The following is a 57,671-nucleotide window of genomic DNA, read 5'->3' on the forward strand; positions in this document are numbered from 1 at the left end:
CATATGAAATAAAAATGGCTTGTACCAAACATTTCTGCTATAATATTCTCAAAGGGGGTTTTATCATGCCATCGGAAAAAGAAAAATTTGTAACCAAACAATATGTCCCTATGGGCGAGCCAATCGTGCAGAATGATCACACGATTATTTACCATGTGAAATGTCTTTGTGAGCCGGGCAAACCGGACGGCATTTTGAAAATGTACCGCCAGCAGAACCGCGAAGCACTTTACAAACGGTTGTATCAGCTTGATTACAGCGAGTGGCCGCACATTTATAATGTGAAATATTTTGATGGAAATACTTTAGTCGTAGAAAAATACTTAGAAGGAAATACTTTAGAAGAACTTCTGAAACAGAACAAAGAAAATAACACTGTTTTTTCCGAAGAAGAAGCCTACCGAATTATGAGTAAACTCTGCGAATGTATTGCAGGATTACTGCGCCCGGATCCGCCAATTATTCATTCCGATATCAAACCAAGTAACATTTTTATCACCTCAGCAGGCGCTGTAAAACTGCTTGATTTTGTCAATGATAAAACACCAAAAAGAAAACACGAAAAGAAACTTATTTCTCTGCTTGGCATGATTTTTCACCGAATGCTTACAGGCAGCGCACCGGCAAACAAAAAATGCACTTACGAAGGACGATACGAATCCGTCATCCGTAAGTGCTTAGAGAAAAATCCTGAGCAGCGCTACCAAAGCATTTCCGAGCTGAAAGAAGACCTCAAAGAGGCAAAAGAACGTGCGCCAAAAAATATTGTTTCAAAAACCGCCGGAATTCCTTATGCGCTGACGTTTCCTTTTCAAGGAGCCATTCTTGCCTTTGAGTGGATTCTTATCTGCTTCTTTTTAAAAAAGGAGCAGACGTCTGCTATGTGTCTGTTTGCTATTGCTTTTTTCATTCATTTTGTACTTTTTTTAGCAAGACGCCATGCATTTTTCCAAAAACGAAACATTCAAATCAGCACCGCACGCAAAGCCCTCCCGCTGCTGATTCTTGCTCTTGTGCTCGCTTTGCTGTCACAGATTGTTCCTTTCTTAATTTTTTAATGAGAACACATTACTCAACCAGTTTACTTTCTTTCATGGCAATTACTCGGTCAACCGGATATTTACAGCTCTTATAATAACTGGATGAAAATAGGGCATATGTGTATGTTCCATACACTGCTGCACCCTTAACCATCGGCGGCATCGTCGTCACTTTCATCGCCGTATTTTTGAGAACCTTTCCATTACTCTTTGGCGAAGCAAAGGACGGTTTATAAGTGCGAAGTTGTGAAATATAACCGCTTTTCGCCTTTTTCGTACGGTAACTTCTCGTCAAAATCATCGTACCTGCTGAGTCAAACGTGATTCCCTGAGTTTTGCTTGGTACATCCATGGTATAAGCCGGTGAAAGAGAAGGCAATGTTGCCTTATTATTAACCTGGTAACCTTTCATCGTCGATGTTGCCTGACGGAATGTTCCAATCCACAACACATTGTTGTAATATCCCATAAAGGACGCTGTTGAATCCAGTGTTGAAATACTTTTGTATGCTGCCAATTCTGTATAAGAAGTTCCCGCATTTACTGCATTTGTCACAACAGAATATGGGAAACTGGCAACCGCCTTTCCTTTAGAAATCCATACATTCGTTCCATCATAGGCAATTCCACCCACTTTTGCTTTACTTGGTAAAACAATGGTTGTAATATATGATTTTGATGAGCGGCTTACAACATAAACCACTGAATTCAGCTCTTTTTTGTAATCATATGCCGTAATGAGGAAATAACTGCCTGCCAAACACAATCCCTGAGGTACCATCGTTGTACAGGAAAATCCGGCAACATTTGTCGTCTTCATGCCCGGTATTGCGAAACTTTTATTATAATTCATGGCACTTCTCATTTTTTTGTATGTCTTATAAGCCGGTGATTTCGTAAACGCAGCCTTTGTGCTGTATTTCTTGGCACCCTTTGATGTCGCTGATACTGCGGCCGTCTTAGCAGAAACCGCTGTGGATAATTTACCTTCAATTTGTGTTCCTGATACTTCACAGTATGCAGCCACACGATAATAATAAGTCGTGTTCTGTGGCAGGGATTTAATCAAATAACTAACTGTATCTGCCCCTTTCACAACTGCTGTCTGCTGATATACGGATTCGGAGGACTTACGAGAATAAATATAATAACCACTCGCTCCTGTCACCTTGTTCCACGAAAGCATAACCCGGTTTGAACCACCTCTTGCCGTCACTGTCGGCGCATCCAATTCATATAATGTCGGATTCACTGTGGCTGTTGCAGCCGGCGTCGCACTTGCTGTTGCAGTCGGCGTCGCACTTGCTGTTGCAGTTGGAGTCGCAATCGAAGCAGCACCTCCGCTAGCTGTCCCCGGGGTACCGGTTCCTCCCTCTTTTTCCGTGTTAGCCGCTGCCTGCACGGGTACCATCGTAACGAAAAGTGCCAATGTAAGACAGCCGGCAATGCATTTCATCCATGTTTTCTTCTTCATGTATGTAGCCTCCCTTAAATTTGATGACCTCACTATAACGCAAGAATTTGTCAGGCAAATGAAAAAACAATGTCACTTTTTTGGCATTATAAAAGAAATGTTGTGATATCGAAAAAAATCCGCTATACTCAAAAAGAAAAATTTGTTTTAACGGCGTTACCGATTATAAGAAATGAGGATATACAATGACAGATAAAGATTTATGCATAGAAACCGAAGAAATACAGACCGACGGCAAAGATACCTATTACTGCCATCGTTACGAACCAACACCTTATGAAGTTTTAGATGAGTTATTCACCTTTTACACACCGAATAAAACAGATGTCTTCGTTGACTACGGATGCGGCATGGGACGTTTGAACTTTTATATAGAAAAGAGGTATTCTCTATGTTCTACAGGCGTAGAGTATTCGCCCGTTTATTATGATAAAGCTCTGGAAAACAAAAAAACATATAACGGAAGCAAAGACAAGATACACTTCGTAAATTGTAAAGCCGAAGATTATCTTGTCTCAAAAGAAGAAACTGTTTTTTACTTCTTTAATCCGTTTTCACCGGAAATTTTTCACGGTGTTATTAACCGTATCTTGGATTCGTTTGAAAAATATCCAAGAACCATCACACTCATTCTCTACTATCCGGAAGATGACACTGTTTTTTATTTGGAGCGTCATACAACATTTGAGAGGATAGATGAAATTGCTGCCTCTGACGCCGTTTACAAAGACCGTAGAGAGCGATTTTGCCTTTATCGGATTACTATCTAGGAATCTGCCCCTTCTGCCGGACTGCAGTAACGCTCCCAAGACGCTTCCGATTTTTCAAACACAACACAGAACCAGTATGTGTCAACTTCCTCTTCGTCTTCTTCCTGCGGCACATCAATGCCAAACTCGGCACTTTTTCTGCCATCAATTTCACCGAGAACAACCGTAAACACCGTTCCTTTTTCAAAACGGGATACTACCGATTCCACCGCCGGTTCCGGCACATCTTCATCCAGAATTTCTCTTTGCAGATTTCCATCCGCATCATAATATTTCATACCCTCTTTTACAAGACGCTTCATCTGCGCCTGTAAAAGCGTAAGCGTTATTTCTCCACAATACATATCCTGAAATCTGCCATTCTGCGAATTTCCAGCTTTTACAGTGGCACCACCAAAAGTAAATGTCACCTCATCCTCGCTCATCTGAAAAGAAACAATCGGCGAATCATCAAATGACAACTGCTCGAATTCATCTACACATCGAAACTTCATATTACTTTCCTCCATTTATTATCTGCCTTTTAGTATACCCAATTTTTTCTCACTTGACAAGTTGGTTTATATGTTATAAACTTAATTTAGTTTATAGTTTATAAACCAACAAAATAATAAAGGGGGATAATTTTTATGAAAGGAACTGTTATGTCGGAGAGTGAATTATCATTTGCCCGCATTGTATGGGAAAATGCACCACTTCCTTCCGGTGAACTGGTAACTCGCTGCAACGAAGAACTCGGATGGAAAAAACCGACCACTTACACCGTTTTGAGAAATCTCTGTCAGGCGGGTATTTTTGAAAATAAACAAGCCATGGTTTCTGTACTTGTTTCCGAAGAAGATTATTTGGCAAGAGAAAGTGAGCAAATCGTAAATGAGCGTTTCGGCGGTTCTATTTCACATTTTGTCACTGCTTTTGCCACAAAAACAAAATTAGATAAAGAACAGATTCAGGCCTTACAGGATTTTATTGACCACTGTGAAGAATAGGATGGGAGGAGTTTTATGGATTTGTCATCATTTTTAACCTTTCTTGGTGAGCGCACTTTTTTTGTCAGTATTACGATTTTAGTATTACTTGCCATCCGTCCTCTGGCAAAAAAGCTGCCTAGAAACGGCATGTATTTTCTGTGGGTCATTTTAGTACTCCGCATATTGTGTCCGGTAAACTTTACCGGCATTTACCACCTGCTGCCTGCTGCCAATGCCACGAACGCCCAAATAAAACAGGAACTTTCCTTTGGCGGTGCCATGAACCAATACCGCCTAAGTCCGGTGCAGCAAAAACGGTTTCAAAGCAAGCAGCAAACCGAACCATCCGTTCTGACACATTCGCTCCCTGAAAAACAACCAGAAGAAATCCGGGACTTTTCTCTTTCGGATAAACTTCCCGCCTTTCTATTTATTTTGTGGCTTAGCGGGGTTTTTGTCTGTGTCTTTCATCTTTTTTATTCTTATTATAGGGATAAAAAAATGTTAAAAACGGCGGTAAAAACAAAAAACTGCTGCTATATCCATTCGGGACTTGATACGCCATTTGTCTTTGGCTTTTTCAAACCACGCATTTATATACCGGAAAACACAAAAAACAGCGCTTATAAATTTTTGCTCGCTCACGAAAAATATCATATCCGCCGTCAGGATTTCCGTATCAAGCCAATTGCCTTCTTTGCCTTTTCGCTGCTGTGGTTTAATCCTCTTGGCTGGGTTGCCTGGCATCTGATGCAGAAGGACATGGAAATTTCGTGCGATGAAGCAGTCATTAAACAGATGCCTTTTGAAGAACGAAAAGCTTATTCGCATCTACTGTTGCAAATGGCAGCCGCCAAAAGCCGCCCTCTTTGCACCAATGCAGCGTTTGGCGCTGATATTATTGAAGAAAGGATTTTGCATATTATGAAATTCAAAAAACCAACAAAACTTATCACATGCTTTACCGTAATCGCGGTTTTTCTGTGTGCCTGCGGTGTCGGCTCGACGCCGGTTACAAAGGAAGAGAGCTCTACCAATGCTCCTTCTCAAAAATCGCCCGACGTATTTGTAGAGAATGCCATCAACTGCCCGCAGATGGATGACAACAATTACGTTTATTATTACAGCAGACTTATGTTGAATCCAAAGAAAAATCTCGTGTGGCTTGGCTCCAAATACAACAAAAACTCTTATGAATTTGTCTCTTACATGATGTTTGAGAAAAAGGAAAATTCATTTGAAGAGGTCGAAACAAATTGGAGTGACACATTAAACGAAACAATGAAAAACAGAAGCGGCTACATATATGATTCCTGGTACGCCTCCGATGAATCCCTTTATGTCGTAATCATGGAAACAAGCATGAACCCTCTTATTTATAATGCGAACCAGGAAAAATATAAAAAACAGTATGAAGAGCTGAATCCACTGTTATTCCACATTTCAAAAGATGGGAAAACAGCAAGAGAAATCGATTTATCCGCTCTCGCCTCACCAAACGGAGAAAAAAATAAAGACCTGGCAGTTGCTTTTATCCCTCTTTCGGACGGCCGCTATTTAGTAAATTCATTATCCGACGACACCCCGGAAAAAGGATTGGTATTTGCAGAATCTACGGATACCGTTGTTAAAAAAATGTCGAATCGTATCCGGGGCAATGCAATTTCCTCAATTCAGACCGGAAATGATTTTCTCTGTTATGTTGCCTATCAAGGAAATGAGGACCTTGTCACTGTAGAAGTGCAGGATTACAACGAAAAGAATAAATACTCTCTCGATTGTTCGGCAGCCTGTGATAATGGCACTGCATCCTATGCAAATTGCCATTTTGCACTTGGTGTATGGGAGGATGAAATTCTTCTTGTTTCAAAAAAAGGAGTATTTCGTGCTGAATATGGCGACAAAGCCTTTACAAAGGTTACTGATTTTAAAACAGATAACATCTACTACCTTACCTTGGACCGCTACCAGATTGATCGACTCGCCATGTGGGTCACAGGCGAAAATTCTTTCTATCTTCTTCTTAATCCGACAGATAACGAGAAGACAAGTGACTACAAAATCGGTTATTACACCAAAGGAAAATAAACATGACAAAGGGAGCAGTAAATCTGCTCCCTTTGTCTTTATACATTATTATATAGGAAAAACAAAAAGTAATTATTATCTCTGTACACGACCGGAGCCATCGCCACCAGCCAGTTTCAAAACTTCATCCATGGAAACCATGTTGTAATCTCCTTCGATGGAGTGTTTCAAACAAGAAGCAGCTACAGCAAACTCGATTGTTTCCTGTGGACCATACTCGTTCAGGCAGGCACAAATCAAACCGCCGCCAAAGCTGTCGCCACCGCCTACACGGTCAACGATATGCATTTTATATTTCTTGCTGAAGTAATAATCTTTTCCATCATACAACATAGCGGACCAATTATTATCATTTGCAGAAATGGACTCACGGAGAGTAATTGCAACTTTCTCAAATCCAAAACGGTCTGCCAACTGTTTGGCAACATCTTTGTAACCCTCACGGTTTACTGTACCTGTTGTAACATCTGTACCTTTGGAAGTAATACCAAATACATCTGCGGCATCCTCTTCATTAGCGATACATACATCAACATACTGGCAAAGTTCAGCCATCACCTTACCTGCTTTTTCTTTACTCCACAATTTATTGCGGTAGTTCAAATCACAGGAAATCGTAACACCTGCTTCTTTTGCAGCTTTACAAGCCTCTAAACAAATCTCAGCAACTTCATCATTCAGTGCAGGAGTAATTCCGGTAAAATGGAACCACGAAACACCTTCAAAAATCTTTTTCCAGTCAAAATCTGATTTAGAAGCTGTTGCAATGGAAGAACCTGCACGGTCATAAATAACTTTGGATGGTCTCTGGGAAGCACCTTTTTCCAAATAGTAAATACCGACACGGTCACCACCGCGCACAATATCTGTTGTGTCAACACCATATTTTCTCAAAGAATTTACAGCAGCCTGACCAATCTCATGTGTAGGAAGTTTTGAAACAAATTTTGCATCCAAACCATAGTTTGCAAGGGAAACTGCAACGTTTGCCTCACCACCGCCAAAAGTTGCACCAAGTGTATCTGCCTGTACAAAACGATAATATCCTTCCGGTGCCAGTCTCAACATCAATTCACCAAATGTAACTACTTTCTTTGCCATTTTCATTCATCCTCCAAAATTCTTTTTAATAATTAACCGCGGATTTTCTTTACCAATGCGGCTGCATCAGCGGTCATTTTCTGAATCTCATCAAATTTACCGGCTTTTACCAAATCACCTTTTACCATCCAGCTTCCGCCGCATGCTAAAATACGGTCATACTCAAGGTACTCTTCTACATTGTTCAAATTAATACCACCGGTTGGCATAAACTGAAGCATTGTATAAGGAGCTGCAACTGCCTTAATCATCTTCAAACCGCCTGCCGGCTCAGCAGGGAAGAATTTTACGACGTCAAGTCCCATCTCAATCGCCTGCTCCATCTCACTTGGTGTCTGTGTACCAGGTGTAACCGGAATGTCACGGTCGATACAATACTTTACAACTTTCGGATTAAATCCAGGACTTACAATAAATTTAGCACCGGCAGCAACTGCACGGTCTACCTGCTCAGTTGTCAAAACTGTTCCTGCACCAACAAGCATTTCCGGATACTTCTCAGAAATGATACGAATCGACTCTTCAGCTGCTTCGGTACGGAATGTAACCTCTGCACAAGGAAGTCCGCCCTCGCACAATGCTTTTGCCAATGGCTCTGCATCCTTTGCGTCATCAAGTACAACAACCGGAACAATACCAATTTTTTTGATTTCTTCTAAAACCTTGTTCATAATAGCCTCCATTTTTATCTTTACTTTTTTTGTATCATATGATATTCTACTATTGTTCCACATTGTGAAACGGTATTTCACATCGTGAACCATGATTTTATTATACTGCATTTCTTCTTATTGTCAACAAAAAAGCAGTAAAATATAAAGAAACAAAGGGAGAATTTTTATGGAATCCAAAAATCCAATTCAGGTTGCTGATAAATTATTTCTTGTTCTGGAAACACTTGCAAAGACCGGTCCGATTGGACTGTCGGATTTATGCCGAGAAGTTTCTTTGAACAAAACAACCGTGCACCGCCTGTTAAATTCACTTCTTTACATGGGATATGTGCGGCAGGACACGCAAACATCCCGCTACAGCTTAAGTTTTAAAATATGGGATATTGCAAACCAATTTGTCTCAAAAATTGATATTGTGGAAGAGGCTCGCCCAAGCCTTCGGGAACTCGCAGCGAAAACCGGCGAAACCGTCCATCTCGTGCAGATTGATGGGATTCATGCGATTTATATCGCCAAGGAAGAATCCGAAAATTCCGTGCGGCTAGTGTCTATGGTCGGCAAACGAATTCCACTCTACTGCTCCGGTGTCGGAAAAGCCCTGCTTGCCGATATGTCAAATGACGAAATCAAAAGCATCTGGGACAAGAGCGACAAAACGCCACTGACAGAGCATACTATCACGGATTTTTCAAAATTTATGCAAGAAATTGAAGAAACCAGAAAACGCGGCTATGCTATGGATAATGAAGAATATGAATTGGGCGTGCGATGCATCGCTGCAAGTATAAAACACGGTGAACAGAAGCCGCAATACGCATTTAGTATTTCAGCTCCCATTCACCGCATGGACGAAAAACGTATGAAAGAAATCGCCGAGTATGCACTCGCAATGAAAAAAATCAATCTTTAACGCGAACCGATGGGTTCAATGCAAAGACAAACAGAAGTGCCTGAACCGCTAACAGTGTGTTCAGCACTTTTTTCATTAGATTATAAAAGGTATCTAATGTAAGTGTAATATCTGCCGCACTCAAAAGTCTTATGGCTTCAACCATTTCAAAGCCAAAACTAAGCACTAAGAGAACACCGGCACAAAATGTCAGCGCCTTATTACCCCAGTTCTGATAATACAGGAAAAAGATAATCAAACAGATTAACTCAATCGCACCCAATATCATAAAACTTAATGGGTCTCCATTATCTCCGCGGTAATGAATCGGTATGTAAATTAAATTATCCACTGCTAACAAAAGCATCATCGCAAATCCAAGGATAATATTTTTATCTGCTCCATTTCCCTGCGCAATTTTGTGCACACCAAAAGCAAACATCAGTGCCGCCACAAAGGCAAATGGCGTAATCAGCAAAAACAAAATGACAACCGGCATCGATACATCATAATTGCTATAGTATTCACTTAACAAAAGAATTGCCTGCACCAACGTAAACGCTCCCAGGAAAAAAGTAATCAGCGTCAATACACGCACCGGCATTCCCCATTTTTTATCCTGCAATGTAATTGTGTGGTTTTCGTTCATCTAAATCCCTCCTGCATAAATATATTTTTAATTTTATAACCAGTTTTTCTGTATCTCATTAACTAGTTCTACAAACATATCGTAGTATTTTGTTTTAACCTGACGTATAATAATATCTAATGCAATCGCCTGATTATATGCATGTGCAACATTATTTCTTGATGTAAGTGCACTTAACCATAATTCTTCGTCTGCTATCATTCCCGCTTTATATGCCGTTTTCAGTACTGTACGCGGAGAACCTGTCGCTCCCTCTGCGTAACCGTGATATGTTAAAATCTCTTTCATTGCTTTCCATGCTTGTTCAAAACATATCTCATACAAGCCAACCATCCCTGTCATTTCCACATTTCCATATGGTGCCTGATAAGAATAAATGTCCTTTAAATTATGAATGGCAGCCTGCAAATTATCAAACTTTTTCATATATCACCATTCCCTCCCGTTTTATGGAGTCCAGCAATTCTGCCTGAATCGGTTTATCCAAATCCAGCACGTCAAACTGTAACAAAGTTGGAGTTTCTTCGTCCACCGCTAAAATAAACTGACTGCTATTGCCTCCATAAAACGCCAAATCTATATCACTTCGTTCTTTATAATCTCCCCTGGCACGCGAACCAAAAAGAATTAACTTTTTTACATCATTTTCCTTCGCCAGCCTAATTATTTCCTGTAAAACGTTTTGTTTGATACCTGTCTTCTCAGATAACTGCATCATTTTAACAATCTCCTATGCGTAATATTCTTTCGAAAACACCTTAACAATTATTATACACTAATTTACATTATAAAAAAACAATTAATTTTATTTACGAGTATAATAAGTAACCAAAACACCTTTTTTTACTTGCAGATAAACATTTTTCTTCATCCGTTTGTTTACTTTTTTTATTTTTTTCAAACTCATGGTAACTCTTGTTTTTCCTCTATCCCATTGCACACTTTTTACTTTTTTTGCAGCCAAAAACCTGATGGTTGACTTATCAAGCTTCAAAGTAATGTTTTTCTTTGATTTGCTTTTCAGCCTGACCGTAATATTCTTTCTTTGTCTGCCTGCCTTTTTCAATGCCTTTTTAACTGCTTTTTTGACAGAACGGCTGACATTTGAAGTATTTTTGCTGCCTGTTACTTTTACCACGACTACAATATTTGTCGTTTTTTTCAAGCCCTTCTTCTGCTTTATTGGAGTTGCACTAGGTGCCATTGTTGGCGTCACCGTCGGCGCTTCACTGGGCGTTATTGTCGGGGTCGCCGTTGGCACCACGCTAGGCGTAACTGTTGGTGTCGCTGTTGGTGTCACTGTTGGCACCACACTAGGCGTAACTGTTGGCGTCACCGTCGGTGCTTCAGTAGGCGTTATTGTCGGAGTCGCCGTTGGCACCGCACTAGGCGTAACTGTTGGTGTCGCTGTTGGCACCGCACTAGGCGTAACTGTTGGTGTCATCGTTGGCGTTTCCTCCGGCTGATCGGACTTTACCTGATAGTAATATGTAATATTGGTATCCGCCTCTGTCACTTTCAATTCATCTTGATTCAGGCTGTTTCCAGCCAAAATATATCCAGACAATTCCGGATTTCGCAGTATATAGGTAGAATTTTTCGGTACATACACAGTTGCCGTATCTGCACAAGGAAGCAAGGTACTTGTCCCGTCTGCATTCTTTACCTGATAATGAATGTTAACTCTGCTCCATTCCTGCTCCGCCGTTTTATCCGTTGCCAACACTTCTCCCGTATCCACATTGATAACTTTTCCATCCAGCCTATCACCATTTGACAAGCCATACACATCCGAAAACACAATAGAAAGTGATTCTCTTGCCTCATCCGGATTGTATGAATTACTGAGTGCCGGAATCGTGTAAGTCTTTTCTTCCTGATACTTAACTGTTTTACCATCGGCTCCAATAATCTGAAAGCTCATTTTCAAATGCTGCTCTCTGTTTACCAGATTTTGTACCACGGTGCGAAATTCCAAATCCGTATTGTTTGCCTTTGTTATATTTTTCTCGCTGATTCTATATTTTTCACTATCCCGGTCTAATGTTCCCGTTTTACTGTGCGGAATTGAAATTTCAGGATTACTGACATAAATTTCTGCCGGCTTACTGACATAATCCGTATTATTTAACTTCCTTGCCAATTCCATTTTACACACTTCACAAAAAGGCTGTCCCAGCCATCTCATCATACATTCGCGGCTCGGTGCAAATGCCGTTTCCGTTCCTGCCATTGTGACGCCAATTCCTCGAAATCCAAGCATTTTACTCCATTTAATCGTATCCGGATTCGAGGTATCCGAAGTATTTGGTTTATTCGTGTATCTCTCGTACTCATCCCCCAATCCACCAATACTATGAGCTGTTTCATGTGCCATAACCATCCCATCTTCATTGTCCTCTGAATTAGTGGAAAATGAAAACAAGGAATTTACTGAAGCACCATAACTGCCCTCTGAATTACACAGCACATGAATAGTTGCAACATTAGCCCCCCTGTCCAGATAATTTTGCTCCAAATCTTGTCTTAGTTCTTTTGCCTTCTCATCCCCACCATTTGAAAAGCCAGCTGCTTTTCCATAGACTTTAACGTGAAAATAAGTATCTGCATTCTTGCCCCCATACACACTAATTCCGGACTCGTTAGATACAGCCTGCACTGCATATATATTTATGTGGTCAGAATACTCTTTATACGGAGACCATCTTAACATTCCCTGTGCTTTCTGCTTCGCATCCTGTAAAAATTTGTCCTGTTCGTCTGCCGTGTAGCCATCTCCCATAATTACAATGACAAAATTTTCTTTATCATCACCTGTCTTATGAATCACATGGACCGGAAAAATAGTTTTCAGTGTTTCCTCATCTTTCGCTTCTGCTGTACGAAGTGAAAACAAGGAAAATAATAATGCCATACAAATTAACACTGCTTCCCACCGTCTCATGATATTTTTCATTTGAACACCTCTTCCTATGTATAATTTCAAAACGAAACTGTATGATCTTATTATATCTGTTTATTTCCATGCTTTCAACTAAATTTACACAAGGGTTTGTGTAAAGGGTTCGTTGGCACTTTTTCTGTTTTCAGTAATTCCGTAGAAAAGCTTTGCGTCTCGTGGGCACTCTCGCTCGTTGAGTGCGTAGCGGTATGGGCACTGAAACTACCAGTGCCACATACCGACGTACTCAAACCCACGAGTCGCAAAGTTTTTCTACGGAATTACTGAAATCCAAAGGAACCAGCAGCGAACATTTGTCACAAACCCGTCATTCCAAACTCAGTTTTTCTTATTTTTACTGGTAAAATTCATCCTTTAATATCACAATCAGTCATGAATATTTTTTCATCCTTTGTGCATACTAACAGAGGAAATGGAGGTAATTACGATGCAATTAACAGAACAGGAAACCAACGTAATCAAAGATTTACAGACACAGGAGAAAGCATGTGTTGACAAATACCGCTTTTATGAGCAGTCTGCCCATGACGAAGAACTAAAAAACTTATTTCACCGCATTGGTGATGAGGAGCAGGAACATTTTGACTCCTTAGGCATGGTGCTCAAGGGTGATGTACCAAATGTAAGTGCCGCCCGCAGCGGTATGGAGGGATACACGCCTTCCGAAAGTTACGCAGCAGGTAACAACTCTGAAGAGAAAAAGCATGACCAATTTTTATGTACCGACTGTATTGCAACAGAAAAACTCGTTTCATCCACCTATAATGATGATGTTTTCCGTTTTTCTGCCAGCAATATCCGAAGACTCTTAAATCACATCCAGACAGAAGAACAAAATCACGCAGAGATGATTTATAAATACAAAACGGCAAACAATATGGCATAGCCTGTCATAGTTTCCCCTCGCTGCGCATACAATGATACAAGGGTACCAAAGTCCAAACTCGTTCATGCTTGCATGATAAGAGGTTGGACCTTGGTACCCGCCAAACATGAGAAAGTAGCGATTTATGCAATAAATCTGCGGATTTCGAATGTTTGCAGGATTGCGGAAGTTGTGAAACAACGGAGCAATCCGTATCATTGTTTGCAATTCAGCAAGGCACAAAGTCCAAACTCGTCATGCTTGCATGATAAGAGGTTGGACCTTGGTACCCGCCAAACATGAGAAAGTAGCGATTTATGCAATAAATCCGCGGATTTCGAATGTTTGCAGGATTGCGAAAGTTGTGAAACAACGGAGCAATCCGTATCATTGTTTGCAATTCAGCAAGGAGGAATATTATGATACAAATTTTCAAAAGAAACAAGAAAATCACAAAACTATTTTTGTTACTGTTTTTTTTATGCTGCACTGCTTTTCTTCTTATTTTTTACATAGAATCGGACAAGCCCATAACAAAGAAAAAGCAAACGGCAGCAAAAACAACTGCGGACAAACCAACATCCATTTCTTATTGTGTGACTTCTCTTTCTGATGAAGAAGAATCGACATTGATTTATCATCCGACGGAACGTGTTTTGTCTCAGTTTATTCGCAAAAAAAATCAATATATCCGAAATATCTGGGATGAAAAATCCGGTTGGACGACTAACGTAGAATCATGGAAAATAAAGAAATCCGAAACACTAGAGCATTTTTCGTATAATACGAACGGGGCTCTCTATGCCTGCAAAAAGAAATGGTCAAAAGGCAAATTAGCAAAGCAATCCATTGTCTGTCTGCGAAATAACGGCAACATAAAAAATATAAATCTCATCCACTTAAACAACAAACAAAATACGGATGAAATCAAAGATATCCGGTGTAATGGCACTTCCATCGCCATCACCTATCAATACGGAAATGTAACAATATACAATTTATTAGAACGACTGGCATTTGGCGGCAGTTCCATAAGCGGTATGCCGGGGGAAAATATTTTTTATGATTTGCATTATTTAACAATTGAAACAAAAAAAACGACCGAAGAAATTTATCTGCGCGACTATGATATCCGCTCCGGTGAGGTCACACACACATTTCCACTGGGCAGTTTTGCACAAAAAAAAGAGGATTTCCACATCACAAATCTTGGAAATACTCTTTATGTTCTGACACCTCGTGGCTTATTTCGCGGAGAATGCGAAAGCAGTTCCCTGCAAAAACTGCTTGCATTCCGCGAATTACAATTACCACCGCAAAGCAACATTTTAACCATGTTTTCCGGTTCTGCCGATTCTCTCTACCTCGTTATCAAAGAAGCAGACGGCAGCAAATCCATTCGGCTTATTCATCTTCCAAGCCAAAATCTTTCAGACCAAAATCATCCCGAGTCAAATCATGCTACACAAAAGGTCTGACATGGCTATTTACCGGAAGAAGTGTCCTGCGAATTTTGTCCGGGCTGCCCCATGGCAGACATATCGGAAACGGTAATACTTGTTGCCTTCTCACCATCTGTCTCCACACTGACCATCTCTCCCGGATTAATTTCACTTACCGAGATTTCCGTACTTTCCTCACCGGATTTCTTATATATCTTGGTATCGCTGTCAATCTGGTAAGTCTTTGACTCACCTTTCTTTTTGCCACCATCCTTCGCATCTGCCGGTGGGGTTCCCTCCGGTTTCTTGCCATCATTATCCTGCTGCATACCAGCCGGTGGGGTTCCCTGCGGTTTATTCCCCTCGATTCCGGCAGCTCCTCCACTTGCTGCTTCCGGCTTTTTGTCATCCTGCTTATCCATAACTTCCATCACTATCTGCGTGTCTGAAACACTTGTCACACGCCCCATTACTGCATTTGTTGAACTCTCACTATCCTTTGAGCTACATCCGGAAATGTTCATAGCCGCCAAACACAAAATCAGACTGGTGCCTATTGCTCGAATCTTCTTTCCTTCCATATGTAACCTCCACTTCATATACAAATGATTTATTGTTATGGTCACATTGTATCGAAAGGAAATGGTCACTCTGTGTTTAGTCTGTGTAAAATGTGTGACCGATTATTTTGCCTGCAATTCGTCCAGTGTCAAATCATAGGCAGGCAGAAAATCCTGCATAAACACTTCAACTTCTTCCATATTCATATCATGCAGTGCTTTTTTCGTTGTTTCGTATGCCGTCTTAAATTCCTGATTGCCGGAATTTAATTCCTGCTTACATTTAATCAGTGCAGATAACTTATCTGCCGCTTTCACAAGACGCCACTCATATGCTTTGTCCTCCTGCGGGAAAAACAATTTCTCATAATGCTTTTTCATATAATCCGGCAGTTTATCCACCATCTTTTTACTCGCAACATACTCCACCCGTTTATAAGCTTCTTTGATATCATCATCATAATACTTGACAGGCGTAGGCATGTCTCCGGTAATGATTTCATTCGCATCGTGATACATTCCCATGAGAGCAATTCCATTGAAATCCACGTGTTTTCCACATTTCTCATTGGCTATGAGTGAAAGTCCGTGCGCTAACATCGCAACTTCCAGCGAGTGTTCACTAATATTTTCCTGAATAGAATTTCGCATAAGTGCCCATCGCTCAATATTTTTCATGCGCGCCATCATCGCAAAAAATGAATACATCCTAATTCTCCTTCAACATCTTTTTCATATAGTAACCCGTATAGGATTCTTCGCAGTTTGCCACCTGTTCCGGCGTTCCCTGCGTAACAACCGTGCCGCCGCGGTCACCGCCTTCCGGTCCCATGTCAACGATATAATCTGCCGTCTTAATCACATCCAGATTGTGTTCAATAACAACCACAGAGTTACCGCCTTCAGTCAGCCGCTGCAAGATTTCAATCAACTTATGAACATCCGCAAAATGAAGTCCTGTCGTCGGCTCGTCCAAAATATAAATGGTCCGTCCGGTACTTCTCTTACTCAATTCTGTCGCAAGCTTGATGCGCTGAGCCTCACCACCGGACAACGTAGTCGATGGCTGCCCTAATTTGACATATGACAATCCCACATCATACAACGTCTGAATCTTGCGGTGAATCGTCGGAATATTTCGGAAAAATTCAAGGGCATCTTCTACCGTCATATCTAACACATCGTAAATACTTTTTCCCTTATACTTAACATCCAGTGTCTCACGATTATACCGCTTTCCGCCACAAACTTCGCAAGGGACATAAATATCCGGAAGGAAGTTCATCTCAATTTTCAATATACCGTCACCACTGCATGCTTCACAACGGCCGCCCTTCACATTAAAACTAAAACGTCCTTTCTTGTATCCTTTTGCTTTCGCATCCGGTGTCGAAGCAAATAAATCTCGTATCATATCAAATACACCGGTATAAGTTGCCGGGTTTGAACGAGGGGTTCGTCCAATCGGAGACTGGTCAATATTAATTACCTTATCTAACTGCTCCACGCCTTCAATTCCTTTATGCTTTCCCGGGATACAGCGAGCCCGGTTTAATGTGCGGGTCAGACTCTTACACAAAATTTCATTCACAAGAGAACTCTTTCCGGAACCGGATACACCGGTCACGCAGGTCATTACCCCCAGAGGAATCTTGACATTAATATTTTTCAAATTATTTTCGCTGGCACCTTTTACTTTCAGATAACCTGTTGGTTTGCGTCTCTTTGCTGGCACAGGAATCTGCTTTTTCCCACTTAAATAAGCACCTGTAATCGACTCCGGCACTTTCATCAAATCTTCTGCCGTACCGCACGCAACCACGTGTCCGCCATTTTTTCCTGCTCCCGGTCCGATGTCCACAATATAATCCGCCTCACGCATGGTATCCTCATCATGTTCCACGACAATCAGCGTATTACCAAGGTCACGAAGTTTCTTTAACGTAGCAATCAACCGGTCATTATCCCGCTGATGCAGACCAATACTCGGCTCATCCAAAATATAAGCCACACCGACAAGTCCCGAACCAATCTGTGTCGCCAGGCGGATTCGCTGTGCCTCTCCGCCGGAAAGTGTAGCCGTCGCACGCGCCAGTGATAAATAATCAAGACCAACATCTACCAAAAATCCCAGACGCGAACGAATTTCCTTTAACACAAGACGCCCAATCTGCTTTTGTCTGTCGGTCAATGTCAATTCATCCATAAATTTCTTCAAATCTATAATGGAATATTCACTAATTTCTGCAATGTTTTTATCCCCAACCGTAACCGCAAGGGATTCTTTTTTCAACCGCTTGCCGCCGCAGACATGGCAGGGCGTAATCTGCATAAATGACTCATATTCCTGCTTCGTAGTCTCCGAACCGGTCTCACGATACCGCTTCTGTAAATTACCAAGCAGTCCCTCAAACGCAATATTATAAACACCGTGTCCATGTCTGCCGGTATAATGAACTTCCACACGCTGACCGCCGGTACCATACCAGATTAAGTCATGAACATCCTCCGGATATTCCCCATATGGTGTATCTAAATCAAATCCATAAAACTCTGCCATCGCATCCAAAATTGCACGACTGTAGCTATCCGGATTTACCACAGACTGCCATCCCGGTGCTGCAATCGCTCCCTGTGCAATACTAAGCGTCTTATCCGGAATAATCAAATCCTCATCAAACTCCATCCGGTAACCGATTCCATGACATTCAGGGCACGCACCAAATGGATTGTTAAACGAAAAACTGCGTGGCTCAATTTCATCTACACTAATTCCACAGTCCGGACAGGAAAAACTCTGACTGAAAGAAATTTTTTCTCCTCCAATCACATCGACAACCAATAAACCATCGGCTAACTTAAGCACCGTTTCAATAGAATCGGTCATTCGTTTTTCAATTCCTTCGCGAATAGAAAGTCGGTCCACTACAATTTCAATGTTGTGTTTTTTATTTTTCTCTAACTTGATTTCTTCATCCAGCGAATACAAATTACCATCCACGACAACGCGCACATAACCGCTGCGCTTTGCCTTGTCTAATACTTTTACATGCTCTCCTTTGCGGCCACGCACAACCGGGGCAAGCAGCATAATTTTCGTACGCTCCGGCAACTTCATAATTTCATCCACCATCTGGTCTACCGACTGTTTTTGGATTTCCTTGCCACACTTCGGGCAATGAGGAATTCCAATTCTGGCATATAAAAGACGGAAATAATCATAAATTTCCGTAACCGTACCAACCGTAGAACGTGGATTACGATTCGTCGATTTCTGGTCAATCGAAATTGCCGGTGGAAGCCCTTCTAAACTCTCAACATCCGGCTTCTCCATCTGACCTAAAAACTGTCTGGCATAAGAAGATAATGACTCCATATATCTTCTCTGTCCTTCGGCGTAAATGGTGTCAAACGCTAACGATGACTTTCCGGAACCGCTTAAACCGGTCAACACCACAAATTTATCTCTTGGAATATCCAAATCAATATTTTGAAGATTATGCTCTTTGGCACCTCGTATCCGTATTTCTCGCTTTGTATCCATACTAACCTCCATCGCTTTTTTGCTTCTAAAGTTCACTGCGGATTTCCTCTAAATGCTTTTTATATTCAATCATCCGGTCACGCAGTTTGGCAGCCTTTTCAAAATTCAACTCAGCCGCTGCCTGATTCATCTGTTTCATCATCTTAGCAATATGACGCTGCAATTCCTCAAAACTCATGGATTCCGGATCTTTCTCTTCTTCCGTAATATCCGTACCTGCTTTCTTTGAAATACGGATTCGATCGCGCACCGCCTTCTGAATTGTCTTTGGCACAATGCCGTGTTCTTCATTATATTCTTTTTGTATCTTGCGACGCCGCTCGGTTTCATCAATTGCCTTACGCATGGAATCGGTAATCTTATCTGCATACATAATAACATGTCCTTCCGAGTTTCGTGCCGCACGTCCAATCGTCTGAATCAAAGAAGTCTCCGAACGTAAGAAACCTTCTTTGTCCGCATCCAGAATCGCTACTAACTGAATCTCCGGAATATCAAGTCCCTCTCGCAACAGGTTAATTCCGACTAAGACATCAAACACATCCAGACGCATATCGCGGATAATTTCTGAACGCTCCAGCGTATCAATGTCCGAATGCAGATACCGCACACGTATCCCGACTTCCTTCAGATACTTTGTTAAATCCTCTGCCATTCGTTTTGTCAGTGTCGTAACGAGAACCTTTCCCTTCTTCTCAGTAACCTTTCGAATCTCTCCGAGCAAATCATCCACCTGTCCTTTAACCGGTCTTACATCAAGTTCCGGATCTAAAAGCCCCGTCGGACGAATAATCTGCTCGGTACGAAGCAGCTCATGCTCTGTCTCATACGTCGAAGGCGTTGCCGAAACAAACATCATCTGGTTAATATGCCCCTCAAATTCTTCAAAATTCAGAGGGCGGTTACTTTTTGCAGAAGGCAGGCGAAATCCATATTCTACAAGTGTAGATTTCCTCGACTGGTCCCCGGCAAACATCCCGCCAATCTGTGGAATCGTAATATGAGACTCGTCCACAATAATCAAAAAATCATCCGGAAAATAATCCATCAAAGTCATCGGCGTTTCCATCGGCTGTAACCCATTCAAATGCATGGAATAATTCTCAATGCCGGAACAAAAACCGGTCTCCCGTAACATCTCAACATCAAAATGTGTCCTCTCGGAAATCCGCTGCGCCTCAATCAATTTATCCTCACTCTTAAAATACTTCACGCGCTCATCCAGTTCTTTTTCAATTCCCGCAATCGCACGCTCCATCTTATCCGGTGCCACTACATAATGGGATGCCGGGAAAACAACCATATGCTCTAAATCGGCCGTCGCCTCTCCGGTCACAACATCAATTTCCTGAATCCTGTCTACTTCATCTCCAAAGAACTCAACCCGAATCGCACGGTCACTTGCCGATGCCGGAAAAATCTCAACTACATCACCACGCACACGGAACGTGCCACGATGAAAATCCATATCATTCCGCGTGTACTGAATATCAATCAGACGCCGAATCACCTCATCCCTATCCTTTTCCATGCCCGGACGCAGAGAGACCGTCATATTTTGATAATCGATTGGACTACCCAGTCCATAAATGCAGGAAACACTCGCAATAATAACCACATCACTGCGCTCAGTCAGTGCCGCTGTCGCCGAGTGGCGCAGTTTATCAATTTCGTCATTGATTGCCGAATCCTTTTCTATATAAGTATCCGTTGAAGGCACATAGGCTTCCGGCTGGTAATAATCATAGTATGACACAAAATATTCTACCGCATTCTCCGGGAAAAATTCTTTAAATTCTCCATACAGCTGTGCCGCCAGTGTCTTATTATGCGCAATCACAAGCGTCGGCTTATTCAATTTTTCAATCACATTTGCCATTGTAAAAGTTTTACCGGAACCGGTAACACCAAGAAGGGTCTGAAACTGATTTCCTTCCTGAAAGCCTTTCACTAGAGCATCAATCGCCTGCGGCTGGTCACCGGTCGGCTGATATTCGGAATGTAATACGAAATGGTCCATCGTTTATTTGTCCACCTCCGTCTAGATGAATTGGTATAACAACATAGGGAACAAATCATATGATTCATTCCCTATCGATAGGTCGTTCACTACTCGTGATACAAGTATAGCACATTGAAAATTGTATTGCAATGAAAAAATGAACATTTGTTCGTTTTACAAAATTTTCTCCCCATAAAATTTTCTGCTAACTGTTCCATGCTTTAAAAGTCTTCTGTGACATCATTAATAAATACATAATAGACATCCCCATACATCTCTGTATGCACAAACCGCCCATAGTCAAGCACTGTCTTCACCGTACCATCCTTATATATAATGCGGTATTTCACCCGGTCAACGCATCCATTTCCAGCTCCGAAATCATATCTTCACTTTCCGTCATATGAATAATATTTTCCACACGCATTTTTACAAGTAATGGACTGTACGGCTTAACAATAAAATCCGAAACACCCAGTTTTAAACATTCTTTTTCATCCTCTTCACCATCTAATACTGTCGTAACCAAAATCGGTATTCTGTTGTAATCAGAATTGTTTTCAACGTGTTTCAAAAACTAAAAACCATTCATAACCGGCATCTGAATGTCTAATAAAATCACCGATATGCTTTGAGCCTCTTTCTCTAATATATCCAGTCCCTGCTGCCCATTTGCAGCCGTCAGCACTACATAGTCCTCCTGCAATATTTCTAAAAGGAACTGTCTGTTTATTTCATCATCTTCAATTAAAAGAAGTGTTTTCATTCGTTTATCCTTAATCTTATCTTATTTGTAAATATTTTTATGGTACAGATATTATATCGGCGGAAAATTTATTTTGATTTACTATGAACAACTATTTTTTCATCCACCACACCGACGCATTTAAAACCGCTGCAAAAATCACCCACAAAAGATAGGGAATCTGAAGCCATGCAGCCACCGGGTCAATGAGGCGCCATACAAGTATCATCATAAAAATCAACAAAAGCATAATGAGAAGCCAGACAAGGGCAAATCCATAGGCCTGCAGATTAAAGAAGAAAACGCCCCACATAAGATTAAAGAATAATTGTACCCAAAACAAATTGAGTCCGATTGTTTTTGCCATGCTTTCTTCACTGCTAAAAATACGGGCAAGTCCGATTCCCATCAGGGCATACAAAATCGTCCAAACAATTGGAAACAGCACTGCCGGCGGAGAAATAACCGGCCGAATTCCCATACCATATTCTGCTATGCCATCCCGAATTACAAATGCTCCTAATGCGCCCAAAAGTTCAAGCAAGACAACGGTTCCAAGATACAACTTAACCTCTTGTTTTTTTAACATAAATATTCATTTCCAGCACCACATTCTTTGTACCAATATATTTGTCAAACTGGGAAAATATACCGCAATAAAAAAGCTATTCCAGTCCTTTGCGAAACCGGTCAATCATCGTTGCCGTAAGGCTTAAAAGATTTTTGTCTTCTTCAATTTTATCCCGCTTAACAAAGCGTGCCGTTGCAAGCTCCGTTTCGTCCATTGTAATCGAAGTACCGCCATCTACTTCGCAGTAATAGCCAAGTAAAAGATTCGAGTCAAAGCCCCATGGCTGGCTGTCAAAATAACGGATATTTTTCACACGAAGTCCCACTTCTTCCTGCACCTCACGCACGACCGTCTGCTCCGGTGTCTCACCAATTTCACAGAAACCGGCAAGCAGTGCACGCCCTTTGTAGGGACGGTCTGCATACGTGGAAATCAAAATAGAATCCTCATGAATCAACCCGATAATCACCGCTGGGGCAATCTTTGGAAAAATCAAATTTCCACAATGCGGGCACCTCTTCATCCGCTCCTTTTTATCATGCACGGTTTTTACACCACAGCGCCCGCAAAAAACATTGTCGCGGTACCAGACATACAAATGATACCCTGTCATACCGGCAAAGCAGGTGTATACTGGGTCATTTCTGCGGAGACTCCGAATTGGTTCATAGGAAAAAGAAAAAATGTCTGATATAAACAAACCCGCTGATAAATCCCCCGGCATATAAAGAAAATAACAGGTTTCATCGATCGAAAATAAATATTGTAATAAATGCTTTTCACACCCCAATTCACTGCAGGTTGGAAGCACAATTTTTCCATCTTCAATACGGCACAAAATCCTGTCATCCGGTTTCCCATGTCCACGAAAAACAAGGACAAAATCATCCGGCTTTGGGCTTTTTACATGATAAGCATTATCAAACTTTTTTGGTGCAATTTCTTGTATCATAACCAGTTCTCCTTAAAATCAGTAAATATCTTAAATCACTTTTTTCATCTGCCAGCGCCCGGACAAATATCTCACAGCAAATAACAACGAGCGGACCGCCCAGTCAATAAACATACCAAACCACACGCCTAAAATACCCATGTTACATACCACCGCAAGTATATAACTGCAAAGCACGCGGAACAACCACATAGAAATAATTCCTGTCAGCATCGTAAACTTCACATCGCCTGCTGCCCGCAATGCATTTGGCAGGGTAAAACTGAGTGGCCAGATAAAAACAGCAATTGTACTAAACCAGCGAAGCACCTCTGCTGCCATTTGTGTCGCCTCCGACGAAAGCGAAAATACAGACACAACAGGAACCGCAAAAACAAACAGCAAAATATTCATAATCCAGTCCCCTGCATAAGCAAATAACATCAACTTTTTCGTATATTTTTTTGCCTGTGCCACTTCACCGGCACCAAGACACGTTCCAACCACCGTAATCAATGCAAGTCCCATCGACATGCCGGGAATATTCGGAAATTCAATAATTGAATAACTGACCGAATTGGCTGCAATCGCTGCCGTTCCAAATGCTGTTATCATGCTTACCACCATTAATTTTCCCACCTGAAACATACTATTTTCAATTCCGCTTGGGATTCCAATTCGGAGAATCCGAAGAATCATTTTCTTATTAGGAATAAGAGAAGAAAATCTTTTTAACTGCAACGGATTATAAGGACGGGCAACCAAAATTGTCATACAAACACCACAGACAACTCGACTTACAAGTGTCGCAAGTGCCACCCCGAGCACCCCATAACCAAGTGCCACCAAAACCGCATTCAGCGCAATATTAATCGCATTCATTAACACACTGAGTCCCATACTGACCTTACTGTTTCCTACACTTCTGAAAATGGCTGCTCCCGCATTATAAATTCCAAGAAATGGATAAGAAAGTGCCGTTACAAACATATAAATCCATGCACTGTGCATAACCGAATCTTCCACACTGCCAAAGATTGCCGGTAACATCTGCTTTCCAAAGACTGCACAAATAAACGCTGCTGCCATTGAAAAAATGAAAAGCACCGTCTCTAACTGTCCTGCTGCATACGTAGCATCTTTTGTATCACGTCGTCCGTTATACTGACTGCAAACGACGGCACCTCCTGTCGCAAGTGCCGCCATAACCTGAATAATTAATAGATTAATATTGGTCGTAAGTGCTACGCCGGACACCGCTGCTTCTCCAGCCTTAGAAACCATCAGCGTATCCACCATGCCGACCATTACATTTAAAAACTGTTCAAACATAAGAGGCATCACAAGTGCCCTTAGCTGTTTTCCTGTGTACATCATAATTCTCATATCCTTGCTTCATTTTCAACCATAGTGTACCACAGGTTTTTCTTCCCTTCAACTATCTAGTTATAACCGATTGCCATCAGAGTAAACTTCTTCGATTCACTTTTATCATTCATGCGAAGTTCAATTGTATGCTCTGCCTCGGCATCCTCTTCGATGGCTACATATACTTTACCATTATTCCATCCACTGGTATCATAACCACTCAGAGTTGTCTGAAGTTTTCCATCTACATACAAATCAGCCGAACCATATTCTGTCGAATTGCTTAATTTATAAATTAACGTAAGTGCTTTACATTTTACTTTTAATTTCAAAGCGTCCGTGCCACTTGTTGACGTATGCATCCAGTTATCTGGGAACCATGCCGCGCCTTTTTGTCCCTTATACTCGTACTGAAAAGAGCCCGTTGCATTATCATTTTGATTAAATCCGCCGGAGCTAAATGATGTAATTGCATTGTCCTTTGTAACATCAGTCTTAGAATCCAACATCTTCATTCCCTGGTAAGCAGATGACTTAACCGGTGCCATCGCATCCATATCAGTGATATTATCTTCTTCTGCCGTTTCTTTATCCATCTTATCAAACATACGTGTAATACAGTCTGCCATCAGCTGATAACCGGTGTTGTTTGGATGCAGAGAATCACCAAAGTACCATTTATAAAATGCTTTCTGGTCATTTCCACCAAAATAAGACGAAATCGCATTTCCCATACTAATCATCGGTAAATCATAATGCGTACCAAATGGACGATAATTGTTTTCACAGACAACACCGCCACTCGCCTTCTGAAATACTGAGAACACAAGCACAACGGCAGAGCCGGATTTCAATGCCTGGCGAATCAGTCCTTCATAACCTTTTCCTGCGGTTGCCGTACCATAATCATTTACAGCGAATTCAATGAACAGCACATCCGGATGGTCGCTTCCCTCCGGCAAACGATCAATCACATCACGGTTGTAACGTACCACACCAATATCGGATGGCGTTCCGCTCATTCCGGCATTGATAAAGTGAACATTTTCTCCATTGTTCTTTCCATATTTTGCTCCAAACGTCTTTGCGGAAACTTCCGCATAACACATGCTGTTTGGTTTTGCTAATGCGCCCTCAGTAATGGAACCGCCAATGTAGGCAAGCGTGACGTCTTTTCCGTCTCTCGCATTTTTGATTACTTTCTTGATTCTTGCGTTATTTCCGGTTGAGTACACACTATTTTCAAGCATCTCCTCGTACTGAGCATCTGTAACCTTATATACATCATTCTGTGCTTTTCCGCTAATGATAACATCATCCACAAGGAATGAATCCGTCGCGGTAGTCATGGTGAGTGTCATCGCAACATCGCCCTGATTTTTCGGAATCGTAATTTCACCTTTGAGCGTGGTCCATTTACCGCTTATGCAAGTTTTTCCTGCATCTGCGTTTGTAATCAGCGTAACGTCTCTTGCCATTCCATTCTGGTCCGTATAAGTCATACGAAGTGCAACCTTCTGGCTTTTTCCGGTATCCTGCTTTACAACAACGCTGAACTGATAATGCTCACCGGCAATCACATACGCGGAAATTGGAAGTTTTGCACCATCTGTTTCACTCGTTCTGTCTTTCACAAGAAGACTGTTCATACCGCCTTCTGTGTAGTTCTGTGAATTGGAAACTTCCAGTTTGCCACCAATCGGCGCAAATCCTTTGAGGTCCCCGTCTTCAAAATAGTTACTGTATACTTCCGACGCAACCGGTTCCGGCGTCTTAATCGGCACTTTGGTCACCAGTGGTTTCTCCAATGGTGTGCTTGTCGGCTGATTTGTTGGTTTACTCGTCTGCACCGGTACCTTCGTCACTTTAACTGTCTTTTTCTTTGTTACAATAATCTTTACGGTTCCAATTTTCTTTGTCTTTTTCTTATACTTTTCCTTCACCGTAACTTTGGCAGTTCCGACTTTTACTGCTTTGACCTTGCCGGAAGCTGAAACTTTAATTCTTTTGTTTGATGCGGTAAATTTGTATTTTGCTTTTTTCTTCTTATTCTTTACCACAATCTTTTTTGATTTTCCCTGCTCAATCTTAATTGTTTTTTTTGCAGGTTTTGCTTTCTTTGCTGCCGCACTGCTGTCCGATGCCGTGGCCGTTAATGACACAACCATCGCCACAGCCAGTCCGTGGCAAAGTAACTTCTTCATTTTTGCACAACCCATAATTGGCCTCCTTTATAATTTTATGTCTATATTATAGGGGATTTGTATAAGTTTTGCAAGGTGGCATTTTTTCAAGTTTCGTAAATTATCAAGAAAACGGTTACGTTAAGTGGTCACTCCCGTTAAACAAACGCGTAAGGGTATCGGCATGTTAAATACACATGCTCGATACCCACGTGTTTGTACCCACTTATCGCAACCGTTTTCTTGATGATTTACTGGGATTTTGAAAAATTGATATCTAACACTATATATAAACTAGTTCTTGTAATGCATTTTGGGGGGGCAGGGCATACTTTTTCTGACATCCACCTGAAGCCCTGCATGACAACGCTTTTAATATTTCGCTGTATGCTTAGCAAAAAATGAGAATGTTGCTTTCACTATGAGGAACATTGAACACCGTCGGTGCCTAGATGGCGTATTTTGCCCTCAGGCACCGCTACGTGCGTTCTCTAAGCGGGAGCGGTTCCGAATGTGAAACAACATTCTCATTTTCTGGCTAAGTATACAGTGAAACTAATTTATTCCAACCCTTCATTGTAAATCCGATTGATGGCTGCCTGTGCTTGTTCCATCTCATGCTTTTTTATGATTCGGTCTCTGTCTTCTAAGATTGCTATCATTTCGTCGACAAGCTGTTCTTCTTTTAGCTCGATCATGCGGTACAAATAGCCGAGCATTCGTGTGGCTGTATAATCGGTATTCATATATTTGTATGCAATCTCCCGGCATAGACTTTCGGCGAAGCCTTTTTGTAATAGTATTTCGTAAATTGCGTCACTTTTTCTTGTATCCATGAAATTCCTCCAATTCAATACACTATTGCTCACCTGCATATTGCTACTTTCCAGACGTAACGACCGGAACAGATTTTTTTAACTTCTTTAGAAACCCGGCATTTTCCCAAAATCAATGCCATATGTGTAATACGTTCCCGTGTCTTTTCTCATAAGAAGTGCTTCGTTCATTTTTATGTATTCTATTCCTTTCACGAGAAATGATTTGCCAACGGCTGTGTTGTATAGTCCTTCGGTTAGGGTTTGGTAAGTAGGCATAGGCGCTCCTTTCTTAGTGCTTTTGGGGCTGAAATGTTTGGTTTTAGTGTAGCATGTTTTGGGGGATGGGGCAATTATCTTCTTTTTGTTTTTGATTGTAAAAATAGCACCCTTTTCATCTAGGTACTAATTTGATGTTGCCTCATCTCTGTATTTCTTCTCCAATCTATCACACACAGTATTAAAGTCTTTTGTCTTTCCCTCTTTTATCTGTTCTAACCCAGCCATATTACTCAGTCCTTTCCGTTTACATTATTGCAGCAAATCCACTGAGAGATTTTTAGTAAAAAGGCATTTTGTAAATCATAATAATTGCAACCAGCATACAAAAAATAATAGTAAATTTATCAAAACCACATATTTTTTTCTTACCTGTTGTTTTACCGAATTCAAATGGGGCATATGACCGATACCGATACATTTGAATCAAAGCATATACAACCTCAAATAACGCAACAAAAAAGAAAATGAAATGTGTCATACCAAAACGCCATGTAAACAACGCATGAATTAAAATCCCAAGAATGAAGCCAATACCACAATAAAAATACGAATGAAAACCACGGTATTTTCTTTCCTGTTTACTATAATGACCAAACATAGAATTTCCCTCCTCTGTCTACTATGTCAAATTCTGAGTTTCTTTCCCATCATAATTTACAATTACGCAACCGTCATTAATACTCTTTTCCGATTTCTGTTTCCATTCCATACATGGTCTTGAAATATGAATTGGGAGTGGGTAAAAAGGACTTCAGCACCTTTATAGTGACAAAACTGCTGAGGGATTTTTAGTATAAGCGTATTTTGTAAATCGCCAGAATTGCGAGCGTCATGCCGACAATAATCCCTAATATATCAAAACCATCTATCTTTTTATCTCTGTAAGGAGCGTACGAATTACGTCGATACATTTGAACAAGTGCGTATATAATCGCAAGTATACCAGATAAAAGCATGGTGTAATGTGCTGTCCCCCAGCGAAATGTAAAAAGCGCATGACACAATGTGCCGAGCGAGCAACCTATACCGACATAGATCGTATTGTGATATTCCATATATTTCTTTGTTTGTTTATCTTCATAGCTTGCCATGTAATTACCTCCACTTCTTACTATGATAAATTCTAAGTTGCTTACCCGCCATAATTTACAATATCCTCAAGTCCACTTTTTGACATCATCAATCTTTCACATCATATTCACCACGATTAAAACGCCTCATAGTTTCATTTTTCCCTTTAAGAACAAGATCTCTGTTGAGTGCCTCATGATCTGTGTGATAACCGTCTGGTGGAGTTCTATTATTAAATTTAATTTCATCCCAGTGACCTAACAGATAACATACGATTATTGTTAATATTCCACTAATTAATTCTGCCATAATAAATTCCTCCTTAATTGAATATTTTTTCAAAATATAGTTACTGCTGTTATAGTTTGTCACCCCTTCCTTCCCTTTCGATGCCTTTATCCTACCACACTTTGTTGTCCAATAAACATCCCACCAGGCATATTTATAACATATTACTCACTTTCATTGATGAAATCTTCTCATATTTTGCCAAGCCTAAAATCCTTTATTTTTAAGTTTTTTTACTTTGTTACCTCGAAACAAATGAGCTAAAAGTGCTGACTAAACTTTCTAACAGGGCCTTACCCCAAGTAGAATACCTCTGCCAGCTTTTTTATTGCACTGTTATTCCTATACTGTTATATCAGATACATAATGTTTCAAATGAAGGAAAGCGTATAAATGAATATAAGTTATGGATACTATCATGGATACAAAATCAAATAACCGTTTAGGTATGTTATCAGGTTAGAATTTTTGCTTGCATTTTTTCTAAGTATATAGTATAGTACATGTGTTGAGAAAGGTGTATGTTTTCGGACTACACTGGGGGAGTCACTCTGTGGCTCCCTTTTATGTTACACATTTTTGACAGATGGCAGGCAAAAATGTGGTTCTCGTAACTCCCCCCATTTATCACAATATCCTTGGTGCACTGAATGATGAAACATCGCAGTATTTTAAGCAGTATAAGACTAATTTGAGGTGGACCAATTAAGCTCTGTCAAATAGTTGAAAATCCACATCAACCAAGGTAAGATAGCCTTTCGTATAATCAAAATCACTTTTTATCAATTCAGCCTTCTTTATTGCTTCTTCGTAATCTGACGGTTCCGGCAATTCTTTCCCGTCTTCCTCGTATGTTTTTCCTGTCATGCCAATAGCATCTCGTGCCATTTCAATTGCATCTACCAAATCATGACCTTCCGTAAAAATCGCAAAATCCGGCACATACACTAACTGCATTCCTCCATCTTCCCTGATAAATGCCGGATATGCCCGCTTTTTGTTCTTTTGCATAAAACAACACCTCCATTAATACTCTTTTTCAATTTCCGTTTCAATTCCATACATAGTCTTGAAATATTCCAAATCAGCCGACGTTTTTATCAGCATAATTTCTCTCATTTTGCCTGTATGAATATTTTTAAATCCAGCAATCTGCTCCCCATTGCAAATGCTCGCTTTAATAATGGGCTTTTCATTTTCTCTGTCAAAATCTCCACTTGGTGCAGCCTTTTCTTTTTTCTTAAAAAATCCCATAGCAGCCACCTTCTTTCGGTTGAAATGTTTGGTCTTAGTGTAACATGAGTTGGGGGTGGGTGGCAAGGGGAGTTGGCAGAAAGGCATTTCAATCCACACTCCCGCAAGGGGAGTGACAATCAACCTCCTGTATGAATATATGTGCTGAATTATTTCAATCCACACTCCCACAAGGGGAGTGACCTCACCTCACATTTTAATTCTTCATAATTGCTAAATAGTTTCATAAACACTGCTGTCAAAGCAGCAGAAGATAGCAATGCCGTTAAAATACTTTCCATAGTATATTCCTCTCTTTCTTTTTTTCTACTCTATATATAAAATATTATTGTTTATCATTTGTATATCTATAATGCGTTCTTTGATACAAAAATAATAATTGCTATTATATTGAACTTGATAAATTTTACAATAACCAAACTTCTTCAGCGCATTTTTATCCTTAATCATAGTTTTTCAATAGCTCAGTTCTTTCAGGTACTAAAACCCTATTAGACAGAAGGGCAACCATTCAAGAGTTTTACGATAACTCAATTCTTCCAGGTACTAAAACTGGGGAAATGTCGCGCCCAATCTTTTCTGAGTTTTACGATAACTCAATTCTTCCAGGTACTAAAACCTTTGCCGGACAAAGTAGTAATTAAATTCTGTTTTACGATAACTCAATCCTTCCAGGTACTAAAACGATGCATTGTAAGCCACGAACATGGAGACCGTTTTACGATAACTCAATCCTTCCAGGTACTAAAACCCATTCTCGGAAGTGTGTTTACAGATACAGAGTTTTACGATAACTCAATCCTTCCAGGTACTAAAACTCGAAACTGCTATGAATGAAGAATATGCTTGTTTTACGATAACTCAATCCTTCCAGGTACTAAAACCGAACTGCACGAAATTATATTTGCAAACTGGTTTTACGATAACTCAATCCTTCCAGGTACTAAAACCCAACTGTTCAAAACCAAGACTAAAATACTGTTTTACGATAACTCAATCCTTCCAGGTACTAAAACCGAATTGCACAAAGTTATACTTGCAAACGGGTTTTACGATAACTCAATCCTTCCAGGTACTAAAACTGAGTGCTTTTTTAGCCGCATGACTAAACTGTTTTACGATAACTCAATCCTTCCAGGTACTAAAACCCATATCGGTTGATAAATAAAATTTACCATGTTTTACGATAACTCAATCCTTCCAGGTACTAAAACCATGTATCAAAGATGGTACGTTGTAAAGTGGTTTTACGATAACTCAATCCTTCCAGGTACTAAAACAGTCTTGCTTGGTGTAATCTTGACTACTTCGTTTTACGATAACTCAATCCTTCCAGGTACTAAAACTGTTACCACCTGCTTTCTAATACTCTTTTAGTTTTACGATAACTCAATCCTTCCAGGTACTAAAACCGCGGTGTCTCTTGTGTCCTGCGATAATCTGTTTTACGATAACTCAATCCTTCCAGGTACTAAAACCTTAAAGGGTTAAATGAATTGCTTGGTGGGTTTTACGATAACTCAATTCTTCCAGGTACTAAAACGACAGTCGGGGATGCTTGCCAAAGGCAATAGTTTTACGATAACTCAATTCTTCCAGGTACTAAAACCATTTTTTGTTTACTTTCTGCACAACTTTAGTTTTACGATAACTCAATTCTTCCAGGTACTAAAACATCCCCCAAATGTAGAATCACATCATCTTCGTTTTACGATAACTCAATTCTTCCAGGTACTAAAACTGCCATTTCTGCACTTTTTACATTTGTATGTTTTACGATAACTCAATTCTTCCAGGTACTAAAACTCTACTGTATTGAGTACCTTAGAAGTGATTGTTTTACGATAACTCAATTCTTCCAGGTACTAAAACCCATCTTTGGTAAAAACTATATCTTCAAAGTTTTACGATAACTCAATTCTTCCAGGTACTAAAACCAAAAGGACGTGGAACGTACCGTAGAGGAGTTTTACGATAACTCAATTCTTCCAGGTACTAAAACAGCTTCTGAAGCGGAGGCAACTTTAGTCGGTTTTACGATAACTCAATTCTTCCAGGTACTAAAACATCAAATTTGCCCCCCTTCACTTTTAATACTATTATAATTATATATTACATATTTAATAATCGCAACACTATTTCAAAAATCACTATCGTGCAAAAACTCATACTCCATACTATTCAAGCCAGATATCTCCCCTTGATTAATACATAATGTTTTATTCAATAATTTAAGAATAACAAATGAATCAAATAATATACTGTTATTTGATTTGCCAATTTTATGTACAATTTCACACATAAGTTTATCTACATTCTTATTTCGAAACAAATTCGACGGATAATTTCTTTCGAGGAATTCTTCTAAACGTTCCTTTGTCGGAAAACAAAAAACTCCATCATTAACAACATTTATCCCATGAAAATACTCCACGGAAAAATCAACGTATTCATTTAATATTATTGACAATATTATCCAAACAGAAGTTTCCTTGATATACCTTTTTATAAATACACAAAACTCTTTATATTCTCTTGCAGTCAATAACGTTTCTATATTTTTTAAAATAATCAGTCTTTTTTCGCCATCGTCCTTTTGCAGTTCCTTCTGTAAATTCAAATAAACCATAAGTAATTCCCAATTTCCTATTTCATTTAATTCTCTATCATCATCTAACATAACTACTGTTTTTTGAAGCATATTCACCAAATCATTCATTTTATAACCAAATGCAATTCCTCCAAGTGATGTGGCTACTTTACTATTTATGCCTTTATATATTTTCTCCATATGTAAAGCAATTTTTTCCAATTCTACATTTGCAGAAAAATCACTAATTTGTGTTTCAAAATATTTCATCATCATACTTGTTTTTGTCATTGATATTTCCTTAATAATATCCTCCCGTTCTCTAATAAGACTTACTGTAAAATATTTTTTACCAACTTCATGTCCTTCTGATAATATTTCACAATTTTTCTGACTTAAAATTTTCCCAGTTCCAAAATAATTATGTAATGCATTTACAATATTTTCTTTTGCTATCATATTTTCACCACATAATTGTGAAAAAGGCAATAAATTTAGCATATATTCTTTGTTCTCATATCTTATTGTCAAATTCATATAACTATAAACCTCCTTTCTCCTATTTTACTTTCCGTTTGGTTTTTACAGCCAACTAGCAACTTCATATCTTCATATTGTTTTTCAGTCACAATTAGTAAACGAACATTTCCATTTTCAGGCAAAAATTTCTCAATACGTTTTTGAAGACGTTTACAAAAATCCCGATTTGGACAAGTTCTAACATATATAGAATATTGCATCATATAAAATCCTTCTCTAATAATATTTTTTCGAAAAATCCGATAAGCTCTTTTCTCTTTTTCTGTTTCCATTGGCAAATCAAACATACACATCATTCTCATAACTCTATACTTCATCCTTTTCCCCCAAATAATTCATAATACTTGGATAAACAATTTCCTTTCTTCTATGTGCAAACAATGCCGCAATATCTGATACATATTCTTCTAAAGCATTGCATATATACATAACTCTGCCTTTATACCTCATTTTATGATTTAGTATATTGATAAGTTGGTGACGGTGTTCAGGCTTAAAATACTTCTCGTTCTGCAACCACTTATAAGCACATAAATCCACAAAAGGTCGAAATGGTTCAATCATATCATCAACTAAATTAAACCGATTATACTCATTGCAATGATGAATTCCCAATTGACTATTTAATCCATAACCAACACATAATCTAGCAAGAAACGAACGCAATATAGCATATCCAAAATCCAACCCTGAATTTAATAATATATTATCATTCCCTCTAGAAAAAGTGCATCCCATTAATTCATTAAAATATAATTTAGCAACATGTGCTTCTCTATTATTCGCATCCCCGGATTCAACTTGTTCTATAAATTCCCTAATTGCACAAATCACCTTTTCGCTCTTACCTAACATTTCCAACACATTTGCTTGATTTTCAATTTTGGCTTTTACAATCTGTTGCCATAACTGATTATAATACTCTTTAGACTTTTCAATTTGATATCCTATCATTTTGGAAACTCTACTATGATTGTCATAAGATGAATAAAATCCAATTGGCAAATGTTCCTGATTACACAGTACAACACCAACATTATAATCAGCCAACAAACACAGTATGCGTGCAGTGATTGTGACTTTAAGATTATCCAATACAAGAACAGAAATATCAGCAATTGGTATCCATATTTCATCATCTTCTTTAATCACAACCAAATTATCCAATTTCATTTTGATAAATACATCATTTTCTATTAAAACAACACGAAATCCCATAGTACCCTCCTATAAAAAAAAGGACATCCGTCGATGTCCTTGATTTCGGCATAAAGCCTTGTTTTAGTAGATCTGAAAAAATTGAGTTATCGTAAAATCTACTGTAATATAGTTTATCAAATACATCTTTAATTGTCAACATCTAATGTGAACTTTTCTTTTTGAGCATAATAACGATTCCCCAAAATATCCGTTCTAATCTTTTTTATTGATATTGCTTTCTTTAAACCTACAGGATGCCTTTTTTCATAATTTGCACATTCTATTGGTTTTGTTTCAATATAATTTGCATTTTGAGGCATTGTACGAGATAAAAAACGCTCAACATAGACTTTGCCCTTTAACTCATACTCAATATAATCATTTTTATACAGTGAAAACAAATACTCAAACTCCAACCTTGACAAGTCATTCAATGACATTCCAGATTGTAGCATTTCCTCATTCTTTAGCGCATTGCAATACGCTTTTTCGTCAATACGGTACCCTTCTGAAGTATACTTAAAATCTGAATACTTAAGTCCAACTAAAAAATATCTCTTTTCTTTCCGGCTATAATATACATCCGTTCTATAAGGATTAATATTTTCCAAAACTACTTTTTGACAATTTGGTGATAAATTGTATTTATGCGATATATCTATACAACTACCAACCTCGCCACTTATATATTTTAAATTTGTTACCTTAGGACCATTATGCTTTTTCGAGCATTTCCGAAAACAATCCCCCGTTTCCAACTCATATTGTACAAATGCATTTTTAGCATCACTATATTCGTTGAGAACCATTTTCAATTGTTCCCAGGTTTTCGGATCATTATGAAACATCAAAAAATCACTTTCCTTTCCGTTTGAAAGTTTCTTTTTCAAAGTATCATATCCCGTTTTGTCATATATATTTAATTTATAAACAATCATATTTTTATCATCTATTCTTCGTGTTCCTCTTATTGTTTGTCTGCATAACTGCCTATTCGCTTTTTTGTCAACACGATGCCAATACTTAACTTTTTTCTCTGCATTTATTATATTGTCGCGAATAAGTTTCCATCTCTGTGAAAACATAACTTTCTGATATGTTGCATCATCCATATTTTTTGACCACAAACTATAATTTGTAATTTCTTCATTTTCAAAATCAATAAATTCTTTTTGTATTAAATGATAAGCCTCATATCCCATCTGAGAAAAACATATAAGCATTGCATCTACCGCATGATGAGAATAATCTTTTTCTCTATCTTTTGGTAACTGCATTGCCATACGCATTTGGCTTGTAAAGCTTCCTCTTACCACCTTAACTTTTGTTTCTGACTCCTTTGCTTTTATAAACGATTGAATACTATTAAGCACAACCCTTGACGCATACCTTGTATCATTTATATTTCTTGAAATAAACCTTTTTAATACGTCAATTTTTGTTATATCTTCTCTAAATAACAACTTATCCAATTTTGTTTTTGAAATCTTCTTTTTATCTTTTAATGTACAACAATAATCCACAAAATCATCTAGTCCCCACATTTTTTTCGTTTCTCTCAAGTACATATACGGTGTTTGATTACCTTTTAATTGATTTTCTGTAGCATATACCAACACTTTATTTGTTCTGCTATCATCAAAAGAAATAGACCGCGGAATTATGTGGTCGATTTCAAAAGCATTTCTATTATTGACCAAATCATAAATATCTATCGTTTTTCCAGAATATAAACACAAACCATCCTGTTCATTCCATAACTTTAATTTCATAGCCAATTTTTTATGCTTATAAAAATGATCCTCCGTAATATTATACCCATACTCATCCTTTACCTTTTTGATAATAGCCTTAAGCTCTTTTTCATTATTTTTTTGAAAATCTCGGATACGCTGTTTCTGCTCCTCCGTATTTCTATCTCTTGGCATTTCAATAACTATTTCCTTTGGCCAACCATATTTTTTTATTAATGCATTAATTATATCTACAGTTACACTAACAGAGCGACGTACTACAGGATTATATATATCATCCAGTATTTCCTCTTTTGGCAATTTGCTATACTGTTTATACTTTTCAGTATCAGGTTTAAATACTCCCATCTCAGAGAATAACTGCATTTGATTTTTAGGCTGCTCATAAAGTTCAGGGATTAGTTCAAGCATCAATTTTTTTGAAAATTTATGCCACTTAGAAAACATTGATGCATTTTTACGACGTATCTCCATCAATGTTTCTTGCATCTCTGTAGACATAACTACCCCATTCCTCTTAAAAGCACACAATATTGCTTCTTTTTCCGTATTAAGAGTCAGTATATCACCAATCTGATCCAACTCATCTCTCGAAAAATAATCAACATCTAGTCCTACCTTCTCAAATTCACGACGAATTTTATTATATTGCTCCATCTTATGAAAAATTTCCTTGCCGTTTTTATCAATGCGACATCCTGTCAAATATTCGATTTTCTCTCCCATCACATCACTAATTATACGCTTCATATTAACTACCTTTTCAGTTTTTACTTTGCAAATAATTGCACATTTTTCCTCCTTTGAAAGTTTTCTATTATTTACATTAATATTATTTAAATCATTTAACAAATTAAACTCTTGTGCTGTATAAGAAGCTGCGGATATACGTCTCTCCTCAGTATATATACTGCATTTTCCAATTAGTTTTTCAAAAATATTTTCTTCTGTAATATATTGTCCTGTTTCGGGATTAATAAGTGTTGTATATTTTCCATAATCTGTTCTGGACTTTTCATTACCTGGTCCCTCATAATACTCTCTTTTTCTTTCAAATATAGCCATATATTCTGAAATAAATCCAGCACTAATAAAAGGGTGAAATTTTTTCTGCATATCTAGAAAATTAGTAATTTCTGTTTTATATGCGCTCTTAGTAAATACATTTGAAAAAGTAATTTTTTCTTCATTATTGGTAGTAGTAATTTCCCCTCGATATTTACCATATTTACACAATCTTTCATATTGAATTTCACATGGCAATTTATTTTCATTCAATTCCTTTTGATTGTATAATAAACCTTTTTTATATTCGCCGGTTGCATTTGTATCATCAACCACATCATCTAGATAGGATATTCCTCTATGTAATAACATATATTTAAGCACAAAATATATTTCCTCTTTCGATAATTCCTCATGTTGACCTTTTATTCTCATATCCAGTTGATTATTACACATATGTTCAGGAACTGATAATCCATATTTTATCCAAAGTTTTTCAAAGTCTTTTACTCTGGTTCTCCTTCTTCTTAATAATCTTTTTGTCTGTCGATAAGTTCTTCTATCTGCATTTTTACTAGCCTCTGCAGCTTCAAATAAATTAGCTCCTGATTCTAAAATCTGATACTCATCTGAAACAACAGCCCACCCCACTGACGCAATTCCAATATCCAATCCAAATCGTACACCCATTATTTGTCACCTATATAACTTCCGTTATCCTTTCCTTTAATTTATTACTATATATAGCCACCCTTTTAACTCACTTTGACAAAAAATCCCCAACTCACATTCCTGCGTTTTGGGGATTCATCCATTCCTATTTACCTATCCCCATCAGCGCTTTATACGCCAATATTATCACACTTCAAAGATGATGTCAAAAAATATGTAACTTTTTGTAATATTTTTATATCCACTACTACTATGCATTTTATTTTTTATTTATTGTTCTGCCAACTCCTTTTCTATTTTCTCAAAAAGCACATCAATTTTTTTCTTCTTTGCACGCATCATCTTCTTGTCATGATGATAAATATATTGCACGACATCATAAAAATTATGGGTTTTCAAATTCTGATTGTGAAAGCCTTGGTTGCATTTTATACGACCACGCTTGGAAGCGGTCGAACGATTGACGCGAAAGTTTGCATGCATAACATACCGCACATTGTCATCATCCAGATAAATCCGCCAATAACCGGCTGCGGTGGTGATGGAAACCATATCCGCAATGAAATTACAGGAAAAGCCAAACGCCTCACAGATTTTCTCAATGTTATTATCAGTAAGCGGAAGAAGCCTTAATCTTTTCACTTTTTGCTGCTTTCTATCTTCCTTACTTGGCTTTTTCCAATAAAAACGCTGCCATTGGTCTTTTGAAAAACAACACCGGCAGGGTTTATACCCAGAAAAGACAAACTTTTTTGCTCCCTGCATTTCAACCGCATTTTTTCCTGCTGCATACCGGCAGTCACTCTGATGTATTTTTCGGGTAATCGGATTCACTGCACATAAATCATCCCTCGTCCGCCCGTCGTATTTTATATACATACTCTTAAATAGCTCGTACAGATAAGAAACATCATATTTGGAGTAATGCAGCATCCACGGCCGATACGAAACTTTTGCCTGCCTGAGAGCCGCTTCAAAACCAATTGGATTCTTTTCTTCCACCGCTATCGTTTGCAAAATTTCCTGCATCAATATAACTCGATGCTTCGGTAGCTGTATCTCCTCTCGTTTCATAGTCTCACGGTATATCTGATAGGTTTCCCAAGACCAGACAACAACAAATGAGAATTTGGAAAATGTTTGTTTCAGGTTTCCGAACACTTCCTTTGCTGGTTTTGCCACAGCCACTTCTTTCCTTTGCACATGGGTTAGTTTGCAAGTATTTTCTGTAAGGGCCTCAATATCTTTCAGACCTACCCGCTTGGCAAATGATTTTTCTGCCTTTAAATCTGCATCTGCTCCGATTGCTGCCACCTGAACCGGCTCCCAATCGGATATGTTCTTTGAATTGTTTTTTGCATTCCATTCAATATCTAAGAATAAATATTCTATCATTCATACCGCCACCTTTCCACCTTTTTCAAATAACTGATATTTTTATAGTTTCCAAAGGTTTTCTTCCCTTTCGGTGACTCCATCCTACCACATCCAACTGTCCAATAAACTTCCCACCTAACTTATTTATAACATATTACTCAAACAAGTTCAACACAAAAAAACATTTCCATAAAAAACAACCCCGCACTTTCCAAAGTACGAGGTCATTCAAATGATTTTTATTCAGTTTTCTTTTGTTGATACCATATGCACATCCATCTGTGGAAATGGGATGGAAATACCGGCTTCGTCAAACGACTTCTTAATCTGCTCGGTCATTGCCCAGCGAGTCGTCCAGTAATCGTCCGGTTTCACCCAGAGCTGAATCAGCAAAATCACGGCACTGTCGCCAAGCTCTGAAACGACAACGCGAATTGGTTCGTCAGGAAGTCTGTCTTTCTGGCTCTCACCAATTTTCATCAACACTTCTTTTGCCAGATTAAGCGGCGCGTCATAAGCAATTCCAACTGAAATATCCACACGGCGGCGGTCTTCTTTTGTTGCATTGACAATGTTAGAATCCGCCAGTTTTCCATTTGGTAAAATGACGGCACGATTATCAGCCGTTGTCAGCGTGGTGTAAACCACATCAATCTTCTGAACAACGCCTTCCACATCACCGACAATGATGTAATCACCGACACAAAACGGCTTCATAATCAAAATCAGGACACCACCGGCGAAGTTGGCAAGACTGCCTTGAAGGGCGAGACCGATTGCCAGACCGGCAGAGCCAACAATTGCAATAATCGAACTTGCGGCAAATCCGAAAATCTGCGCCACAATAATTACCAAAAATACATACAGCGTGATTTTAGATGCCGAGAGAAAAAAGGAAATAACACCGGGGTCCATTTCTCTTTTTTCCATCGAACGCCGCACAATTTTCAATAGCTTTTTTATCAGCTTTGAGCCTACCGCGAATACCAGGATTCCAACGGCGATGGAAAGAAGGAAATCCATCCCGCGTGGAATCAGCTGTTCCGCATAGGAAACCAATTGCTGCATCACATTTTCCATGATTTATCTCTCTTTCTTTTTGCGTCCGGCATTTGACGGAACTTTCGTACAGGAAAAAATCTGAATCGAAAGTGGCGCCAAACGACACTCTATCGAATTTACTCTGCCATCCCAGTGCTTGCGTTTGGACTGTTTTACGCGCGGATTCACAAATCCGGTTCCGCCGTATTCGGACGCATCACTGTTAAAGATTTCTTTATATTTTCCGGCAAACGGCACACCAATACGGAATGCCTCGTAAGAAACCGGAGTAAAATTGCAGACAACCAAAAGTGTTTCGTCTTTGCTTTTTCGTAAAAAAGCAATTACACTGTGATCCGCATCCAATGTACTAATCCACTCAAAACCGGCAGGACGTGCATCCAGTTCATACATCGCCGGATGTGCCAGATAGAACGAATTGAGAACACTGACATACTGGCGCAGTCTCTCGTTATCCGACATTTCTCCGTCTACGGCATCCAAAAGATTCCAGTCGAGTTCCCGTTTCTCCGAAAATTCTCTTTCCTGTCCAAATTCCTGACCCATAAAAATCAACTTTTTGCCCGGATGTGCTGCCATGTAACCGTACGTCAGACGAAGTGTAGCAAATTTATCCGAAATACTTCCCGGCATTTTCGTAAACATGGAGCCTTTCATGTGAACGACTTCATCGTGGCTCAAGACAAGCATAAAATCCTCCGAATACTGATAAATCATGCTGAAAGTGAGCATACCATGACGACCTTTACGAAACAGCGGGTCGGTGCGGATGTACTCCAGATAATCATTCATCCAGCCCATGTTCCATTTCAAATCAAAGTCAAGACCGCCCTCTTTGACAGGACCGGTCACCTGCGGCCACGCCGTAGATTCCTCAGCAATCGAAAAGCTTCCATCTTTTCTTTCATGAATTTTTTTGTTCAAATTCTGTAAAAATGCAATGGCTTCTAAATTCTCATTTCCGCCATAAACATTGGCAACCCATTCGCCATCTTCCTTGCCGTAATCGAGATACAGCATAGAAGCGACTGCGTCCATCCGAAGTCCATCAATGTGAAAACGCTCCAGCCAGAACAGTGCATTGGCAGTAAGGAAATTGATTACTTCCGGTCTGCCATAATTGTAAATCAGTGTGCCCCAGTGCGGATGTTCGCCCTGACGCTTGTCCAAATGCTCATACAGACAAGTACCGTCGAAACGGGCAAGTCCATGTTCGTCTTTTGGAAAATGCGCCGGTACCCAGTCGAGGATCACACCAAGTCCGTGCTGATGCAGATAATCTACAAAGTACATAAAATCATCCGGCGTACCGTAGCGGGAAGTCGGTGCGTAGTAACCGGTCACCTGATACCCCCACGATGCGTCATACGGATGCTCCATAATCGGCATCAGTTCCACATGCGTGTAACCCATTTCCTCACAATAATCGCAAATCATCGGTGCAAGTTCACGGTAATTATAAAATTCTTTTTCGGCATCCGCCGGCTTTTTAAATGCGCCAAGCGCCACTTCGTAAACAAGCATCGGCTCCTTTTTCGCATTCCATTTTTTACGCTCGGTAAGCCACTTTGCATCTTTCCAGTGATACTTATTCAAATCCCATACAATGCTTGCCGTCGCCGGACGATGCTCTGCATAATTGCCATACGGATCTGCTTTCATCACACGCTTTCCGTCCGCGCCCCAGATTTCATATTTATACAAATCTCCGGCACTTACACCCGGAACAAACAACTCGTAAATTCCTGCTGCCTCCAGATAGCGCATCGGATTTCTCGCTGCCTGCCAGTCGTTAAAATCACCTACGACGCTAACTGCCTTTGCCTCCGGCGCCCACACAGCAAAATACGTTCCTTTCACGCCCTCGATTGTCATCGGATGAGCACCCATTTTTTCATAAACGGTATCGTGAATTCCGTTGCTAAACTGCGTCATGTCCACGCCGTCAAACAAAGAGTCTACTGCATAAGCATCCGTTTTTTCAATTTTCTTTTTCCCCTGTTTCAAGACAAAATGATACGAAGGAATTTTTTTTGCCTGAATCAATACCGCAAAATACCCGGTCTCGTCCATTTTTGTCATTTTGTATTCTTTTTTTAAATCCTCACCGGAAACGACAATCGAATCTGCCTCCGGTTCAAATGCTGTGATAAGCACATGGCTTTTGTCCACCTGCTTCGGTCCAAGAACCGTCTCCGGTCTGCCGCACTCGGCATACATAAGCGCCTCAATTTCCGGCCACTGCATATAGTCTTCTAATTGTTTTGCCATAATTTTCTCCCTTTTCTTTACTCGTTATACCAAGCTACAATTTCTTCCCCATCTTCTGTGTATTTTTTCTCTTCTTTTGGCATATATTTTTTCATGACATGCTCCATTGGGAACGTGTACAAAAGGGAAGCAGCACCCGGCGCAAAAATGAAAATGAGCACCACGTTTGTCACCATGCCAAACCAGATAAGTGCTACCGTTGCCGCCAGAATCACAAGCATCAAAAGTGTATGCAGAAAATGACGGAACGCGCAATATAAACTCAAACGCAGAATCTGCGAGAATTTTGTTCCAAAGCGTGAAATAATCGGGTAAATGTAACAGCTGATACACAAAATGATAAACAAAAGGGCGTAATACGCACCAATCAGATACCCTCCTTTTTCACCGCCGGTCTCCGCTACAATATTCATGTTCAGCCAGAGAAGCACCACGATAATTGCCGTTACAACCCACGCAATTGTGGACTGCAAAAAGTTTGTCTTAAAACTGTGCCAGAACTCACGCCATACATAACTGCGGTTGTGGCGCAGCACTTTGGCGCTTACATAATACAGCGATGTCGTTGCTGCTCCCACGGTAACAATCGGAATACAAAACACGAGATAAATAAGTGTCAGCCAGCCAATATCAAAAATTTTGCTGAGCGTGCGCATTACCACATTGTCCGAATTAAAAAACTTATCCATTAAAATTTCCTCCTTAGATTTCGTGAATAAATAATCCACTGCGTAATTTCGGTTCAAACCACGTTGATTTTGGCGGCATCAAAAGTTTTTGGTCTGCCACGTCAAAAAGTTCCGTAATGGATGTCGGATACATGGAAAATGAAACTTTCATGTCGTTATCTGCCCGACGCTCCAATTCTTTGAGTCCGCGGATTCCTCCGATAAAATCAATCCGCGAATCGGTACGCGGGTCGCCAATACCAAGAACCGGTCCCAAAAGATAATCCTGCAGCACCGATACATCCAGTGAACCAACCGCATCTTTTCCTTCAAACAACTCCGGTTTTGCTATCAGGCGGTACCACTGCTTGTCGAGATACATTCCAACTTCGCCCTTCTTTTGCGGGCGGACAGCGCCATCTTCTTCATTTACCTCAAAGCATTCCGCTACTTTTTCCAAAAATTCGTCTTTACTTAATCCATTTAAATCTTTTACGGTACGGTTATAATCCATAATCATCAACTGGTCATGCGGGAAAAGCACTGACAGGAAATAATTAAATTCTTCATCCCCGGTATAACCCGGATTTTCTTTTCTGCGTTTCAATCCGACTTTCACTGCTGAAGCTGCACGGTGGTGGCCATCTGCAATGTAAATATTTTCAATATCCGCAAACGCTTTTCCTAATTTTTCTACGTCCTCTGCCTCCGCAATTTTCCAGACGCGGTGTGTAATTCCATCCACCGCCGTAAAATCATAAATCGGCTCTTCTTTCTGTTTTTTCGCCACAATTTCATCAATCACTTTTTCACTGCGGTATGCAAGAAAGATTGGTCCGGTCTGGGCATTACACGTGTCCACATGTGTAATACGGTCAATTTCTTTGTCTTCTCTTGTATTTTCATGTTTTTTGATTACGCCATTTACATAATCATCCACGGATGCGCAGGCAACAATTCCCGTCTGTGAACGTCCATCCATCACAAGTTCATATACATAATACGCAGAATCTGTGTCTTTTATATAAACACCGTCCGCAATATCTTTTTCGAGCAATTCTTTTGCTTTTTGATAAACTTCCGGTGCATAGGTGTCCACCGAATCGTCAAAACTGGTTTCTGCACGGTCAATTTTTAAAAATGACATCGGCTCACGAAGGACTTCTTCTTTTGCCTCCTGTCGATTATATACATCATATGGTAAAGCGGCAACTCTCGCTGCTTTTGATTTTTCAGGTCTTACACATTGAAATGGTCGAATGACTGCCATATCTGTTGTACCTCCTATCTGATTTTCTGCTTTTCTAACGTATCATATCTATTATACCGAATTCCATGAGTATTCGCAAGCATTTCGGGGCATACTGCTTCTAGGAGGGATGGTTTTGAATAAGAAATTAAAGAAACAAACAACTGATTTTCTGAAATGTGGTCTCATCGGCTGGGGCATGGAATGTTTATGGACCGGATGTGGCTCTTTGTGCGGAGAAAAAAATAAGAAAATGCCCTGCCAGACATCCATCTGGATGTTCCCCATTTATGGCATGGCGTCTGTCCTTTCTCCCTTATGCAAAAAAATGCAGGGCAGGCATGTCCTCGTGCGCGGCTCCGTCTACACTGCCTGCATTTTCCTCACCGAATATGGCACCGGCTCCTTCTTGAAAAAACGCGGCTGCTGCCCGTGGGATTATAGTAAATCCAAAGCAAATTATAAAGGAATCGTCCGCTTTGACTACGCCCCACTCTGGTTTTTGGTTGGGCTGATGTATGAGAAGGTGTTGATGAAGTAGGAATTGGGCGGGCTTTTTGTTTTCGAGTAGTTTATTAAAAAAATATGTATCAAGTGGGCGCTCCCGCTCGTTGAGTGCGTAGCGGTATGGGCACTCAATTAGCGAAAGCGCCCACGAGACGCAAAGTTTTTCTTTTGAATTACGGAAACCAAAAAAATTCCAACAAATATTTATCACAAAGACTTCTTACAAACCTCCTGCAAACAGCACTTCTCACAATAAGCTTTTCTTGCGGTACATACTTCTCTGCCATGATTAACAAGGCGGTGACAGAAGTCGCTTCCCTTCTCGCCGGGAATGATTTTCCAGAGAGCCATCTCTACCTTCTTCGGGTCTTTGATGCCGTCCACGAGTCCCATCCGGTTTGTAAGGCGGATGCAGTGTGTGTCGGTAACAATTGCCGGCTTTCCAAAAACATCGCCCATAATCAGGTTGGCGCTCTTCCGACCAACACCCGGGAGTTTCAGTAATTTATCAAAGTCATCCGGCACCTGTCCGTTATATTGTTCTACAAGCGTAGTCATGCATTTATGAATATCTCTTGCTTTGCTTTTACCAAGTCCGCACGGCTTCACAATCTCTTCGATTTCTTCCGGTGTGGCGGCGGCAAGTGCTGCCGGTGACGGATACTTGGCAAATAAATCTTTCACCACAACATTCACTCGGGCGTCCGTACACTGTGCCGCCAAACGCACGCTGACAAGCAGTTTCCATGCCTCATCATAATCAAGTGTACAGTCCGCCAGCGGATATTCTTTTTCCAGCAAATCAATAATTTTTTCTGCCCGCTGCTTCTTTGTCATACCGGTATCACCTCGTAAAATTTTATCATAACAATTGTGAATTCAAGAAAAATTCGATATATTCCCAGACCTCATCCTTTCCCTCTTTCGTTGCTGAGGAAAATGGAATAACCGGCACTTCCTGTGATAAGCCAAGTTTCTTTCGGATGATGGAAATATTTTTATTTCTCACATTTTTCTTTATTTTATCTGCTTTTGTCGCAATAATCAGCGGATTAAATCCTTTTTTGAATAACATCTGATACGTTTCAACATCTTTTGCGGTCGGTTCATGGCGGATGTCCACAAGTAAAAATACAACTCTCAGTGCGTTTGAAGTATCCAGATAACGCTCAATCATACGCGCCCATTTTGCCTGAATCTCCTTGGAAATTTTAGCATAACCATATCCAGGCAAATCCACCATGTAACATAAATCATTGATGTTATAATAATTGATGGTCTGAGTTTTACCCGGCTGGGACGAAATGCGCGCCATAGATTTCCGGTTCCAAAGCGTATTCAAAAGAGAGGACTTTCCAACATTGGAACGTCCCCAAAACGCCATTTCTATTTTGTCATGCTGCGGCAGTTTACTGGTAATGCCGCATACTGTCTCTAATTCTAACGATTTTATCGTCATACTTTTCTCCCTTCACATGGCAAATGGCCACTACTTTTGAACAAGTGCTTCTTTCAAAACATCCGAAATCGAACCGGCAAAAACAATCTGCATACCTTCTGTGATTTCTTCCTCCAGTTCTTCAACATCCGGCTTATTTTCCTTTGGAACTACAACCTTTTGGATGCCCGCCTGTTTTGCTGCCAGCAGTTTTTCCTTTAAGCCGCCAATTGGCAGAACCCGTCCGCGAAGTGTAATCTCACCGGTCATCGCTACTTTTGCCAGTACCTTTTTCCCGGTTACCGCCGAATAAATCGCTGTCGTCATCGTCACACCGGCTGACGGACCATCTTTTGGCACCGCACCTTCCGGTACATGGAGATGAAAATCATGCGTTTTGAAAAATTCTTCCTCCTTCGGAAGCAGCGCGCGCACCAGACTCAGTGCAATTTCTGCTGACTCTTTCATTACATCGCCAAGCTGTCCGGTCAGTTTCAAATTCCCCTCACCCGGCATCGTATTCACTTCGATCTCCAGTGTATCGCCGCCAACTTCCGTCCAGGCAAGCCCGCGAACAATACCAATCTCATCTTTTCTTGCTGCCTTTTCTACGCGGAAACGCTTTTTACCAAGAAAATCTGTAATATTTTTAGAAGTGACGCGGATTGTCTCCGTTTCGCCTTCCATGATTTTTTTTGCACATTTGCGGCAGATTTTTCCAATCTGACGCTCTAATTCACGGACACCTGCTTCTTTCGTATAGTGTGAAATAATCGCACGCAGTCCGCCATCCAGAATCTGTAAATTTTTCTTCTGCAAACCATTTTTCTCAAGCTGTTTCGGAATTAGATAATCTTTTCCGATGTGGAACCGCTCGTTTTCCGTATATCCGGCAATGGAAATTAATTCCATTCGGTCAAGAAGCGGTCTTGGAATCGTTTCTGTCGTATTTGCCGTACAAATAAATAATACATCCGACAAATCAACCGGCAGTTCAATATAATGATCCACAAAATTCCGGTTTTGCTCCGGGTCAAGAATCTCTAACAAAGCCGATGCGCAATCCCCTTTGTAATCACTTCCGACTTTATCAATCTCATCCAAAAGCATCAGCGGATTTCTCACTTTCGCCTTCTTCAGCCCTTCAACAAAACGTCCCGGCAAAGCGCCCACATACGTCCGTCTGTGTCCACGAATTTCCGCCTCATCGCGAACACCGCCAAGGCAGATACGCACATACTCTTTATCAAGTGCTCTGGCAACCGAGCGTGCAATTGATGTTTTACCGGTACCCGGTGGTCCCACAAGACACAAAATCGGGCTCTCGCTCTTATCCGTCAGACAGCGAACCGCCAAGGATTCCAAAATGCGCTCTTTGACTTTTTTAAGTCCGTAGTGATCCTCCTCTAAAATCTGCTCCGCATGCACAATGTCATTGCGATCAATCGAAGCTTTGTCCCACGGAAGTGCCAGAAGATTTTCAATATAGGTGCGCTCTACAATATGTTCAGATGAACTTGTTGGAATTGCATCCAGACGCTTGATTTCTTCTGCAATTTTCTGATATACCTCTTCGCTGCATGAAAGCTGCTCTAACTGTTCTTTATATTTTTCCTGATATTCCTCCGAAGATGCACCGTCACCTAACTCATTGCGTATCACTTTCATCTGCTCACGAAGGAAATATTCTTTCTGGTTTTTATCAACTTCTTCTTTGACTTTGCGGCGGTATCCCTCACGAATCCGTGATAAATTCACCTCATTTGTAAGAATACCTGCCACCATTTCATAACGAAGTTCTAGGTCAAGACACTCTAAAATTTCCTGACGTTTGTCAAAGCCCATGTTGATATGCATCGCAATTAAATCCGTCAGTTTTCCTAAGTCCTTCATACCTTGGATTTTTTCCAAATCACTCCGGCTTGCCCGCGGATTTTCATTCAGATAAATCGTGTACACATCTTTCAAATTGCGGCACATCGCCTCTTTTTCAAGTGCCCCCAGACGCAGTTCTTCGTCATCCCATTCATAAGGAACAACATCTCCCTTAAGAAATGGCTTTGTCTGGTTCAGACTCAAAAGATTTCCGCGCTCCTTCGTCGAAATCATGACACGGAGCACGTCATCTTTTACTTTTACTTCCTGCTTTATTTTTGCAATCACACCGATTTCATATAAGTCATGAAATGACGGTGTCTCAATCGATTCATCGCGCTGGAGGGTGAGGAAAATACTTCCATCCTCTGCCATCGCTTCATCAATTGCTCGTTTTGTAATCTCTCTGCTCACATCTAAATGAACCAACATGCCCGGCAGTACGCACACATCCCTCATTGCGAGAATCGGCATCGTCTTCATTTGCTGTTCACTCATAAGTATCACCTGTCCTTGTTTCTTTTCAGGCACTTTCACTTTCCTTTTTCTCAGGTTCTTCTTGCTTTTCTTCAAGTGCCGGCACTTCTTTTCCGGCTGCCAAAAGTTTTGGCTCTCCCTCACCGGTAATTACATCTTTGGTAATAATACATTCTGTCACATCTTCTCTGGATGGCAATTCATACATATATTCCATCATACTCGATTCAAGAATCGCACGCAGTCCTCTAGCACCCGTTTTTCTCTCATTGGAAAGGCGGGCAACTTCCGTAATCGCGCCATCCTCAAAATCCAATTTCACGCCGTCCAGCGAAAGCAGTTTCTGATACTGCTTCGTAATTGCATTTTTCGGTCTTGTCAAAATTTCTTTCAACGCCTCTTCATCCAAAAGGTCAAGTGCAACGGTTACCGGCACACGACCGATAAACTCCGGAATTAAACCGAATTTCACAAAATCCTGTGGCAATGCCTGTTTAAACAACTCACCGATATTCTGCTCGGTCGGATCTGCTATGTCCGCATTAAACCCGATGGATTTTTTATCAATACGGGAACTGATAATCTTATCCAGTCCGTCAAAAGCACCACCGCAGATAAACAAAATATTTGTCGTATTGATATGGAAAAACTCCTGCTGCGGATGCTTGCGTCCGCCCTGTGGCGGAACACTGGCTTCTGTTCCCTCCAAGATTTTCAAAAGTGCCTGCTGTACGCCTTCACCGGAAACATCACGGGTAATGGATACATTTTCTGCTTTTTTTGTGATTTTATCAATCTCATCGAGATAAATAATACCATGCTCAGCACGCTTAATATCATAATCCGCTGCCTGAATGATTTTGAGAAGAATGTTTTCAACATCTTCTCCGACATATCCTGCTTCCGTCAATGTCGTTGCATCTGCAATTGCAAACGGAACATTCAAAATTTTAGCAAGCGTCTGCGCCAGATATGTCTTACCGGAGCCGGTCGGACCTACCATCAAAATATTACTCTTTTGCAGTTCAACGTCCATATCGGCGCCATTCATAATTCTCTTATAGTGATTGTAAACTGCTACAGAAAGTGCTTTTTTTGCATCCTCCTGTCCAACTACATATTCATCCAAAAAGGCTTTGATTTCTTTTGGTTTTAAAAGATTGATTTCTGTTTCCTCTTCCGGCGTATCAAAATCGTCCTGAAATTCTTCCGCCAAAATTTCATCACAGAGGTCAATACATTCGTCACATATATATACTCCATTTGGTCCTGCAATCAGCTTGTGAACCTGCTTCTCTGTCTTTCCACAAAAGGAGCAGTGAACCATTGGCATATTAGTATCGTTATTTTTTCCTGCCATCGTTTTACGAGCCTCCATCCATCTAATATGGCAAAATGGCGCCGGCGTTTCGGCGGCACCATTTCACTTGTTTATTCTTTTTCTTTTGCTGCGTTACGGCTTTCTACGATTTCATCAATCAAGCCATATGCTTTTGCTTCTTCTGCGCTCATGAAATTATCGCGCTCTGTATCTTCTGCAATCTTCTCTACTGACTGTCCGGTATTTGCTGCTAAAATCTCGTTTAACTTTTTCTTCGTCTTTAAGATATTTTCAGCAACAATCTGAATTTCAGTTGCCTGTCCTTTTGCCCCACCGGAAGGCTGGTGAATCATCACCTCTGCATTCGGAAGAGCTAAACGTTTGCCCTTGGCACCACTGGATAACAAAAATGCTCCCATACTGGCTGCCATACCGATACAGATTGTAGATACATCACATTTGATATAATTCATTGTATCGTAAATTGCCATACCGGCTGTTACGGAACCACCCGGACTGTTGATATACAGCTGAATGTCCTTGTTCGGATCTTCCGATTCCAAAAACAAAAGCTGTGCAACAACCAAACTTGCGGTCTGATCATTTACCTCGTCTGCGAGGAAAATAATTCTTTCTTTTAAAAGGCGTGAATAAATGTCATAAGAACGTTCACCGCCACGACTTGTCTGTTCAATCACGTAAGGTACTAATGCCATTGCGAGATACCTCCATTCTTTTTGAATTGATTATTTCTCTTCTTTGTCTTCTTCTGCAGGCTCTACTTCTACTGCATTTTTCACAACAAAGTCAACTGCCTTCTGAACAGCAAGATCTTTACCAATCTGCTCTTTTTCAGCATCGCCAATCATTTCTTTAATCTTGTCCACTTCCATCTGATACATGTTTGCCATGTTCTCGATTTCTTTGTCAATGTCTTTTGCTGTTGCTTTGATTTTCTCAGCGTCAACAATTGCTTCAAGAGCAAGACGAGTACGAATTCTCTTCTCAGCTTCCGGTTTCATCTGTCCCATCAATGCATCTACTGTCATGCCGGTCATCTGCATGTACTGGTCAAAGGAAAGACCCTGACTTGACAATCTTCCGGCAAACTCCTGAATCATCTGCTGTGTCTGCTCATCAACCATTGGTTCAGGCAGTTCTACTGTAATATTTTCTACTACTTTTTCTACTACTTCGTTTTCTTTTTCTCTCTTTGCTTCTTCTTTTCTGCGCTCTGTCAAGTTTTTCTTAACACTTGCTTTATACTCTTTGAGTGTCTCAAATTCAGAAACTTCGCTGGCAAATTCATCATCCAGTTTTGGAAGTTCTTTCTTCTTAATCTCTTTTACTGTAACTTTGAAAAGAGCCGGTTTACCTTTCAAAGAAGCTTCATGATACTCTTCCGGGAAAGTTACATTTACATCAACTTCCTCGCCAGCTTTTTTACCAACTAACTGGTCTTCGAATGTATCAATAAATGAGTGACTTCCGATTACCAAAGAGTAATCCTCGCCTTTGCCGCCCTGGAATGGCTCACCATCCACAAAACCTTCAAAGTCGATGACTGCTGTATCATCTTTTTTAATACCGCGGTTTTCAACAGTAATCATACGACTGTTCTGCTCACGTACTTTGTCGATTTCTGCATTGACATCAGCTGCCATAACTTTTACCGTTTTCTTCTCTACTTCGATTCCTTTATAGTCACCAAGAGTAACTTCCGGTTTTACGGCTACTGTAGCTGTAAATATAAAGTCTTTCCCTTTTTCGATTTCTACAACATCAATTTCCGGACGAGATACGATTTCCAAGCCGCTCTCTTTTGCTGCTTCTTCGTAAGCATCCGGAATTGCAAAGTTTGCTGCATCTTCATAAAAAACTTCCGGTCCGTAAAGTTTCTCTACCATTTTACGTGGTGCTTTACCTTTACGAAAGCCCTGAATGATGATGTTTTTCTTGTTTTTGTTATAAGATTTTACCATTGCCTCTTCAAATGCATCTGCATCTACGGTAATGGTGATTTTTGCCATGCTCTTTTCTAAATTTTCTACTGTGTAACTCATTTTGTTTTCCTCCAATTTTCTTTCCTTAATAAATTCGATAATTTCCACTTAATGCTAACAATGCAAACAAATACAGACAATTATCATAATATCTTCTCTCACCTTTACGAAGCGGTGTATTCCAGAAACGCTCTACACATTCTTTCGCATAAGGTCCGTTTGCAGCCAGAGACGCCTGTGCATTCGTAGCAATCATAGCTACCGGATGCAGTGCCGGTTGTTCAATCACCGTACCGTCAATCTCGTATATTTTAAATTCTTCATCTTTGTGCGTTTCACAGAAGAATTTCTGCACTTTATTATTATTCTCAACATTCCACTCATCTGCTGCAAACCACTCGTAATCAAGACCGATGTTTGCAATAACACGGTAAGAATCGCTGTAATACCAGTCATGGCGTCCACCAAAGACATCCTGCTCTTTCTCGTATGGTGTTCCATCATAGTAAGCATACTCAGCAGCCAGTCCGGTGTCTTTATGACACGCTTTTTTCAAATACTCACGACTTGCCTTTGCTGCCTTTTTCCAGAATGGACGGTCTTCTTCATTTGCCCACATACTGAACAACTCATAAAAATGAGCACAATGATAGGATGGATCACTGAACTTGCGGCTCGGAATGAATCGAATCAAATAATTCTCCGGCTCCATAATCGGATCTCCCGGCTCTTTCTCACCGTTGTGGATACAAGCACTTAAAATGTTTCTTGCTTCCTGTGAGTAATTGAAAATGCCTTCGCCGTCACCCCAGCGGTGGGAGGCAAAGAACAATGCCATTGCAAAAAATTCTTCTCCATCCGGCGCCGGTCCTAAATCATTCTTTTCACCGGTCGTCTTGCATGACCATGCAAAATATCCTTTATTATAACCATCTTCCATGTACATATAAGTTCTTGCCCATTTCCAAACACGGTCAAACTCATTTTTCATGTCCATCTGTACACACATCATCATAGCATATGACATACCCTCTGTACGGGCATCGAAATTACCGGTATCTTCAAAATATCCCATATCGTCGCCAGCTTCAAAATAGAATTTCTCATCATCCGGACCATAAAATACGGTATGGAAAGCATCTTTGAGTTTTTGATCAATTTCCTTCTGTGAATGCCCAAGTTCCGCGAACACATTGCGGTACTGTCCTGTGTAAAACGCACCTTTCATTCGTTACTCTCCTTTATTTTGTTTCTTTCTATTAATCTGGTACATGACCTTTTTCATGTAAAACTTTAACAATCTTATCCACATTTTCCCTGCACATCTCATCGGTCTCAGCTTCTACCATAACACGAATCAATGGCTCCGTACCGCTCTCGCGAAGCAAAAGCCGTCCGGCATCTCCAAGGCTTTCCGTTACTTCTTTCGCAGCCTTCTGTACATCTTCGTCTTCTCTTGCTGCTACTTTATCCTTTACTTTGACATTTTCCAAAAGCTGTGGATAAATCACTAGATCGCCTGTCAGCATCGACATCGGCTTTCCATAATGAAGCCATGCTTCCATAATCATAAGAGATGTCAGAATACCGTCTCCGGTTACTGCATGCTCCTTGAATATGATATGACCGGACTGTTCACCGCCAATCACATAGCCGTTTGCCATCATGTTCTCACAGACATACTTATCACCAACGGCTGTCTGCTCATAATGAATCCCCAGTTTATCAAAAGCCTTGTACAATCCCATGTTTGACATAACTGTCGTAACTACGGTGTCGTCCTTTAACTTGCCTTGCTCTTTGAGGTATTTGCCACAAAGATACAAAATGTGGTCACCATCAATCACCTTGCCATCATCATCAACGGCAAGACAACGGTCTGCATCACCATCATAAGCGAATCCGATATCCGCACCGGTATCATAAACCAATGCCTGAAGGACTTCGATATGAGTGGAACCACACTCACGGTTAATATTGGTACCGTTTGGCTCATCGTGGCGGGCAATCACCTGCGCACCCATTGATTCAAAGATTTCTTTTGCAATCATAGAAGCGGATCCATTTGCCAAATCCAACGCAACCGTTTTTCCGTCAAACGGTTCTTTCACCAAATCTTTCAAATACTCGATATACTCGTCTCTTCCCTTTGTGTAATCGAAACAGCGGCCAATTGCCTCACGTTTCGCCATCGGAATTTCTTCGCTTTCACCATCGATATACTTCTCAATCTGTTCTTCAATCTCCGGCTCTAACTTATGACCTTTGCCATTGATTACCTTAATACCATTATCAAAATATGGATTGTGGCTTGCCGAAATCATAATTCCACAATCAAAGTTCTCTTTTCGCACCAGATATGACACACTCGGCGTCGTAGTTACATGCAATTCATATACGTCCGCACCGCTTGCTGTCAATCCACTTGCCAGTGCAGTTTCAAACATATAGCCGGATAATCTGGTATCTTTTCCGATTACCACACGTACCTTATGGTCTTCTTTCTGAAAATAATTTCCCAAAAAGCGGCCAACTTTGTATGCATGTTCCACATTCAAAGTCACATTGGCTTCTCCGCGAAATCCATCCGTTCCAAAGTACTTCATGTCAAACTCCAATCTGCCTTTATGGCACAACAATTAAAATGGGCATAGTTCACCCAAAATCTCATATGTACTACATTATACACAAAGGAGGTTAAAAAAGCAACCAAAACTTACCGAAGTGCTTTGCACCCGCCATTTTAGCTGCTTTCTCTTTCTTTCATTTCTCTCATTACCCGCGAAATGACGGGAAAGGAAAAACCTTTCCTCGCCAGATAAGCGGTTATTTTATTCAACTGTGTATACTCCATATCGGACAATCTCTGTCCTTTTATCTTTTTTTGAATCAAGTGCTCAATGGCAACGGATTCGTCTTCTATCTCGTATCCTTCCATCGCCATGGAAAGTATTTCCGGTGGAACTCCTTTGTTTTTTAATTTAAACGAAATCTCCTTGCGGCTTCTTCTTCCTTTATGAAAAGAAATGTAATTTTCCGCATAGCGCCTGTCATCCAGATAACCAAACCCAGATACGTACTGCATCGCTGCTTCGGATGCCGTTTCCGAAAAGCCGGCACGGTACAAACGGTCTCTTAATTCCTTCTCCGTCCTGTCCTGCTGCAAAAGCAGACGCATCGCCTTTTCTTTTGCCTTTCTTACTTCTTCCGGCTCTTTCGCCGCCTTTTCCATCGGCTCGTTCTGATTCATCGATTACTCATCCTTTTTGGCTGTTTTCTTTGCCGGTGTTTTTTTCTCTTCCTCTGCTGTTTCTTCTTCCTCCGATGCATTTGGCAGACACTTCGCACGGACTGCTGTATCAACTTCAGCAAAGACATCCGGATGTTCCGTCAAATACTTCTTCGCATTCTCACGGCCCTGTCCGATCTTCTCTCCATGATAGGAATACCACGCACCACTTTTAATAATGATGTCATTCTTCGCTGCCAAGTCAAGTAAGTCTCCCTCACGCGAAATTCCTTTACCAAACATGATATCAAATTCTGCTTCCTGGAATGGCGGTGCCACCTTATTCTTTACTACTTTTACGCGAACACGGTTTCCGACTTTTTCTCCGCCCTGGGATAATGTCTCGATTCTTCTTACGTCCAGACGAACAGAAGCATAAAACTTCAGTGCACGACCACCGGTTGTCGTCTCCGGATTACCAAACATGACACCAATCTTCTCACGAAGCTGGTTGATAAAGATAACGGTACAGTTTGATTTGTTAATTACACTTGTCAATTTACGAAGTGCCTGGCTCATCAAGCGGGCCTGCAATCCCACATGAGAATCTCCCATTTCACCGTCAATCTCCTGTTTTGGAACCAAAGCAGCCACCGAGTCCACAATTACAATATCCACTGCTCCGGAACGTACCATCGTCTCTGTAATTTCCATCGCCTGCTCTCCACTGTCCGGCTGGGAAATATAAAGCTCATCAATATTTACTCCAATATTCTTTGCATAAATCGGGTCCAGTGCGTGCTCCGCATCAATAAACCCTGCGATACCACCCTGCTTCTGCACTTCTGCTACCATATGAAGCGCAACCGTCGTCTTACCACTGGACTCCGGACCGTAAATCTCCACGATACGTCCCTTCGGAATACCACCAACTCCCAGTGCTAAATCTAAACTCAAAGAACCGGTCGGTACTGACTCTACCTGCATGTGTCTGGTATCTCCCAGTTTCATAATCGAACCCTGTCCATAATTTTTTTCAATCTGTGCAATCGCTGCCTCCAGCGCTTTTACCTTATTTGGATCTTTCTGCATGTTCATACCCTCCTGATTATCCGAACGGATGTTCTGTATGTATCTATACTATCCTATCCGCTCTTTGTTGTCAACTATTTTCTTCATTATAAAGTACAATCTTCCCCATTTCCAGTGTCGTCTGTCCGTTTCAGCCCCTCTGAAACGACTGAATCAACTTTTTACACCAAGGCGGTACGAAGTTTTTACCTTATATTTGTCAGAAACGGTAATGACTTTTCCATCCCATGGGTCAATCGCCACCAAATCAGACACTGAAATCCCGCTGCCATCCCCTGTCTTTTTACAGCCGATGATCGTTATCCAGTGCTGTGGTGTATTTCCGGTTACGTGAAGAATAGAAGGTTTTCCTGCCATTAATTCATTGTATGCCGCCTGCAAAACAGCTGCCTCTGAAGCGTAAGATTTCGTCGTATAGCCACCTTTGCTCCACACGCAGTCTACATTTGTAGAACTACTCCAATAACTGTGTGGACTTGTTACCGTACCGGTCAAAATAGCGTTACAGTATGCAAGTGCATACGAAGCACACGCCTTTTTCTCAAGTGCTGTTCCATTGCTCTGGTACCCGACTGCCGCTATCTTTGCTGCGTCATAAGAAAGTGTCATATTGCTTCCACCGGATAAAGCCCCTACAGTAAATTCCCGGTTAATCAATATGATGTCTGTTTTTGTCACATCACGGATGGCTACAAGATAACGGTACGTTCCCTCTGTCAGTTTACCAAATGTAATAGCCGAATCGGCAGTAGAAACCGTTCCAAAGCAACTGTCTCCATTCCATTTCTTTTGCAGCATAACC

54 protein-coding genes and 1 CRISPR repeat array (1 of these 55 cut by a window edge) are annotated in these 57,671 nt (G+C 40.4%); of the genes, 8 read left to right on the forward strand and 46 right to left on the reverse strand.

Annotated features, from left to right (window positions below; translation table 11 throughout):
* The first annotated feature begins 65 nt into the window (after nucleotides 1–65).
* Nucleotides 66–1,058 (forward strand): protein kinase, encoded by a 993-nt coding sequence (locus DW019_RS04005; RefSeq protein ID WP_181975019.1) that lies wholly within the window; start codon nucleotides 66–68, stop codon nucleotides 1,056–1,058.
* A 10-nt stretch (nucleotides 1,059–1,068) separates the two neighbouring features.
* Here the strand turns inward: DW019_RS04005 and DW019_RS04010 are convergent, their stop codons facing one another.
* Nucleotides 1,069–2,514, reverse strand: a complete 1,446-nt coding sequence (locus DW019_RS04010; protein WP_147324433.1) for a fibronectin type III domain-containing protein — start codon at nucleotides 2,512–2,514, stop codon at nucleotides 1,069–1,071.
* Nucleotides 2,515–2,699: 185 nt separating this feature from the next.
* On the opposite strand from DW019_RS04010, the gene DW019_RS04020 reads away from it, so the two are divergent.
* A complete protein-coding gene (locus DW019_RS04020) occupies nucleotides 2,700–3,284 on the forward strand; it encodes a class I SAM-dependent methyltransferase (RefSeq protein WP_117479184.1) in 585 nt (194 codons plus the stop codon).
* Here DW019_RS04020 and DW019_RS04025 read toward each other — a convergent pair.
* A complete protein-coding gene (locus tag DW019_RS04025; RefSeq protein WP_117479185.1) occupies nucleotides 3,281–3,778 on the reverse strand; it encodes a hypothetical protein in 498 nt (165 codons plus the stop codon). The genes DW019_RS04020 and DW019_RS04025 overlap by 4 nt on opposite strands.
* A 135-nt stretch (nucleotides 3,779–3,913) precedes the next feature.
* Between DW019_RS04025 and DW019_RS04030 the strand changes: the two genes are divergently transcribed.
* Nucleotides 3,914–4,273, forward strand: a complete 360-nt coding sequence (locus tag DW019_RS04030) for a BlaI/MecI/CopY family transcriptional regulator (RefSeq protein WP_117479186.1) — start codon at nucleotides 3,914–3,916, stop codon at nucleotides 4,271–4,273.
* Nucleotides 4,274–4,288: 15 nt separating this feature from the next.
* Complete coding sequence (locus DW019_RS04035; RefSeq protein WP_117479187.1) at nucleotides 4,289–6,343, forward strand: M56 family metallopeptidase; 2,055 nt, start codon at nucleotides 4,289–4,291, stop codon at nucleotides 6,341–6,343.
* 75 nt (nucleotides 6,344–6,418) lie between these two features.
* Here DW019_RS04035 and DW019_RS04040 read toward each other — a convergent pair whose 3' ends face one another.
* Nucleotides 6,419–7,444 (reverse strand): sugar kinase, encoded by a 1,026-nt coding sequence (locus DW019_RS04040; protein ID WP_022377040.1) that lies wholly within the window; start codon nucleotides 7,442–7,444, stop codon nucleotides 6,419–6,421.
* A 32-nt stretch (nucleotides 7,445–7,476) separates the two neighbouring features.
* A complete protein-coding gene (locus DW019_RS04045; RefSeq protein ID WP_022377039.1) occupies nucleotides 7,477–8,115 on the reverse strand; it encodes a bifunctional 4-hydroxy-2-oxoglutarate aldolase/2-dehydro-3-deoxy-phosphogluconate aldolase in 639 nt (212 codons plus the stop codon).
* A 169-nt stretch (nucleotides 8,116–8,284) separates the two neighbouring features.
* On the opposite strand from DW019_RS04045, the gene DW019_RS04050 reads away from it, so the two are divergent.
* Complete coding sequence (locus tag DW019_RS04050; protein WP_118442593.1) at nucleotides 8,285–9,028, forward strand: IclR family transcriptional regulator; 744 nt, start codon at nucleotides 8,285–8,287, stop codon at nucleotides 9,026–9,028.
* On the opposite strand, the gene DW019_RS04055 is transcribed toward DW019_RS04050, so the two are convergent.
* The 4 genes from DW019_RS04055 to DW019_RS04070 all read right to left on the reverse strand — a co-directional run bounded on the left by DW019_RS04055 (nucleotide 9,018) and on the right by DW019_RS04070 (nucleotide 12,612).
* Nucleotides 9,018–9,656 carry a hypothetical protein gene (locus tag DW019_RS04055; protein WP_117479189.1) on the reverse strand — a complete coding sequence of 213 codons (639 nt, stop codon included), beginning with the start codon at nucleotides 9,654–9,656 and terminating at the stop codon, nucleotides 9,018–9,020. The two genes, DW019_RS04050 and DW019_RS04055, sit on opposite strands and share 11 nt — an antisense overlap.
* 33 nt (nucleotides 9,657–9,689) lie before the next feature.
* The gene (locus tag DW019_RS04060) at nucleotides 9,690–10,082 is read right to left on the reverse strand and encodes an HI0074 family nucleotidyltransferase substrate-binding subunit (protein WP_118442594.1); all 393 of its coding nucleotides are present in this window, start codon (nucleotides 10,080–10,082) and stop codon (nucleotides 9,690–9,692) included.
* The gene (locus DW019_RS04065; protein ID WP_022377035.1) at nucleotides 10,069–10,374 is read right to left on the reverse strand and encodes a nucleotidyltransferase domain-containing protein; all 306 of its coding nucleotides are present in this window, start codon (nucleotides 10,372–10,374) and stop codon (nucleotides 10,069–10,071) included. Before DW019_RS04065 ends, DW019_RS04060 begins: the two co-directional genes overlap by 14 nt.
* Before the next feature lie 87 nt (nucleotides 10,375–10,461).
* Entirely contained in the window at nucleotides 10,462–12,612 is a 2,151-nt protein-coding gene (locus DW019_RS04070; RefSeq protein ID WP_118442595.1) for a M64 family metallopeptidase, read from the reverse strand.
* A gap of 433 nt (nucleotides 12,613–13,045) precedes the next feature.
* On the opposite strand from DW019_RS04070, the gene DW019_RS04075 reads away from it, so the two are divergent.
* Entirely contained in the window at nucleotides 13,046–13,504 is a 459-nt protein-coding gene (locus tag DW019_RS04075; protein ID WP_022377833.1) for a ferritin-like domain-containing protein, read from the forward strand.
* Between the two features lie 398 nt (nucleotides 13,505–13,902).
* Entirely contained in the window at nucleotides 13,903–14,961 is a 1,059-nt protein-coding gene (locus DW019_RS04080; RefSeq protein WP_118442596.1) for a hypothetical protein, read from the forward strand.
* 5 nt (nucleotides 14,962–14,966) lie between these two features.
* Here DW019_RS04080 and DW019_RS04085 read toward each other — a convergent pair whose 3' ends face one another.
* The 27 genes from DW019_RS04085 to DW019_RS04205 form a co-directional block, all read right to left on the reverse strand.
* A complete protein-coding gene (locus DW019_RS04085; protein WP_117479193.1) occupies nucleotides 14,967–15,506 on the reverse strand; it encodes a hypothetical protein in 540 nt (179 codons plus the stop codon).
* 102 nt (nucleotides 15,507–15,608) lie between these two features.
* Nucleotides 15,609–16,193 carry a 5'-deoxynucleotidase gene (gene yfbR, locus DW019_RS04090; RefSeq protein WP_117479194.1) on the reverse strand — a complete coding sequence of 195 codons (585 nt, stop codon included), beginning with the start codon at nucleotides 16,191–16,193 and terminating at the stop codon, nucleotides 15,609–15,611.
* A gap of 1 nt (nucleotide 16,194) precedes the next feature.
* A complete protein-coding gene (uvrA, locus tag DW019_RS04095; protein ID WP_117479195.1) occupies nucleotides 16,195–19,029 on the reverse strand; it encodes an excinuclease ABC subunit UvrA in 2,835 nt (944 codons plus the stop codon).
* 25 nt (nucleotides 19,030–19,054) lie between these two features.
* Nucleotides 19,055–21,049, reverse strand: coding sequence for an excinuclease ABC subunit UvrB (gene uvrB / locus DW019_RS04100; protein ID WP_118442597.1), 1,995 nt, complete (start codon nucleotides 21,047–21,049; stop codon nucleotides 19,055–19,057).
* 203 nt (nucleotides 21,050–21,252) lie between these two features.
* On the reverse strand, nucleotides 21,253–21,381 hold the full coding sequence (locus tag DW019_RS15620) for a hypothetical protein (protein ID WP_278286517.1): 129 nt from the start codon (nucleotides 21,379–21,381) through the stop codon (nucleotides 21,253–21,255).
* Nucleotides 21,378–21,605 carry a hypothetical protein gene (locus DW019_RS04105; protein ID WP_117479197.1) on the reverse strand — a complete coding sequence of 76 codons (228 nt, stop codon included), beginning with the start codon at nucleotides 21,603–21,605 and terminating at the stop codon, nucleotides 21,378–21,380. Before DW019_RS04105 ends, DW019_RS15620 begins: the two co-directional genes overlap by 4 nt.
* A 3-nt stretch (nucleotides 21,606–21,608) precedes the next feature.
* Nucleotides 21,609–21,797 carry a response regulator gene (locus DW019_RS04110; protein WP_118442598.1) on the reverse strand — a complete coding sequence of 63 codons (189 nt, stop codon included), beginning with the start codon at nucleotides 21,795–21,797 and terminating at the stop codon, nucleotides 21,609–21,611.
* 91 nt (nucleotides 21,798–21,888) lie between these two features.
* Entirely contained in the window at nucleotides 21,889–22,365 is a 477-nt protein-coding gene (locus DW019_RS04115) for a TspO/MBR family protein (protein ID WP_118442599.1), read from the reverse strand.
* A gap of 76 nt (nucleotides 22,366–22,441) precedes the next feature.
* Entirely contained in the window at nucleotides 22,442–23,299 is an 858-nt protein-coding gene (locus DW019_RS04120; protein WP_118442600.1) for an NUDIX domain-containing protein, read from the reverse strand.
* Nucleotides 23,300–23,329: 30 nt separating this feature from the next.
* On the reverse strand, nucleotides 23,330–24,664 hold the full coding sequence (locus tag DW019_RS04125; protein WP_243024093.1) for an MATE family efflux transporter: 1,335 nt from the start codon (nucleotides 24,662–24,664) through the stop codon (nucleotides 23,330–23,332).
* A gap of 56 nt (nucleotides 24,665–24,720) precedes the next feature.
* Nucleotides 24,721–26,865 (reverse strand): carbohydrate binding domain-containing protein, encoded by a 2,145-nt coding sequence (locus DW019_RS04130; protein WP_118442601.1) that lies wholly within the window; start codon nucleotides 26,863–26,865, stop codon nucleotides 24,721–24,723.
* Between the two features lie 524 nt (nucleotides 26,866–27,389).
* A complete protein-coding gene (locus DW019_RS04135; protein ID WP_118442602.1) occupies nucleotides 27,390–27,665 on the reverse strand; it encodes a hypothetical protein in 276 nt (91 codons plus the stop codon).
* A 538-nt stretch (nucleotides 27,666–28,203) separates the two neighbouring features.
* A complete protein-coding gene (locus DW019_RS04140; RefSeq protein WP_118442603.1) occupies nucleotides 28,204–28,524 on the reverse strand; it encodes a hypothetical protein in 321 nt (106 codons plus the stop codon).
* Between the two features lie 190 nt (nucleotides 28,525–28,714).
* Nucleotides 28,715–29,017, reverse strand: a complete 303-nt coding sequence (locus DW019_RS04145) for a hypothetical protein (RefSeq protein WP_118442604.1) — start codon at nucleotides 29,015–29,017, stop codon at nucleotides 28,715–28,717.
* A gap of 88 nt (nucleotides 29,018–29,105) precedes the next feature.
* Complete coding sequence (locus DW019_RS04150; RefSeq protein ID WP_118442605.1) at nucleotides 29,106–29,306, reverse strand: hypothetical protein; 201 nt, start codon at nucleotides 29,304–29,306, stop codon at nucleotides 29,106–29,108.
* A gap of 684 nt (nucleotides 29,307–29,990) precedes the next feature.
* Nucleotides 29,991–30,296 (reverse strand): type II toxin-antitoxin system HicB family antitoxin, encoded by a 306-nt coding sequence (locus DW019_RS04155; protein ID WP_118442606.1) that lies wholly within the window; start codon nucleotides 30,294–30,296, stop codon nucleotides 29,991–29,993.
* Nucleotides 30,297–30,311: 15 nt separating this feature from the next.
* The gene (locus DW019_RS04160) at nucleotides 30,312–30,539 is read right to left on the reverse strand and encodes an aspartate dehydrogenase (protein WP_118442607.1); all 228 of its coding nucleotides are present in this window, start codon (nucleotides 30,537–30,539) and stop codon (nucleotides 30,312–30,314) included.
* A 149-nt stretch (nucleotides 30,540–30,688) separates the two neighbouring features.
* On the reverse strand, nucleotides 30,689–30,820 hold the full coding sequence (locus DW019_RS15625) for a hypothetical protein (RefSeq protein ID WP_279217637.1): 132 nt from the start codon (nucleotides 30,818–30,820) through the stop codon (nucleotides 30,689–30,691).
* Nucleotides 30,821–30,990: 170 nt separating this feature from the next.
* A CRISPR array of direct repeats spans nucleotides 30,991–32,606; the repeat unit is 36 nt; unit sequence GTTTTACGATAACTCAATCCTTCCAGGTACTAAAAC.
* Nucleotides 32,607–32,679: 73 nt separating this feature from the next.
* A complete protein-coding gene (gene csn2-St / locus DW019_RS04165) occupies nucleotides 32,680–33,666 on the reverse strand; it encodes a CRISPR-associated protein Csn2-St (RefSeq protein ID WP_118442608.1) in 987 nt (328 codons plus the stop codon).
* Complete coding sequence (gene cas2 / locus DW019_RS04170; RefSeq protein ID WP_118442609.1) at nucleotides 33,663–33,986, reverse strand: CRISPR-associated endonuclease Cas2; 324 nt, start codon at nucleotides 33,984–33,986, stop codon at nucleotides 33,663–33,665. Before cas2 ends, csn2-St begins: the two co-directional genes overlap by 4 nt.
* Nucleotides 33,976–34,887, reverse strand: coding sequence for a type II CRISPR-associated endonuclease Cas1 (cas1, locus tag DW019_RS04175; protein WP_118442610.1), 912 nt, complete (start codon nucleotides 34,885–34,887; stop codon nucleotides 33,976–33,978). The genes cas2 and cas1 overlap by 11 nt, the downstream gene beginning before the upstream one ends.
* Nucleotides 34,888–35,015: 128 nt before the next feature.
* Nucleotides 35,016–38,318 (reverse strand): type II CRISPR RNA-guided endonuclease Cas9, encoded by a 3,303-nt coding sequence (cas9, locus tag DW019_RS04180; RefSeq protein ID WP_118442611.1) that lies wholly within the window; start codon nucleotides 38,316–38,318, stop codon nucleotides 35,016–35,018.
* A 252-nt stretch (nucleotides 38,319–38,570) separates the two neighbouring features.
* Complete coding sequence (locus DW019_RS04185) at nucleotides 38,571–39,695, reverse strand: hypothetical protein (RefSeq protein ID WP_118442612.1); 1,125 nt, start codon at nucleotides 39,693–39,695, stop codon at nucleotides 38,571–38,573.
* A 225-nt stretch (nucleotides 39,696–39,920) separates the two neighbouring features.
* Nucleotides 39,921–40,757 carry a mechanosensitive ion channel domain-containing protein gene (locus tag DW019_RS04190; protein WP_118442613.1) on the reverse strand — a complete coding sequence of 279 codons (837 nt, stop codon included), beginning with the start codon at nucleotides 40,755–40,757 and terminating at the stop codon, nucleotides 39,921–39,923.
* Nucleotides 40,758–40,760: 3 nt separating this feature from the next.
* Nucleotides 40,761–43,010 (reverse strand): 1,4-alpha-glucan branching protein GlgB, encoded by a 2,250-nt coding sequence (gene glgB, locus DW019_RS04195; RefSeq protein WP_118442614.1) that lies wholly within the window; start codon nucleotides 43,008–43,010, stop codon nucleotides 40,761–40,763.
* 17 nt (nucleotides 43,011–43,027) lie between these two features.
* Nucleotides 43,028–43,699: a DUF624 domain-containing protein gene (locus DW019_RS04200; protein ID WP_118442615.1), complete on the reverse strand. Its 672-nt coding sequence runs from the start codon at nucleotides 43,697–43,699 to the stop codon at nucleotides 43,028–43,030.
* A gap of 13 nt (nucleotides 43,700–43,712) precedes the next feature.
* Nucleotides 43,713–44,948 (reverse strand): DUF1015 domain-containing protein, encoded by a 1,236-nt coding sequence (locus tag DW019_RS04205; RefSeq protein ID WP_022377864.1) that lies wholly within the window; start codon nucleotides 44,946–44,948, stop codon nucleotides 43,713–43,715.
* 115 nt (nucleotides 44,949–45,063) lie between these two features.
* On the opposite strand from DW019_RS04205, the gene DW019_RS04210 reads away from it, so the two are divergent.
* Nucleotides 45,064–45,468: a hypothetical protein gene (locus DW019_RS04210; RefSeq protein WP_279217638.1), complete on the forward strand. Its 405-nt coding sequence runs from the start codon at nucleotides 45,064–45,066 to the stop codon at nucleotides 45,466–45,468.
* Nucleotides 45,469–45,641: 173 nt separating this feature from the next.
* Here DW019_RS04210 and nth read toward each other — a convergent pair whose 3' ends face one another.
* From nth to DW019_RS04265, 11 genes are all read right to left on the reverse strand, one after another.
* Nucleotides 45,642–46,271: an endonuclease III gene (nth, locus tag DW019_RS04215; protein ID WP_118442617.1), complete on the reverse strand. Its 630-nt coding sequence runs from the start codon at nucleotides 46,269–46,271 to the stop codon at nucleotides 45,642–45,644.
* A gap of 25 nt (nucleotides 46,272–46,296) precedes the next feature.
* Nucleotides 46,297–46,893 carry a ribosome biogenesis GTP-binding protein YihA/YsxC gene (gene yihA, locus DW019_RS04220; protein ID WP_022376218.1) on the reverse strand — a complete coding sequence of 199 codons (597 nt, stop codon included), beginning with the start codon at nucleotides 46,891–46,893 and terminating at the stop codon, nucleotides 46,297–46,299.
* A gap of 30 nt (nucleotides 46,894–46,923) precedes the next feature.
* Nucleotides 46,924–49,245: an endopeptidase La gene (gene lon / locus DW019_RS04225; RefSeq protein ID WP_117478947.1), complete on the reverse strand. Its 2,322-nt coding sequence runs from the start codon at nucleotides 49,243–49,245 to the stop codon at nucleotides 46,924–46,926.
* 25 nt (nucleotides 49,246–49,270) lie between these two features.
* Complete coding sequence (clpX, locus tag DW019_RS04230; protein WP_182431038.1) at nucleotides 49,271–50,584, reverse strand: ATP-dependent Clp protease ATP-binding subunit ClpX; 1,314 nt, start codon at nucleotides 50,582–50,584, stop codon at nucleotides 49,271–49,273.
* 71 nt (nucleotides 50,585–50,655) lie between these two features.
* Nucleotides 50,656–51,261, reverse strand: coding sequence for an ATP-dependent Clp endopeptidase proteolytic subunit ClpP (gene clpP / locus DW019_RS04235; RefSeq protein WP_022376221.1), 606 nt, complete (start codon nucleotides 51,259–51,261; stop codon nucleotides 50,656–50,658).
* A gap of 30 nt (nucleotides 51,262–51,291) precedes the next feature.
* Nucleotides 51,292–52,608 (reverse strand): trigger factor, encoded by a 1,317-nt coding sequence (gene tig, locus DW019_RS04240; protein ID WP_118442618.1) that lies wholly within the window; start codon nucleotides 52,606–52,608, stop codon nucleotides 51,292–51,294.
* Between the two features lie 25 nt (nucleotides 52,609–52,633).
* Nucleotides 52,634–53,776 carry a glycosyl hydrolase family 8 gene (locus DW019_RS04245; RefSeq protein WP_118442619.1) on the reverse strand — a complete coding sequence of 381 codons (1,143 nt, stop codon included), beginning with the start codon at nucleotides 53,774–53,776 and terminating at the stop codon, nucleotides 52,634–52,636.
* A gap of 31 nt (nucleotides 53,777–53,807) precedes the next feature.
* The gene (gene glmM, locus DW019_RS04250) at nucleotides 53,808–55,154 is read right to left on the reverse strand and encodes a phosphoglucosamine mutase (RefSeq protein ID WP_022376224.1); all 1,347 of its coding nucleotides are present in this window, start codon (nucleotides 55,152–55,154) and stop codon (nucleotides 53,808–53,810) included.
* A 137-nt stretch (nucleotides 55,155–55,291) separates the two neighbouring features.
* Nucleotides 55,292–55,798: a regulatory protein RecX gene (locus DW019_RS04255; RefSeq protein WP_118442620.1), complete on the reverse strand. Its 507-nt coding sequence runs from the start codon at nucleotides 55,796–55,798 to the stop codon at nucleotides 55,292–55,294.
* A gap of 3 nt (nucleotides 55,799–55,801) precedes the next feature.
* Nucleotides 55,802–56,869, reverse strand: coding sequence for a recombinase RecA (gene recA / locus DW019_RS04260; RefSeq protein WP_118442621.1), 1,068 nt, complete (start codon nucleotides 56,867–56,869; stop codon nucleotides 55,802–55,804).
* Nucleotides 56,870–57,022: 153 nt separating this feature from the next.
* Nucleotides 57,023–57,671, reverse strand: partial view of an RICIN domain-containing protein gene (locus DW019_RS04265; RefSeq protein WP_118442622.1) — the 3' portion only. 920 nt of this gene lie beyond the right edge of the window; only the last 649 of its 1,569 coding nucleotides appear in the window; the start codon falls outside the window, past its right edge — the gene reads right to left on this strand; the stop codon is at nucleotides 57,023–57,025.

This window comes from Clostridium sp. AF37-5 (genome assembly GCF_003477605.1).
Lineage (GTDB): Bacteria > Bacillota > Clostridia > Lachnospirales > Lachnospiraceae > Eubacterium_F.

Excerpts from the sequence above, each read along its gene's own strand:
- DW019_RS04130 (WP_118442601.1), bottom strand. The coding sequence starts at position 26,865 with ATGGGTTGTGCAAAAATGAAGAAGTTACTTTGCCACGGACTGGCTGTG.
- yihA (WP_022376218.1), bottom strand. The coding sequence starts at position 46,893 with ATGACGATAAAATCGTTAGAATTAGAGACAGTATGCGGCATTACCAGT.
- DW019_RS04055 (WP_117479189.1), bottom strand. The coding sequence starts at position 9,656 with ATGAACGAAAACCACACAATTACATTGCAGGATAAAAAATGGGGAATG.
- yfbR (WP_117479194.1), bottom strand. The coding sequence starts at position 16,193 with ATGTATTCATTTTTTGCGATGATGGCGCGCATGAAAAATATTGAGCGA.
- clpP (WP_022376221.1), bottom strand. The coding sequence starts at position 51,261 with ATGGCATTAGTACCTTACGTGATTGAACAGACAAGTCGTGGCGGTGAA.
- DW019_RS04135 (WP_118442602.1), bottom strand. The coding sequence starts at position 27,665 with ATGGATACAAGAAAAAGTGACGCAATTTACGAAATACTATTACAAAAA.
- DW019_RS04140 (WP_118442603.1), bottom strand. The coding sequence starts at position 28,524 with ATGTTTGGTCATTATAGTAAACAGGAAAGAAAATACCGTGGTTTTCAT.
- DW019_RS04155 (WP_118442606.1), bottom strand. The coding sequence starts at position 30,296 with ATGCAAAAGAACAAAAAGCGGGCATATCCGGCATTTATCAGGGAAGAT.
- DW019_RS04010 (WP_147324433.1), bottom strand. The coding sequence starts at position 2,514 with ATGAAGAAGAAAACATGGATGAAATGCATTGCCGGCTGTCTTACATTG.
- DW019_RS04205 (WP_022377864.1), bottom strand. The coding sequence starts at position 44,948 with ATGGCAGTCATTCGACCATTTCAATGTGTAAGACCTGAAAAATCAAAA.
- cas2 (WP_118442609.1), bottom strand. The coding sequence starts at position 33,986 with ATGAAGTATAGAGTTATGAGAATGATGTGTATGTTTGATTTGCCAATG.
- glgB (WP_118442614.1), bottom strand. The coding sequence starts at position 43,010 with ATGGCAAAACAATTAGAAGACTATATGCAGTGGCCGGAAATTGAGGCG.
- clpX (WP_182431038.1), bottom strand. The coding sequence starts at position 50,584 with ATGGCAGGAAAAAATAACGATACTAATATGCCAATGGTTCACTGCTCC.
- nth (WP_118442617.1), bottom strand. The coding sequence starts at position 46,271 with ATGACAAAGAAGCAGCGGGCAGAAAAAATTATTGATTTGCTGGAAAAA.
- DW019_RS04125 (WP_243024093.1), bottom strand. The coding sequence starts at position 24,664 with ATGAGAATTATGATGTACACAGGAAAACAGCTAAGGGCACTTGTGATG.
- DW019_RS04150 (WP_118442605.1), bottom strand. The coding sequence starts at position 29,306 with ATGGCAGAATTAATTAGTGGAATATTAACAATAATCGTATGTTATCTG.
- DW019_RS04030 (WP_117479186.1), top strand. The coding sequence starts at position 3,914 with ATGAAAGGAACTGTTATGTCGGAGAGTGAATTATCATTTGCCCGCATT.
- uvrB (WP_118442597.1), bottom strand. The coding sequence starts at position 21,049 with ATGGACCATTTCGTATTACATTCCGAATATCAGCCGACCGGTGACCAG.
- DW019_RS04065 (WP_022377035.1), bottom strand. The coding sequence starts at position 10,374 with ATGATGCAGTTATCTGAGAAGACAGGTATCAAACAAAACGTTTTACAG.
- uvrA (WP_117479195.1), bottom strand. The coding sequence starts at position 19,029 with ATGGATACAAAGCGAGAAATACGGATACGAGGTGCCAAAGAGCATAAT.
- DW019_RS04200 (WP_118442615.1), bottom strand. The coding sequence starts at position 43,699 with ATGGATAAGTTTTTTAATTCGGACAATGTGGTAATGCGCACGCTCAGC.
- lon (WP_117478947.1), bottom strand. The coding sequence starts at position 49,245 with ATGAGTGAACAGCAAATGAAGACGATGCCGATTCTCGCAATGAGGGAT.
- DW019_RS04040 (WP_022377040.1), bottom strand. The coding sequence starts at position 7,444 with ATGGCAAAGAAAGTAGTTACATTTGGTGAATTGATGTTGAGACTGGCA.
- cas1 (WP_118442610.1), bottom strand. The coding sequence starts at position 34,887 with ATGGGATTTCGTGTTGTTTTAATAGAAAATGATGTATTTATCAAAATG.
- tig (WP_118442618.1), bottom strand. The coding sequence starts at position 52,608 with ATGAGTTACACAGTAGAAAATTTAGAAAAGAGCATGGCAAAAATCACC.
- DW019_RS04190 (WP_118442613.1), bottom strand. The coding sequence starts at position 40,757 with ATGGAAAATGTGATGCAGCAATTGGTTTCCTATGCGGAACAGCTGATT.
- DW019_RS04145 (WP_118442604.1), bottom strand. The coding sequence starts at position 29,017 with ATGGCAAGCTATGAAGATAAACAAACAAAGAAATATATGGAATATCAC.
- DW019_RS04035 (WP_117479187.1), top strand. The coding sequence starts at position 4,289 with ATGGATTTGTCATCATTTTTAACCTTTCTTGGTGAGCGCACTTTTTTT.
- DW019_RS04245 (WP_118442619.1), bottom strand. The coding sequence starts at position 53,776 with ATGAAAGGTGCGTTTTACACAGGACAGTACCGCAATGTGTTCGCGGAA.
- DW019_RS04185 (WP_118442612.1), bottom strand. The coding sequence starts at position 39,695 with ATGATAGAATATTTATTCTTAGATATTGAATGGAATGCAAAAAACAAT.
- DW019_RS04050 (WP_118442593.1), top strand. The coding sequence starts at position 8,285 with ATGGAATCCAAAAATCCAATTCAGGTTGCTGATAAATTATTTCTTGTT.
- DW019_RS04110 (WP_118442598.1), bottom strand. The coding sequence starts at position 21,797 with ATGAAAACACTTCTTTTAATTGAAGATGATGAAATAAACAGACAGTTC.
- DW019_RS04005 (WP_181975019.1), top strand. The coding sequence starts at position 66 with ATGCCATCGGAAAAAGAAAAATTTGTAACCAAACAATATGTCCCTATG.
- DW019_RS04115 (WP_118442599.1), bottom strand. The coding sequence starts at position 22,365 with ATGTTAAAAAAACAAGAGGTTAAGTTGTATCTTGGAACCGTTGTCTTG.
- csn2-St (WP_118442608.1), bottom strand. The coding sequence starts at position 33,666 with ATGAATTTGACAATAAGATATGAGAACAAAGAATATATGCTAAATTTA.
- recA (WP_118442621.1), bottom strand. The coding sequence starts at position 56,869 with ATGCAGAAAGATCCAAATAAGGTAAAAGCGCTGGAGGCAGCGATTGCA.
- DW019_RS04120 (WP_118442600.1), bottom strand. The coding sequence starts at position 23,299 with ATGATACAAGAAATTGCACCAAAAAAGTTTGATAATGCTTATCATGTA.
- DW019_RS15625 (WP_279217637.1), bottom strand. The coding sequence starts at position 30,820 with ATGGAAAGTATTTTAACGGCATTGCTATCTTCTGCTGCTTTGACAGCA.
- DW019_RS04080 (WP_118442596.1), top strand. The coding sequence starts at position 13,903 with ATGATACAAATTTTCAAAAGAAACAAGAAAATCACAAAACTATTTTTG.
- DW019_RS04025 (WP_117479185.1), bottom strand. The coding sequence starts at position 3,778 with ATGAAGTTTCGATGTGTAGATGAATTCGAGCAGTTGTCATTTGATGAT.
- DW019_RS04020 (WP_117479184.1), top strand. The coding sequence starts at position 2,700 with ATGACAGATAAAGATTTATGCATAGAAACCGAAGAAATACAGACCGAC.
- DW019_RS04085 (WP_117479193.1), bottom strand. The coding sequence starts at position 15,506 with ATGGAAGGAAAGAAGATTCGAGCAATAGGCACCAGTCTGATTTTGTGT.
- DW019_RS04255 (WP_118442620.1), bottom strand. The coding sequence starts at position 55,798 with ATGAATCAGAACGAGCCGATGGAAAAGGCGGCGAAAGAGCCGGAAGAA.
- DW019_RS04070 (WP_118442595.1), bottom strand. The coding sequence starts at position 12,612 with ATGAAAAATATCATGAGACGGTGGGAAGCAGTGTTAATTTGTATGGCA.
- DW019_RS04160 (WP_118442607.1), bottom strand. The coding sequence starts at position 30,539 with ATGGGATTTTTTAAGAAAAAAGAAAAGGCTGCACCAAGTGGAGATTTT.
- glmM (WP_022376224.1), bottom strand. The coding sequence starts at position 55,154 with ATGAAGTACTTTGGAACGGATGGATTTCGCGGAGAAGCCAATGTGACT.
- DW019_RS04060 (WP_118442594.1), bottom strand. The coding sequence starts at position 10,082 with ATGAAAAAGTTTGATAATTTGCAGGCTGCCATTCATAATTTAAAGGAC.
- DW019_RS04045 (WP_022377039.1), bottom strand. The coding sequence starts at position 8,115 with ATGAACAAGGTTTTAGAAGAAATCAAAAAAATTGGTATTGTTCCGGTT.
- cas9 (WP_118442611.1), bottom strand. The coding sequence starts at position 38,318 with ATGGGTGTACGATTTGGATTGGATATTGGAATTGCGTCAGTGGGGTGG.
- DW019_RS04075 (WP_022377833.1), top strand. The coding sequence starts at position 13,046 with ATGCAATTAACAGAACAGGAAACCAACGTAATCAAAGATTTACAGACA.